The sequence below is a fragment of the Caulobacter sp. SLTY genome (genome assembly GCF_009905535.1).
Taxonomy (GTDB): Bacteria; Pseudomonadota; Alphaproteobacteria; order Caulobacterales; family Caulobacteraceae; genus Caulobacter.
Genome location: NZ_JAAALA010000007.1, coordinates 112,557 through 160,565, shown reverse-complemented (window position 1 = coordinate 160,565; position 48,009 = coordinate 112,557). Strand labels below are relative to the sequence as shown.

Genomic DNA, 48,009 nt, shown 5'->3' with positions numbered 1-48,009 from the left:
CCCACCACCCGCTTCGCGGGCGGTCCCCCGCCCCCAAGGGGGGCGGAACTGAATTTTCTCGAATCCCTTCCGCCACGGCGCCCCTTCACGCGGAGATTGCGTTCGATAACCTGCTTGCCAAGCCGCCGAGACGGCCTTGGGAGAGACATCATGCGCGCCGTGGTTCGCCGTTCGGGACAGCTGGTTTGCGACGAGATCGGGACGCCGACGCCGGGGCCCGGACAGACGCTGGTCAAGACCTTGCTGTGCGGCATCTGCGGGTCGGACCTGCATGCGCTGCACTACCTCGACCACATGGTCGAGCTTACCCGCAAGGCGGGCGGGCGGGACAGCATGGACCCCAAGGCCGACATGGTGTTCGGCCACGAGTTCTGCGCCGAGGTGATCGAGCACGGGTCGGGCGGCGGGCGGTTCAAGCCGGGGACGCGGGTGGTCTCCATCCCGATGACCTTCGGGCCCAACGGGTTCGAGGCGGTCGGATACTCTAACACCTTCCCCGGCGGGTTCGCCGAGTACATGGCCCTGACCGAGGCCATGCTGCTGGAGGTGCCCAATGGGCTGGAGCCTGACCTGGCCGCCCTGACCGAGCCGATGGCGGTCGGCGCGCATGCGGTGCTGCAGGCCGATCTGCAGCCGGGGAGCGCGTCGCTGGTGCTGGGTTGCGGGCCGGTCGGCCTGGCGGTGATCGCGGCGCTGAAGCTGCGCGGGCACGGGCCGATCATCGCCGCCGACTTCTCGCCGGCCCGGCGTCGGCTGGCGGAAAAGCTGGGCGCCGATGTGGTGGTCGACCCGGCGGAGGGCTCGCCCCACCTGAAGTGGAAGGACTTTGGCGTCCCGGCTAGCCTGGCGGAGCACGCCATGGCGCGGATGAGCGGCCAGCTGAAGGGCCGGTCGGTGGTGTTCGAGTGCGTCGGCTCGCCGGGTGTGCTGCAGAGCGTCATCGAGGGATGCCCGCCGGGTTCTCAGATCGTGGTGGCCGGGGTCTGCATGGAGGCCGACAAGATCGAGCCGTCCCTGTGCATCAACAAGCAGCTCGATATGAAGTTCGTGCTCGGCTACACGCCGGAAAGCTTCGCGGCGACCCTGCACGACATCGCCGAGGGCCGGCTGGACGTCGCCCCGCTGATCACCGGCAAGGTGGGACTCAGCGGCGTGGCGCAGGCGTTCAAGGACCTTGGCGATCCCGAGGCGCATGTGAAAATCCTGGTCGATCCGTCGATGGCGTGACGGCTACCGCCTCCGCCACCCGCGCCCGGTAGAGGGCCGCCAGCAGGTCGGTCTGGGTGACCATGCCGACGACCCGGCGCGTGTCGTCGAGGATCATCACCTCGCGCCATTCGCCGTGGGAGAGGACGGGGAGGAGTTCGTCTATGGGCGTTGCCGGGCCGGCTGTGGGCGGGTCGATGTCCATGACCGCGCCGACGGGGCCTTCGCCGCCGGTGAGCAGGATGGCGCGGGTGATCAGGCCTTGCAGGCGGCCGGCCTCGTCGAGGACCGGAGCGGAGCGGAAGTCGTGGCCGGCGAGGAGGTCGCGGGCCTGGGCCTGATCGTCTTCCGGCGCCAGGCTGACGATGTGGCGGGACATGATGTCGGCGCAGCGGATCTCGCCGTGCAGGCGGCGGTAGGCCTGGACCTCGACCTGGCGGAACAGGGCGTCGAGGTCTTCGCGAGAGACATCAAGCAACTCGCCGTAGCGGCGCAGGGCCTCGTCGATGTCGGCCAGGGTGAAGCCGACGCGCACGTCGGGCGGCGGATCGGCGGTGCCGTGCGGCGCCGGCGGCGGGGCATGGGCGACGTGGGGGTAGGAGCGGCCCGCCAGGTTGTTGAAGATCAGGGCGACGGCGAGCAGCAGCAGCGAGTTGAGCGCGACCGGGACGAGCACGAAGCCGTATCCGGCGGCGTGGACGACCGGGCCGCCCACGGCGCAGGTCAGGGCCACGGCCCCGCCGGGCGGATGGAGACACCGGGCCAGGCTCATCAGGACTATGGCGCTGGCCACCGCGGCGGCGGCGGCCAGAGTGGGGTCGGGGATCAGCATAACGCAGGTGACGCCGGCCAGGCCCGAGATGACGTTGCCGCCGAGGATCGACCAGGGTTGGGCCAGCGGACTGGCGGGGACGGCGAACAGGAGCACCGCGCTGGCGCCCATCGGGGCGATCAGCAGGGGCAGGGCGCCGGCGTCAGGGATCGCCAGGTGGGTGACCAGGCCGGTCAGGGCGATGCCGATTAGCGCGCCGAGGAAGGCTTTGAGGCGCTCGGCCAGCGGGAGCGGCGCGGGGTTGGGCCAGAACCGGCGGAGATAGGCGGACAGGGACGGCATGAGTGGGTTCCGGGGCGGCCGTCTCGGCTCGGAGGCTTGGCGAAGCGGGCTACGATTATAGCCCGTTGATCGGGCGGGGGAGGGAAAATCGATCCGCTGGGGAGGTATTGATTTGGAGAATCAGTGCCTTGGGTGTGGGCCGAGAGGTGCTGGCGGTAGCCTGGGGTGTGGCCCGCGGTGTAGGTCGATGAGCTGGGATTGTAGCCCACGATGAGCCCGCAAAACCTACACCAACGACGGGTCGATTTGGGGGGCGGAGAGGCGGTGGGACGACCTTGGAATTTCGTCCGGGTAAAAATTATGGGGACCGGTTGCGCGCGCCAGCGCGCTACCTGTCCCCGATCAGCGCCGACGGTTCAGCGGGCGCGATCCGGACGGCTGGAGCAGGAATGGGTCCAGCGCCGGCGCTGACCGGGGACAGGAACGCCGCGTGGCGGCGATCCGGTCCCCAGGCGACTATTCCGGCTTCTTGTCCATGCCCATTGCGGCGAGGATTTCGGGGCGGATGTTGTCCGTGCCTTTTTCCTGGATGTGCTGGGCGACGCGCATGCCGACGGCCGCCATGGCCTCGCCGATGAAGCGGGGCCGATTTTCCGCGGCCCACTTCAGGCTGGTTTCGCGGTTCTCGTTAAGGCCCTGGAACTTTGGCGCGACGTAGCGGGCGAAGAGTTCGTAGGACTTCTTCTTGTTATCCCATTCGGCCCAGTTGTGATCCATCATCAGGAAGGCGCCGAAACCGCCCGACTGTTTTTCAAGCCGCTCGATCTGGGCGATGGCGTCGTCGGGCGTGCCGATGACGGCCATGCCGGAGTTGACCAGGGCGTCGACCGGGTCCGATCCATCGGACGGGGCCAGCGGCAGGGCGGCAACCTCGCGGAAGTAGTAGAGCCAGTCTTCCAGCCCGAAGCGGACCTGGGCGCGGGCCTCCTCGCGGGTGGCGGCGATGTGCACCGGTCCGACCAGGCGCCAGTTATTGCGGTCGACGGTCTTGCCGTTGTCGGCGGCGCTTTCCTCGGCGATGGCCCAGTTGGAGGCCAGGGCGTTGAAGCCGCCCGACTGGGTGGCGCCGATGCTGAGCATGCCGATGCCGTGGCGGCCGCAGGCCTTGGCCCCGGTGGGCGAGACCTGGCTGGCGGCGCAAATCTCGACGCTGGGGCGGCTATAGGGGTTCATCTGGAGGCGGGCTTCGTTGAGCTCGAACCAGTCGGTCTTCTTGGAGACCTCCTCGCCGCGCAGCAGGGCCACGATAACGTCGAGGGCCTCGTCCATCCGGTCGCGCTGGGCGCTGACGGGGATGCCCATCATGAAGGCGTCCGACGGCAGGGCGCCCGGGCCGCAGCCCAGCATCACCCGGCCGCGGGTGATGTGGTCCAGCTGGTTGATGCGGTCAGCCAGCATCAGGGGGTGGTGGTAGGGCAGGGAGGAGACGCCGGTGCCCAGACGGATGTGCTTGGTGCGCTCGGCCACGGTAGCGATGAACAGCTCCGGGGACGCGATCAGCTCATAGCCGGCCGAGTGGTGCTCGCCGATCCAGGCCTCGTCATAGCCCAGGCGATCCATGTGCTGGACCAGCTCGATGTCGCGTTCGAGGGCGAGGGTGGGGTTCTCGCGCAGCGGGTGAAAGGGGGCGATGAAGGCGCCGAAGCGCAGTTTCCGACCGGCCATTGTGATGCGTCCCTCCCCGGACGTCCTTGAGTGATTGGCGATCAGTTTAGGGGTGGTTGCAGGGAAGGGAAGGGTGACTTGGCGTCAGGTTTCACTCGGATTTCTACTTAGGCGACCTTCTCCAGCAGACGGATCACCGCGGTTTCGAACGCCCGATCCGACTTGCCGGGTTTCACCGCCAGCGTGCGCTTCTCGAAGGCCTCGGTGATGGCCGGGTGGATGTAGGCTTTTCGGCAGACCGCCGGGGTGTTGCCGAGCCGCTTGGCGACGTCCTTCACACAGGCGGTCACCGTGGCCTTGGTGGCGGTGGTGTCGCCCTGGACGCAGAGGATGCGGGCGGCTTCAAGGGTGCCGGCCCAGGTGCGGAAGTCCTTGGCAGTGAACTCCTGGCCGGTGGCGGCGCGGAGGTAGTCGTTGACGTCTCCCGACATCACCGGGCGAATCTCGCCGGTTTCGTCCTGGTACTGGAACAGCCGCTGGCCGCGCAGGTCCTGGCAGGCCTTGACGATGCGCGCCAGGCGACGGTCGTGGAAGGCGGTACTGTGGGTCTTGCCGCTCTTGCCGACGAACTCGAAGCGGCCGCCGGCGGCGCTGAGCTTGGCGTGCTTGTCGCGGAGGGTGGTCAGGCCGAAGCTTTTGTTGGTCTTGGCGTATTCGTCGTTGCCGACCCGGATCAGGGTCTGTTCCAGCAGGCTGACCACGGCGGCCAGCACCTTTTCGCGGGGCAGACCGCGCTTGCGCAGGTCGGCTTCGACGCGCTTTCGAAGTGCGGGCAGGGCGCGGCCGAAGGCGGCGACGCGGCCATACTTGCCCTCGTCGCGGTGGGCGCGCCAGTCGTCGTGATAGCGGTACTGCTTGCGGCCCTTCACGTCGCGGCCGGTGGCCTGGATGTGGCAGCCGGGGCGGGGGGCGATCCAGACGTCGGTCCAGGCGGGCGGGATGACCAGCTTTTCGATGCGGTCGATCGTGGCCGCGGCGGTGACCGGGGCGCCGCGGTCGTCGAGGTAGGTGAAGCCCTTGGCGGTCTTGCGGCGGCGGATGCCGGGGCCCTCGTCGCTGCAGTAGATGAGGCCTTCGGGCAGGTCTTCCGGGAGGTTGGCGGTGTCGAGCGGCATGTCAGCGATCACCTTGGCGGTTGACGGGGCCGCGCGTTCTGAGATGACCGGACATCGCGCCCCTCCTGTGATCACGCCAACGTGGCGGGAGGCGTCGTTGTTCCGGAGGCCGCCGTTGAACTATCGCCACGCCTTTCACGCCGGGAATTTCGCCGACCTTGTGAAGCATGCGGGCCTGCTGCTTTTGCTGGAGGCGCTGCAGGCGGGGGAGCACTCGCTGAACATCGTCGATACCCATGCTGGGGCCGGGGGGTACGACCTGGAGGGGGAGCTGTCTCGGCGGACGGGGGAGGCGGCGCAGGGGATCTTCCGGCTGATGGCGGATGATGGCGCGCCGGGGGTGTTCGACGGGCTGAAGGCCGCGGTGCGGGCGGGCAATCCGGACGGCGTCGTGCGGTTCTATCCGGGTTCGCCGAGCTTGATCGCGGCGCGGCTGCGGCGGCAGGACCTCTATACGGCGTGCGAACTGCGTGACGATGATCTGGCGCTGCTGGAGCAGACCCTCGCGCCCTGGCGGCAGGCGGAGGCGCGGCAGGCCGACGGCTATGAGACGGCGGTGGCCGCGACCGGGCGGGCCAAGGGGCCGGCGTTCGTTCTGATCGATCCGCCGTTCGAGCGGGCGGACGACTATCGGCGGATCGTGGAGACCTGGCGCGAGGTGAAGCGGCGTAACCCCTGGGCGTGTCTGGCAGCCTGGCTGCCGTTGAAGGATATGGAGACCTTCGACGCCTTCCTGCGGGACATCGAGCCGATCGCGCCGGACGCGCTGGTGGCGGAGTGCCGGCTGCGGCCGCTGAACGATCCGATGAAGATGAATGGCTGCGCCCTGGTGATCGCCGGGGCGCCGGCCGGGCTGGAGGGGCCGCTGGGCGAGGTTTGCGCCTGGGTGGCGGGGCTGGGCGAAGGGCAGGGCAGGGGTGAGGCCTGGCGGCTGAACGGCTGATATTTCGCATTTGCGAAATTCCTGGCTGTGTTATGCTGCAACGCACAACGGCGGCATGACCCCGGCCGCCCGTGGATGGCGGAGCGCGCGATGACCCTCACCCTGAAGACCCCCGAACTCGATGCGACGAGCGAGAACGCCCTGCGGCTGCCGGTCGGCCTGGCCTCTCCTCTTTGGCTGATGATCGGCAGCGCGGCCATGGTTGGCGCGGCGATGTTTTGGGCCACCCGCTGGATGCGGCCGACAAACCTGGAAGCCGTGCTGCCGGAACCGAAGGTGCTGCCCAAGCCCGAGCCCGAGGTCGTGGCGGCCGCCGAGAAGGCGGTGCTGGAGCCGGTCGAGCTTGCGGCGGAGACTGTGGAAGCCGTGGCCGATGCGGCGGTCGAGGTTGTCGAGGCCGTGGCCGAGCCGGTGGAGGCGGCTGTCGAGACCGTGATCGAAGCGCCGGTGGCGGTTGCCAAGGCGGCTGACGACCTGACCGTGATGACCGGCATCGGGCCGAAGATGGCCGCCATGCTGGCCGACAAGGGCATCACCCGGTTCGAACAGATCGCCGCCTTGACGGAGGCGGACATCGCCACGCTCGACAAGGAGCTGAAGCTGATGGGCCGGGTGGCGCGGGAGGCCTGGGTGGCGCAGGCCAAGCGGTTGGTCCAAGGCTAAGGCTCTGGGCTGGGGCCTTACGGGTCATCCCTCTCCAGCGCGTCGAGCCGCTCCTTGGTGAGCCGCTCCTGTTCGTCCATCGCCTTCTCCGACGTGCCGCAGACGAGGCCCGTCGGGGTCTCTCGGCATGTCATGGTCTTCTCTGCAGGCTCCGGCCAGGCGCCGGCGGCGTCCTGGCGGGCCTGTTCGGCGCGAGCGATGGCGGCGCGGTTGGCGGCCTCGCGGGCCTCGGCCTGCGCAGGCTTGGCGGGCGCTGCAGCCCGGAAGGCTTCGATTCCCCAGTCTTCGTCCTCGCCATCCGCCTTTGCCGGGGCGGCGGCGGGCGGGGTGGCCGGCGGGCGATAGTCCCAGTTGATCGGGGCGGCGGGCGCCTGGTCCACCAGCAGCAGCACGAGCGTCAGCAGCGATGACATCCAAGCCTCCTTGCAGGGCGCCAAGGAAGCATCCACCGGATTGGGGCGCGAGATCGGAAAAGGGGGTTCAGCGCCCAAACGCCGCCAACAACCGGTCCGCAGCGGCGGAGGCGGGGACCCCTCCTGCCAGGACCTGGCGTTCGAGATCGGGGACCAGGGCGGCGACGTTCGGGTCTTCGCGGAAGGAGCGCAGCAGGCGGTCGCGGACCATGGCCCACATCCAGCGGCCGTTCTGGCCGGCGCGGCGGGCGGCGCGTTGGCCGTTGGCGGTCATCACCTCGGTGTGGCGTTGGACCTGGGCCCAGAGCTGGTCGAGGCCGGCGTTGTTGAGGCCCGAAGCGGTGAGCACCGGCGGGGTCCAGTCGGGGTGGGCCGGGGTGAGGATGTGGAGGGCGTTTCGGTATTCGCGGGCGCTGCGCTCGGCGCGGGCGGGGTCGGTGTCGGCCTTGTTGATCAGAATCAGGTCGGCGATCTCGATGAGGCCCTTCTTGATACCCTGCAGCTCGTCCCCGCCCCCGGGGATCAGGATGGCCAGGAAGATGTCGACCATGTCGGCGACGACCGTCTCCGACTGTCCGACCCCGACCGTCTCGACGATGACCACATCGAAGCCGGCGGCCTCGCACAGCAGGATGGCTTCACGGGTGCGGGCGGCGACGCCGCCGAGCTCACCGGCGCTGGGGCTGGGGCGGATGAAGGCGTTGGGGTCGGAGGCGAGTCGCTCCATCCGCGTCTTGTCGCCGAGGATGGAACCGCCGGTGCGGCTGGAGCTGGGGTCCACGGCCAGGACGGCGACTCGGTGGCCGGCGGCGGTGAGGTTGCCGCCCAGCGCCTCGATGGTGGTCGACTTGCCGGCGCCGGGTACGCCCGTGATTCCCACCCGCTGAGCCCCGCCGGTGTGAGGCATCAGGGTCTGCAGCAGGCCGCGGGCATCGGCCTGATGGTCGGAGCGGCGGCTTTCGACCAGGGTGATGGCGCGGGCCAAGGCCGCACGGTCGCGGGCGACGATGCGTTCGGCGAGGGAGTTTAGGTCGGGCCGCATGGCGTGGCTTTAGGCGGTTGCCGGGCTTCGGGGAAGCCGGTGGCTCGCCGGATTGCGCGGCAGACGGCGGGCGGAATGGTCAAGCTGACCCGCGTGGGGGGAATCCAGCGGCGGCGGCATTCAACTTTCGTAAACTATAGGGCAGAGTGGCGACCAAGGGGGGCGGATTGGCTCCACCGCGTCCTCGGAGTCGATCATGTTCCTGGCCCGCACCCACGTTGAGCTGCACAACACCCGCAAGAGCATCGAGCGGATCAAGAAGCTGTCGGACAACGTCGTCGGCGTGGGGCCATTCGGCGTCGGCCTGGATGCGGCGCTGAATCTCTTGCCACCGATCGGCAAGGTCAATCCGGGCGTGGCCTACAGCGGCCTGGCCGGAGCGCTGCTGATCTTCGAAGGCGTGCGGGCGCGGGCCTCGGTGATGGTTCTGCTGCAGATGGCGGCCATCTTGGCCGTCGACACCCTGGCGCCGCTGTTCGGCAAGGCGGGTGCGGTGGCCGACGCCCTTTTCACCGGGCACAAGTGGGCGGCGGACCTGCTTCTGAAGCATATGGAAGAGACCATCTATTTCGAGGGGACCCGCGCCGAGGCGATGGGGACCGTCGAGTACCGCGACCTGATGGCGCGCGTGCGCCAGGGCAAGGAAAGCCGGCGAGTGGTGTTCCTGGGCGGCGATGGGGCCAAGGAAAAGCCGATCGACGTGCCGTCGATTCCGCCGCAGGGCTGATTTCGGGTAACAGCGTTAACAGGGCTGGTCGGAACCGGTAGTGGCGTTATACGCTCCGGCTGCATGAGCCGTGAACGCGCCCACAGCGCCTGGAAATCCGCCGAGGCGATCAAGACCATCTCCGACCGTGTGATCGGGATCGGGCCGTTCGGCGTCGGGTTGGACGGATTGCTGACCTGGGTGCCCGTGGCCGGGACCGTCTACAGCATCGGCGGGGCGCTGTTCCTGCTGTTCGAGGCGCTTCGGGCCGGGGTGGGTATGGCTACCTTCCTGCGGATGGTCTTTTACCTCCTGGTCGATAGCGGTTCGAGCGCGGTGCCGATCCTGGGCTCGGCCGTCGACTTCCTGTGGCAGGGCCACATGCTGGCCGCGACCGCGCTGCAGAAGGACATCGAGGACAGGCACGGGGCGCCGGAGGATGTGTCGCCCAAGAAGCGGACCCGCAAGAAGGGCCCCAGCAAGTTCGCCCATTAGACAGCCGCCCGTCGGCGCGCGAGACTGCCCCTAACGACAAGACAGGGGGATCGCCGCATGGCAGACGACGAACGCTATATCCGGCCGCCGAGCGCGGAATCGGAAGGTCGGGCGCCGGGACGCGGCCGCATGGCCGGCCGGCGGGTGCTGGTCGTCGGCGGCGGGCAGCGGACGGTTGACGCCGAGACCGATCCGGTCGGCAACGGCCGGGCGATGAGCCTGCTGCTGGCGCGAGAAGGCGCGGCGGTGGCGGTGGCCGACCGCAATGAAGCCAGCGCGGCGCAGACGGTCGCCCTGATCGCGGCCGAGGGCGGCAACAGCGTCCCGATCGGCGCGGATATCCGCCATGAGGCCGACGTGGCGGCCATGGTCGAGACGGCGGTGCGCGAGATGGGCGGGCTGGACGGCATGGTCTGCAACGTCGGGGTCGGCCTGGGCGGTCTTGGGCTGTCGGCGGTGAAGACCGAGGAGTGGGACCAGGTCCTGGGGATCAACCTTCGGGGGCCTATGCTGTGCTGCCGCGAGGCTCTGCCGGCGATGGAGTCGGGAGGCTCGGTTGTCTTCATTAGCTCGATCGCCGGGTTGGTCGCCGGATCGCGGCTGCCGGCGTACGACGCATCAAAGGCGGCGCTGGGCGGCTTGATGCGGCACGTGGCGCTGGAAGGCGCGCGCAAGGGCGTGCGGGCCAACATTGTCGCCCCGGGGCTGGTCGATACGCCGCTCGGCCGGGCGGCGACCCAAGGCCGGCCGAGCCGGGGCCGGGCGCCGGTGCCGTTCGGTCGTCAGGCGACGGGGTGGGAGGTGGCCTATGCGGCGCTGTTCTTCCTGTCGGACGAGAGCGTCTATGTGACGGGGCAGACGCTGGCGGTGGACAGCGGGATGACCGGGATCAGTTGAAGGCTTCGGCCGCGACGGCGGGGGTTTCGGGCTGAGCGCCGCCGTAGGCTATGCGCCAGGCCAGCCAGCCGATCAGGGGTGCTGAGATCAGGGCCGTGATCATCGGCGGGATCGGGGCGCCGAAGAAAGCGAACAGGACCACGGCGAGGGCCATGCCGACGCCTCCGCCGCTGATCGTGGCCAGCCAGGCGGTGGCGCGGCCGGCGCGGTGGAGCAGGAACCAGGCCATGCCGGCCAGGATCAGGAAGGGCGCGCCGACGATCCCGCCGACCATTGGAAAGCTGAAGAGCCAGAAGATGACGTTGTTGGGACCCGGCTCCGCGCCCCCCATGAGGACCGGGACGACGAAGGCGGCGCCCATCACATAGGAGGCGGTCAGCCAGACGAAGGCGATAGCGAGCAGGACACGCAGGGCGGTTGTGCGCTGGCGGGAACGGGTCATGCCTGCTGCTCCTTTGCGCCCGTGCCGTAGGCGACCCACCAGACGGCGAGTCCGGTAACCATGCCGATCACCGGGGCGGCGAACAACCAGCCGGTCTCCACGCCCAAGCCGTTGGCATCGCTCAGCACGATGCCCGCCGCCAAGCCGCAGAGCAGGCCAAGGCCGGCGGCCGTCTTGGCGCTGGCCAGCTTCCAGTGATGCAGCAGCGCCCAGCCGGCGAAGGCCGCCAGCAGGAATGGCCAGCCGTGCAGCAGGCCCATCACCGGCCCGGCGATCCAGGCGGTGGCCGCGGCGCTGATCATGTCGGCGTCCGGGCCGTTGGCGGTGAAGGCGTCGCCGACCATGACGATGTTGGCCAGGATCAGCGAGGGCAGCAGCCAGGCGGTAACGGCTGCGAGGGCGAGGCGGACAGGTAGGAGGTGAGGGGACATGGCGATCTCCGAACGGCGGAGAACAGTTTCGCGACCAAGGCTGCAGGGCGCGGCCATGAGCCATGCAGAAACCGTGAAGTGTCAGTTGCGATTTCTGCGCCGGCAACAAACCTGAGGGTCAACCCCTCGCCGGCGGCTGGGGGTCATCGCTGCCGAGCCCGTAAGCGATACACCAGACAATGGCGCCGGTCGGGAGTCCGGCCGCCGTCAAAGCCAGTATGATCCCGATGGCGACAAGCGGCTCAGACGGCCCGGACAAGCTGAGCAGGTAGAGCGCGATCATGCTGGCCATAACAAACGCGGCCAGCGTTGCCAGGAGGAGAAAGGCGCCCAGCCGGCCACGACGCCGGTGATGGATAATCCAGAGGGGGCCAAAAAGGACCGTTATGGCAGCGGCTGCGATCGGCGATCCGAGGATCAAAGACAACAGGAGCAGAAACAGCCATTCTTCCCAGGTCTCGGTCGGTGGTCCAACGAGGCCGACGATCATCAGAACGCAGAACGGGCCGATCAGGGAGCCCACGGCGATCGCTGCCGCGACTCTTCCAGCCGAGGTCTGCCGGTTCACGATCTACTCAGCCGCGCTGGCCTGCTCGTAGCCGAGCTGACGGTTCAGCTTCTCCAGCAGGTCGATGGCCGCTTCCGCGATCACCGTGCCCGGCGGGAAGATCGCCGCGACGCCTGCCTTCTCGAGCTCCGGCCAGTCTTGGGGCGGGATGACGCCGCCGATCACCGTCATGATGTCCGGCCGGCCCTGCTTGGCCAGCTCTTCCTTCAGCTCGGGGGCGAGCGTCAGGTGGCCAGCGGCGAGGGAGCTGGCGCCGACCACGTGGACGTCGTTCTCCACCGCCTGGCGGGCGGCTTCGGCGGGGGTCTGGAACAGGGGGCCGATGTCGACGTCGAAGCCGAGGTCGGCGAAGGCGGTGGCGATCACCTTCTGGCCACGGTCGTGGCCATCCTGGCCCATCTTGGCGATCAGGATGCGGGGGCGGCGGCCATCGGCCTGTTCGAAGGCGTCGACCATGGCCTTGGCGCGGGCCACGGCGGGGTTGGATCCGGCTTCCTTCATGTAGACGCCCTGGATGGATTTGATCTCGGCGCGGTGGCGGCCGAAGACCTTTTCCAGAGCATAGCTGATTTCGCCGAGCGTCGCCTTGGCGCGGCCGGCGTCGACGGCCAGGGCCAGCAGGTTGCCGGTCCCCCGCGCGCCGTCTTCCAGCGCCTGGAGGGCGGCCTGGGTCTCAGCTTCGTTGCGTTCCGCCTTGAGGCGCTTGAGTTTTTCCAGCTGGGCGGCGCGGACGGCGGCGTTGTCGACCTTCAGCACCGGGATGTCGTCGGCGACTTCCGGGCGGTAGCGGTTGACGCCCACCACGCTCTGGCGATTGGCGTCGATGCGGGCCTGGGTGCGGGCGGCGGCCTCCTCGATGCGCAGCTTGGGGAGGCCCTGCTCGATGGCCTTGGCCATGCCGCCCAGGGCCTCGACCTCCTCGATATGCTCCAGGGCCCGGGCGGCCAGGTCGTGGGTCAGGCGCTCGACGTAGTAGCTGCCGCCCCAGGGGTCGGCGACGCGGGTGGTGCCGCTTTCCAGCTGCAGGAACAGCTGGGTGTTTCGGCTGATCCGGGCGGAGAAATCCGTCGGCAAAGCAAGGGCTTCGTCGAGGGAGTTGGTGTGCAGCGACTGGGTCTGGCCGTTGACCGCCGCCATGGCCTCGACGGCGGTGCGGGAGACGTTGTTGAACACGTCCTGGGCGGCCAGCGACCAGCCGGAGGTCTGGCTGTGGGTGCGCAGGGAGAGGCTGCGGCTGTCCTTGGGGTCGAATTCGCGCTTCATCAGCCGCGCCCAGAGCAGGCGGGCGGCGCGCATCTTGGCCACTTCCATGAAGTAGTTCATGCCGATGGCCCAGAAGAAGCTGAGGCGCGGCGCGAACTGGTCGATGGTCATCCCGGCGGCCACGCCGGCGCGGGCGTATTCGATGCCGTCGGCCAGGGTGTAGGCCAGCTCCAGGTCGGCGGTCGCGCCGGCCTCCTGCATGTGATAGCCGCTGATCGAGATGGAATTGAACTTCGGCATCTTCTCGGAAGTGTATGAAAAGATGTCGGAAATGATCCGCATGCTGGGCAGCGGCGGATAGATGTAGGTGTTGCGGACCATGAACTCCTTGAGGATGTCGTTCTGGATGGTCCCGGACAGCTTCTCCGGCGAAACGCCCTGTTCCTCGGCCGCCACGATGTAGAGGGCCAGGATCGGCAGGACGGCGCCGTTCATGGTCATCGAGACGCTCATCTTGTCGAGCGGGATGCCGTCGAACAGGGTGCGCATGTCGAGGATGCTGTCGATGGCCACGCCGGCCATGCCGACATCCCCCTTCACCCGCTCATGGTCGGAATCGTAGCCGCGGTGGGTGGCCAGGTCGAAGGCCACCGATAGGCCCATCTGACCGGCGGCCAGATTGCGGCGGTAGAAGGCGTTGCTGTCCTCGGCGGTGGAGAAGCCGGCGTACTGGCGCACCGTCCAGGGGTTGGTGACGTACATCGTCGGGTAGGGGCCGCGCAGGAAGGGCGCTACGCCCGGATAGCCCTGCAGGAAGTCGAGCTCGGCCACGTCCTCTGGGCCGTAGGATGGCGCGACAGCGATCCCCTCGGGGGTTTCCCAGGCCTCACCCGTCGTCGGGGTGGAGACCTTCAGGTCGGCGTCGAAGGGAAGGTCGGCGAAGTTGGGGAAGGTCGACATGATTTCAGGCCTCCTCGTGGGCGGCGGCGAGGCGGACGGGCAGCAGGGCCGGGCAGCTGGCCGATGGGCCGGGGATGCGCAGGTCCGGGATGGGCTTGGCGAAGGCGGCGGGGTCGGGGATCTCGACCTCGACCGGGGCCTCGACGGCGTTTGGGAAGGCGTTGACGCCGAGGATCTTGCGCGGGGCGCTCAGCCAGGCGTCGCGGGTGCCGGTGACGGCCTTGGCGACCACGCCCTTGGACAGGGCCTCGATCAGCCCGCCCTCGGCCTCGATGGCCTGGAAGCCGCCCCAGGCGGCGCGGGCGATCTGGTCGGTCAGGGTCTCGAGATAGGCGGAGCCGCCGGCCGGGTCGGCGACGCGGCCGAGGTTGGCCTCTTCCATCAGCACCAGCTGGGTGTTGCGGGCCTGGCGGCGGGCAAAGGTGGTCGGCAGGCCGATGGCGTCGGTGTAGGCGCCGAGCACGATGGCGTCGGCCCCGCCAACGGCGGCGGCGAAACCGGCGGCGGTGAGGCGCAGCAGGTTGGTCCAGGGGTCCTTGCGGGTCAGCATCCGGCGCGAGGAGCGGACCTCGACACGGGCCGGCAGCTCGACGCCGCAGGCGGCGGTGATCCGGGCCCAGAGGACGCGGGCGGCGCGGACCTTGGCGATGCTGGTGAAGTACTCGCCATCCACCGAGACGCCGAGGGTGATGGCCCCGAAGGCCTCTTTCATCGACAGGCCGGCGCGGACCAGGGCGCGGGCGTAGGCCACCGCGGCGGCGCTCATCACCGCCAGCTCCTCCGACTCACCGCCGCCGGCCTCGTGGACCACCGTGCCGCTGGCAAGCATCAGCCCGGCCTTGGGATGGGCAGCGTGCAAGCGGGCGCCAACGGTGGCAGCGGAGACCAGGTGGCTTTCCATCGGCCCCGGCGAGGCGCCGGTGCGGGCAAAGGCGCTCAACGGGTCCATATGGAAGGCGAGGGGGGCGTTGGGCGCGCCCTTGGCCAGGGTGGCCAGCCAGTCGGCGGCCTTTGGACCCAGGAAGCCGGCGTCGAGGGTGACGGGAGCGAGGTCGAGCAGCACGCCGTCGAGGACGCGGGCCAGGTCTTCGGACGAGGCGACCGCGACGCCGTCCTGGCCGGTCGGGTCGATGCGGATGAGGACGGAGGCGGCCCCCTGTTCCAGGTCCTTGAGGATGTCGGCGTTGGCGCGGGCGGGGTCCGGATGGGCGACGACCGTGCGCAGGTCCCAGGGACGCGTGGCGTCGCGCGGACGCAGGTCGCGGGGGTTGGCGGGGCCTTCGGTATAGAGCGGCTGGATGGACAGGCCGCCCCCGGTGCGGGAGATCAGGGCGTCCTCGAAGGACTGGCCTTTCAAGGTCTTTTCGACCAGGGACAGCCACTCCTCGCGGGGAGCGGCGGGGAAGTCGTCAGCCAGGGACAGAACGGGCAAGGCGGCGGCTCCAGCAGTGCAGTTGACGCGGGCGTCATGCGCCCGTGACGTAAGGAGCGTCAAGCGCCCGAAGGGACCATGGACAGCGACATCGAAGCCTTCATCCGCGAACGGTTGCCGGTGAGCGAGGTCGCCGGCTGCCCAGGCGTGCGGCTGCATCTGGCGGGGCCGGCGAGTGGCCTGCGAGCGCTTGGCGAGCGGTATCCGGCGATGGGCTCGCCGTACTGGGCGCACCTGTGGGGCGGCGGGCTGGCGTTGTCGCGGTATCTGGCGGAGCGTCCGGGGACCGTGGCCGGGCGGCGCGTTCTGGACCTGGGGACGGGGTCGGGTCTGGTGGCGATCGTGGCGGCGTTGTCCGGCGCGAGCGCGGTGACCGCGGTGGACGTCGATCCTTTCGCGGTGGTGGCGGCGCGGCTGAACGCAGGCCTGGCTGGGGTGAGCCTTGAGGCGAGGGCAGGGGACCTTCTGGACAGGGAGGCGCCGGAGGCGGACCTCGTGCTGGTCGGGGACCTGTTCTACGAGGCGGCGCTGGCGGACCGGGTGCTGCCGTTTCTGGCGCGTTGCCGGGCGGCGAGGACTGAGGTGCTGATTGGCGATCCCTGGCGGCGGACCTTGCCGTCGGGGCGGCTGGTTCGGCTGGCGGACTATGAGGTGGTGGATTTCGGGTCGGGGCGGGGACCCGCGGCGGTGTTTCGGCTCGAAGGGTAGGGAACTGGACCCACCCTAGTCCCCGTCATCCCGGAAAGCGCGCAGCGCTTATCCGGGACCTAGGGGGGGGGCGCGCACCAGACGCAATGTTGCGTCGAACATCGAGATCACGCACCCCTGGGTCCCTGCTCTCCGCGCTTCGCGCTCCGGCCAGGATGACGGGAAGAAGGGATAGGTGGCGGCGAACAGGAACCTGCCCCAAGGACACCGTTGCGCGGCTCAAACAGGTGTTATATTTACAGTGTATACCAACTTGCCCCAAGGTGATGATCCATGGCTCTGCCGCCCGTCCTCCGCGACCGCCTCCGCCTGCCGGTGATCGGCTCTCCGCTGTTCATCATCTCGGGGCCGGAGCTGGTGATCGCCCAGTGCAAGGCCGGCATGGTCGGCAGTTTCCCGTCGCTGAACGCGCGGCCGATCAGCCAGCTGGATGAATGGCTGGCCCAGATCACTGAGGAGCTGGCGGCCTGGGACAAGGCCAATCCCGACCTGCCGTCGGCCCCGTTCGCGGTCAACCAGATCGTCCACAAGACCAACAACCGGCTCGAGGAGGACGTCGAGCTGTGCGCCAAATACAAGGTCCCGGTGATGATCACCTCGCTGGGCGCCCGGGAGGACCTGAACAACGCCGTGCATGGCTGGGGCGGCATCGTGCTGCATGACGTGATCACCGACCGCTTCGCCCGAAAGGCCATCGAGAAAGGCGCCGACGGCCTGGTGCCGGTCGCGGCCGGGGCCGGCGGCCATGCCGGCGGCACCTCGCCCTTCGCCCTCGTGCAGGAAATCCGGGAGTGGTTCGACGGGCCGGTGGCCCTGTCGGGCTCCATCGCCCACGGCCGCTCGATCCTGGCGGCGCAGGCCATGGGGGCTGACCTGGCCTATATCGGCTCGGCCTTCATCGCCACGCAGGAGGCCCGCGCGCAGCAGGGCTACAAGGACATGATCGTCGAGAGCGGGGCCAGCGACATCGTCTACTCCAACCTGTTCACCGGCGTGCACGGCAACTACCTGCGCCCGTCGATCGTCAACGCCGGCCTGGATCCCGACAACCTGCCGGTCAGCGACCCGTCGAAGATGAACTTCGGGTCGGGCGGCAACCAGGAAGCCAAGGCCTGGCGCGACATCTGGGGCTGCGGCCAGGGCATCGGCGCGCTGAAGGACATCCCCACGGCCGGCGAACTGGTCGCCCGCTTCTCGGCCGAGTACGAGGCCGCCAAGCAGGAGCTGGCGGCCAAGACGGCGCTGACCGCCGGCGCGGCCATGGCTCTGGCGGCGGAGTAGCGCTGAACCGGCCCTTGGCGGCGGCGTTGATCGGTCTAGCTTGGCTTGCGCTGGGAGAAACCGATGCTGAAATACGCCGCCGCCTATGTCGCCTCCGGGCTCGCCTTCATCGCGCTGGATTTCCTCTGGCTCGCCGTGATTGCCCAGAAGCTCTACCAGCGTGAGATCGGTCCGCTGCTGCTCGAAAAGCCCAACATGGGCGCGGCGGTGGCCTTCTACCTGATCTACCTGGCGGGCACGGTGTTCTTCGCCGTGAAGCCGGCGCTGCAGAGCGGGTCCTGGACGACGGCGCTGATATTCGGCGCGGTGTTCGGGTTCGTCGCCTACGCCACCTATGACCTGACCAACATGGCCACGCTGAAGGGCTTTTCCTGGACGATCGTGGCGGCGGATTTGGCTTGGGGCGCCTTCGTTACCGCCTCCATCGCAACGGCCGGCTTCTTCGGCGCGAGGCTCGTCCAGGGTCAATAACGCCCGTCGGGCGAATTGCCCTCAAAACGAGTGCAGCCCTTTATCGCACAACGTTTTGCGGGCTTGCTAAGTCGCGAATCGCGTGAGCAAATCCCGGCATCTTGGGGGGTTCCAAGACGCTGGCGTTGAGTTCGAGCGACCCTGACGAGGGCGCTCGCAGCACCATGTGCACGATCGATCGGGAGAGACGACCATGGCCGACGTCGGCTATTACGATATGCAAATCGGGGCGGGTAACGCCAACCAGCTCGACGAGATCGTCGAAGTCGGCGAGACAGGGGTCAACGTCACCTCGCTGACCGCCACGACGCTGCAGCCGCTGCGCGTGCTGCTCGTCCAGAACCCTGACAATGGCGGCTACGACGCCGGTCTTCTGGCGGCATGGCCGGACGTTCTCGCCGCGGTGAACAACGGCTTGGTCGTGGTGATCCATGACCGCTACGTCACCGATGCGGCGAACCTGATGCCGGCCGGGACGAGCATTAGTTTCACGCGCGAGTTTTCTGTCGCCATGCAGCTGGGGACCGACGGTTCCGAGATCGCCTCAACACCCTTCGGCACGGTCACCGATACCAGCCTGGATAACGGGGGCTTCTCGAACCACGGCTACGCGTTGCTCTCGAGCCTGCCGGCCGGTTCGCAGGTGCTGATGACCACCGACGACCCGACCCATGTGACGGCTTTCGTGGTGTTCCACGGGGCCGGTGCGATCATCTACTCCAGTGTTCCGCTCGATTTCGGCGGTTACAACAACAGCAATCCGGGGTCCGACAACGTCTGGGAAGACTTTGGGGTCAACATCCTGGCCCACGCCCTGACGCTCGGTCAGGCTCAGCCGCCCTTGAACACCGCGCCCGTTGCCACCGACGACACGGCAACCATCAACGAAGGCACGCCGGCGATCATCAACGTGTTGGCCAACGACACCGACGCCGAGAGCGACCCGCTGCGGATCACCCACATCGACGGTATGGCGGTCCGGCCGGGCCAGGTCGTGACGCTGGCCTCGGGCTCCACCGTGCAGCTGACGGTCGCCGGCACGCTGGTCTATATTTCCGGCCCGACAGTGAACCAGCTGAACCTCGGTCAGACCGGAACCGAGACCTTCAGCTACACCATCGCGGACGCCGTCACTGGCGGTCTGACCGACGAGGGCAGCGTGACGGTCACCGTCAACGGCCGCTACACCATCATCAAGGGCTACACCAACGGGGCCGACGTGCTGAACGGCACCGCCTTCGACGATGAAATGAACGGCAAGGGCGGCAACGACCGCCTGTACGGCGGGGCCGGCAACGATATCCTCGATGGAGGCGGCGGCGGCCAGCTGGACGTCGACATCATGAGCGGCGGCTCGGGCGATGACACCTACATCGTCGACAGCACCCGCGACCAGGTCAGTGAAAACACCGGCGATGGGATCGACACCGTCCGGTCATCGGTGTCCTACACGCTCAGCGCCGCGGTCGAGAACCTTGTCCTGCTCGGCACGGCGGTCGAGGGCATCGGCAACGCCACCGACAACGAGATCACCGGCAACGGGGTGAACAACACCCTGACCGGCATGGCGGGCCACGACAGCATCTTCGGCGGCGGCGGCGCGGACGCCATCTACGGCGGCAACGGCGGGGATGACCTGATGGGCGGCTCCGGCGCGGACGTTTTCGTCTACAAGGCGCACGGCGAGAGCCAGGCGACCGTCACGGTTCCGTCCCTTCCCGGCGGCGCCCAAGGGGCTCCGGTCAGGGGCCCGGGCGTTAACACCGACATCATCTATGATTTCAGTGTGGCCGAGCAGGACAAGATCGACCTCAAGCTGATCGACGCCCAGACCAGCAAGGCCGGCGATCAGGACTTCACCATCGTCGACGCCTTCACGGGCGTGCAAGGCCAGATGACCATCAAGACCTACGGGTTGCTGAGCATCCGGTCGGAAGACGGGGGCCCCGTCGCCGCGCCGTCGTCCTATGGCTACATCATCGAGGCGGACATCAACGGCGATCGGGTTTCCGACTTCACCCTGTTGCTGAACAGCCAGGCCGCCCTCACGGTATCCCAGTTGGGCAGCGCCTTTATCGGGGTGGCCGCGGTGAACATCACCAGCATCGGGGCCCACGCATCCGCCCCTGCGGCGATGCAGACCACGATCCCAGAGTTCTTCTGACCATAAGGAACATTCCTCCAGTCCCGGAGGAGGCGAACCTTGGCCCGGCCGCGCGAGAGATCGCGCGGCCGTTGGCGTCTGTGGCTCTGAACTTCGCAAACGATCGCGGGGCTAGAACCTGCCGGACTGCGCGCGAAAAAATCCGGGTTGAGCCAGTTTTTTTCACTGTTTGCCGGCCGCAAGCCGTGACTAAAGATTACCCATCTTGAGGAGGCGCAGAGGGGCGTCCATGGCCCCAGCTGCTGTCCTCGACTGCCCGTCGCGGGCGACAGGTATCCTGTCGGACCCCAGTAGCCGGTAGTCAACCGGCTGGGCGAAAGTCCGCGTGTCGGGCTGACAGCTTCTACGCAATTGCACCGGGTACGGAACAGTTTCAACGCCTGTGGATTCGTTGGATGCTGCCATAAAATATTGAATACAATCAATTTTTATCACTGTCGGCGGCGCGCTTCGGGTGGCCCTTAGGCCCATCTTCGGGGGTCCGAGATGATGGCCGTTTGCACCGAGCGACCCATGGGGTCGCCGGATCGGCCATCTGCACACACAGGATTGGAAAAGCACGATGGCTGATATTGGTTATCTGAATACGCGTCTTGGCGCTGGTGATGCGCGTCAGGCGGACGAAATCGTCGAATTGGGCCACAACGCCATCAGCGTCACGACCCTGACGCCCGCCCAACTCGCGGCGTTGGATGTGCTGGTTCTCGAGACGGAGTTCGGCGGACCCTATCCGCCGAACTGGGCGGACGTGCTGGACGCCGTGTCGGACGGTCTGGTGCTGTTCTTCAACGACTGGCTGCAGTCCGGCGACCCCAACGCGCTCTTCGCCGGCACGGGTATCGACATCCGCGTTATCACTGATTCCCACGACGTGGAGATGAACCTGGGTCGAGATGGCGCCCTGATCGCTTCGACGCCCTACGGCACGGTCACCGACACCAGCATCGACAACGGCACCTCCTCGAACCACGGCTATGTGGTTGCCTCGAGCCTTCCGCCCGGGGCCAAGATCCTGATGACCCGTGACAACCCCGATGAGGTCACGGCCTTCAGCTTCCCCTATGGGTCGGGCACGATCATCTACACCACCGCGCCGGCTGTTCACTACAGCAACGCCGACCCCGGCTCGGACAATGCCTGGGAAGATTTCGCGGTCAATATGATCTCCTACGCCGCAAGTCTCGCTGTCCCGGCTGAGACGGTCGCCAATGACGACACGGCCACCACCACCGAACCGGTCGCGGTGCAGATCAACGTGCTGGCCAACGATACCGACCTGCAGGGCGATACGCTGCGAGTGACCCACGTCGAGGGTATCGCCATCCGTGTCGGCCAGAATGTGACCCTGGCGTCGGGTTCGACCGTCCGTCTGGCCGCCAACGGCAACCTAGTGTTCACCCCTGGCGCGGCGACCAACGCGGCGATCGGCCCCGGCCAGTCGCTGGTCGAGACCTTCAGCTACACGATCAGTGACGCGGCCACCGGCGGCAACACCGACGTGGGCAGCGTGTCGGTGACCGTCAACGGCGCCTACAACCCCCTGATCGGCACGGCGGCGGACAACGCCATCTTCGCGACTGACGCGTCCGAGGAGATCAAGGGCCTGGCCGGTAATGACCGTCTGTACGCCCGCGGTGGCAACGACCTGATCGACGGCGGAACGGGCGCCGACGTGATGAGCGGCGGCGATGGGGATGATACCTACATCGTCGACAACCTCGGCGACGTAGTCAGCGAAAATGTCGGGGCCGGCACTGACAAGGTGCTCTCGTCGGTCAGCTTCACCCTGTCGACCGACGTCGAGAACCTGACCCTGACGGGTGGGGCGTCGATCAACGGCACCGGCAACGGCCTCGCCAACCAGATCATCGGCAACGGTGTGAACAACGTCCTGTCCGGCGGGCAGGGGGCCGACACCATCTTCGGTGGAGGCGGTATCGACACCCTGAACGGCGGCCTGCAGGCCGACCGGCTGAAGGGTGGTTCGGGGGCCGACACCTTTCTCTACAGCGACCAGGCTGACAGCTCGGTCGCGCGTGGCAGCGTTGACGTGATCTATGACTACAGCTTCGCGGAACGGGACCGGATCGACCTGAGCGGCGTCGATGCCTCGACCCGCGCCATGGGCGACCAGGACTTCGTGATCGTCGACAACCTGACGGGCACGGCGGGCCAGATGACCATCCGGACCTACGGCCAGATGGCGACCAGCTACGAGAACGGCGCCGCCGCCGGGACCACGTACGGCTATATCATCGAAGGCGACACCAACGGTGACCGCGTGGCGGACTTCACCCTGCTGGTGAACTCGGCGACGCAGCTGACCGTGGCCCAGCTCAGCACCGGCTTTATCGGTCTGGCCGGGGTGACGATCGACACCATCTATGGCGCCGCCGGCGGCCCGGCGACGGCGCAGACCACCATCCCCGACCTGTTCGCCTAAAGGCAGGACCCCCGCTGCTTGGAACAGGATCCCCGTCGCCTGGAAACAGGCGGCGGGGATTTCGCTTGGATGAAATCCGCGCCACCCTGGCCGCAGGGAGAGACGCGCATGATAAAGATTACCTTCTGCCTGACCCGCTTGCCGCACCTGACGCGGGCGGAATTCCAGACCTATTGGCGCGAGGTGCACGCGCCGCTGGTCGCCGAGCGGGCGGAGCTGCTGCGCATCCGGCGCTACGTCCAGAGCCATACGCTTCCGGATGAGGCCTTTGCGGCCCTGGCCGCCAGTCGGGCCGGGCCACCGGCCTATGACGGCGTGGCGGAGCTGTGGTGGGACCGCATGGAAGACCTGGCCAACAGCGATCCCGCCGCCCGCACGGCCGGCCTGGAGCTGCTGGAGGACGAGAAGCGGTTCATCGACCTGGCCAGATCGCCGATCTTCCTGGTGCAGGAGCATGAGATCGTCGCGCGCTGAACGCCAGGTCTTGCCGCGCCCGGCCTGTCCGATGCTAGAAACAGCCGACAAGTAGCGGGGGCGTTTCCGACGTGATCATCGGTATCGATCTGGGCACCACCAACTCGGCGGTGGCGGTCTGGCGCGACGGCCAGGCGGAGCTGATTCCCAACAGCCTGGGCCACCGGCTGACTCCTTCGGCGGTCAGCGTCGACGAGAAGACCGGCGAGATCATGGTCGGGCTGGCGGCGCGCGAGCGGATGAGCACCCACCCGAACCTGACCGCCACCGTCTTCAAGCGCTACATGGGCTCCAAGCGCAGCACCACCCTGGGTCGGAACAGCTACCAGCCCGAGGAGCTGTCGGCGATGGTGCTGCGCAGCCTGAAGGACGATGCGGAGGCCTATCTCGGCCAGGAGGTCACCGAGGCGGTGATCACCGTGCCGGCCTATTTCAACGACCGCCAGCGCAAGGCCACCCGCAAGGCCGGGGAACTGGCGGGGCTGAAGGTCGAGCGGCTGATCAATGAGCCGACCGCGGCGGCCCTGGCCTACGGCATCCATGAACTGGAGGCCGAGACCCGTTTCCTTATCTTCGACCTCGGGGGCGGCACCTTCGACGTCTCCATCCTGGAGATTTTCGAGGGGATCATCGAGGTGCGGGCCTCGACCGGCGACAACCGGCTGGGCGGGGAGGACTTCAATGAGGTGCTGGCCGCCGGCTTCAAGGAGGCTCGCGAGAAGGACCTGCCCAGCTGGTCCGATCCCGAAGCGGCACTGGTCGGCGAGCGCATCCGCGAGGCGGCCGAGCGGGCCCGCCGGGCGCTGTCCAACGATCCCCAGGCGACCATGTCCGTCACCTGGGGCGGCAAGTCGCACGAATGGACGGTCAGCGCCGAGGAATTCGAGACCCGCTGCGCGGCGCTTCTCGACCGGCTGCGCGAGCCGGTTCTGCGGGCGCTTCGCGACAGCACCATCCAGGCGGCGGACCTGGGCGAGATCATCATGGTCGGCGGGGCCACCCGCATGCCCCTGGTGCGCAAGGCCGTCACGCGCATGTTCGGCCGGTTCCCTGCCAACCGGATCAACCCGGACGAGGCGGTGGCGCTGGGTGCGGCGGTGCAGGCCGGTCTGAAGGCGCGGGACGCGGCGCTGAAGGAGGTCGTGCTGACCGACGTCTGCCCCTACAGCATGGGGGTGGAGATCGCCGAGGAGCGGCGGGATGGCACTGTGCGGGACGGCATTTTCTCGCCGATCTTGGAGCGCAACACCATCATTCCGGCAAGCCGGGTGAACACCTACTACACCATGGCCGACAACCAGACCTCCGTGCGGATGAAGGTCTACCAGGGCGAGGCGCGGCAGGTGGCCGAGAACGTCAAACTGGGCGAGCTGGACATCAAGGTGCCGCCCGGAAAGCGCGGCGAGATCGCGGTCGAGGTGCGGTTCAGCTACGACATCAACGGCCTGCTGGAGGTGGACGTCCATGTGCCCAAGACCGGGGATCGCCGCGAGCTGGTGATCATTGACGAGGAAACCGCCAAGGCGCCCGACTTCGAGAAGCGCCGAGCGGCGCTGGCGGCGCTGAAACATCACCCCCGTGAAGCCGATGCCAACCGCGCGGCCCTGGCCAGGGGCGAGCGTTGCTATGAGAAGTTCCTCGGCGACACCCGCGATCGGATCGGTTTCATGATCCGCACCTTCGAAGCGGTGCTGGACGCCCAGGATCCCCGCGCCATCGAAGCGGCGCGCGGCGAACTGCTGGCGGCGCTCGACATGCTGGAAGGCGAGACCTGGCTGTGAGCCGGCCCGGCGTCTGGGATGTGCTGCAGATCGAGGCGACGGACGACCCCACGGCTATCCGCCGCGCCTATGCCCGCCGGCTGAAGGTCACCCAGCCGGAAGATGATCCAAAGGGCTTCCAGGCCCTGCGCGAAGCCTATGACCAGGCGCTATGGTACGCCGAGCACCGCCGCCGCCAGGCCCTGTTCGCGGCGGAGGAGGGCGGTGACGAAGATGAAGACTCAGAGGAGGACTTCGAATTCGCCGGGGATTCGCCGCCCGTGGCGTTCCGCCCGGACGGGGCGCCGCACGCCCCCCAGCCGCGGCGCGAGCGGCCGGAGCCGCTGATCCGCTCTCCGGCGCCGGCGCCGGTTGAGCCCGAAGTGAAGGCCCGCTCTCTGGAAGAGGAACTGCTGGCCCGAGAACTGGAGCGGGAGAGCCAGGCGCTGCGCGAGGCGGCCGAGACACTTGAACGGCTGCTGCAGGCACAGCCCTTTGATGAGACCGCCGCGGTGCGCCAGCTGAGCCGGGTGCTGAACATGCCGGCGCTGCAGAACCTGGACCTGGCGGCGGGGGTCGAGGGCTGGATCGAGAACGTCCTGCTGTCAAACCTGCCCAACGCCGACGCCCTGATCCCGCTGGCGATCAAACACTTCAACTGGCGTCGCGACGCTGACAATCCAAGGTGCCAGATCGGTGACGGGGCCCTGGCCCGCGACGAGGATCTGACCAAGCTCCGTGACCTGCTGCGGAAGGGCGCGCGATACCAGAATGCCGCCCGCGCGCTGATGAGCCGACCGACTCGCCTGATCACCTTGCGCTGGATCCTGTGGCCGGGCCTGGCCAAAGACGTTGCCGAGGTGCTCAAGGCCATCCGCACCGAGCGACCGGGCCTGATGCAGAACCTCGACGCGGAGTCCGTGGCCTGGTGGGACGGGGCGCCGGACCGGCCTCGGCTCGGAACCGGGGCCATCCTTCTGGCTCTGGTTCCGCCGGTTGGCCTATGGCTTTGGCTGGCCTCACTCGGCGAACAGGCCGTCCCGCCCCAGATTGCTCTCCTGTTGCTGGCCGGCACCCTGGTCTGCTCGGTGGCGATCGGGCTTGGGATCTTCCACGGCGTCATCCGGCCCAGGAGCCGCTGGCTGGCCTCCTGGCAGGCCACGGCGCCGCCCTGGATCCGCTGGGGCTGGGCGCCGCTCGCGTTGACTGCGCCGCTGGTCGCGGCTGCGCTGGTCAGCCTGGGGGTCAGGGAATGGGCGGCGATGGTCCCCGTTGCGGTCCTCGGCCTCGCCGCCGTGGTCTGGGCCAAGATCGTCGGCGAACGGGACACCAGCGCGGCCAGCGCCCGCGCCATGAACCTGGCGCTCGAAGGACCGGGCGAACAGCTCGGCCGATTGATCCTGCGCAATGTTTATCTGGCCACGTTCTGGGCCTTCCTGCCCATCGCCATCCCTCTCGACCAATGGCTGCCCCTGACCCTCGGCGCGGTCGCCGCTCTCCTCGCCTTCACGGATGGCCTGGGCGGCCTGAAGGCCAGGATCTCGGCCATCGCCCCGGCCCGCCGTCTGCGCCTCTATCCGCCGATCGCCATCGGCGTGATCGCGGCGATGATCCTGGTCGCCGGTTTCGGAAGCACGTCAGCCCAGGCTTGGTTAGCTGTTCTGGTCGCGCTGCTGGCCATCGTTGAGCCGGTCGCCGACGCCGTGCTGACCGAGGATGGCATGCGCCACCGGGCGGGGATCATGATTCCGCTGCTGGGCGTGCTGTGGATGTTCCTGCCGATGCTGACGCTGTGGCTGGATGGGGCGCTGCGGATCAACGGCGTCTGGCTGCTCAGCGGCTGGCTGATCGCTCTAGGGTACGCCGCCGCCCGCGACCGGAAGCTGGCGCATCCCGGGCGGGTGAAGATTCGGTTCGGAAATATCCCGTAGGGCCGGAGCCCCGTAGGGGCGCGCTTGCTTTTTTGGGAAACAACCTGGTGCCGCCGGGCAGGATTGAACTGCCGACCTCAGCCTTACCAAGGATGCGCTCTACCACTGAGCTACGGCGGCGGGCCAGGTGAGGGGGGCCTAGTAGCGAAAGTCGGCGGGCGCGCAAAGGGAAAAATCGGCTTGACCGCAAAAGGTCGCAACGCTCCCCTCTTCGCATGGCCAAACCGCCCCCCACATCCGCCGATGACAAGGTCGAAAAGGAAGCCCGGCTCGCGGCCGCGCTCCGCGCCAATCTAAGGCGGCGCAAGGCGGCGGCGCGGAGCCCTGCACAGGAAAAGCCAAAGCCCCCGACCGAAAGCTGACGGGGAAGTGAGAGGCCCTGGTGGCGCGGGGGGCTTGCGCTCGCTATGACGCCGACCACAGATCATGCGCCGCTTGTCCGGCGCGACTTCGAGGGACTGGATGGACAGCATTGCCATCACGGGCGGCGCCAAGCTGAACGGCGAAATTCCGATCAGCGGCGCCAAGAACTCGGCCATCAAGCTGATGGTGGCCAGCCTGCTCACCGACGAGCCGCTACGGCTGACCAACATGCCGCGCCTGCGCGACACCCGGTTCCTCGGCCAGCTGCTGAGCCACCTGGGGACCCAGATCGTCGAAGGCGACGGACCGGACGGCCCGGAATCGGTACTGCACACCCCGACGATCCGCAGCCACTTCGCGCCCTATGAATTGGTCCGTCAGATGCGGGCCAGCTTCAACGTGCTGGGCCCGCTGGTGGCCCGCAACGGCCAGGCCAAGGTCTCGCTGCCGGGCGGCTGCGCCATCGGCGGCCGGCCGGTGGACCTCCACCTGAAGGCCATCGAGGCCCTGGGCGCCCAGATCGACCTGCATGAAGGCTATGTCTATGCCCAGGCGCCGCGCGGCCTGCGCGGGGCGGAAATCGACTTCCCGATCGTATCGGTCGGGGCGACCGAACACGCCATGCTGGCCGCGGTGCTGGCCAGGGGCGAAACCATCCTGTCCAACGCCGCCTGCGAGCCGGAGATCGAGGATCTGGCCGACTGCCTCAACGCCATGGGCGCGGAGGTCAGCGGCGCGGGCACCCCGGTGATCCGAATCGTCGGCGTGAAATCGCTGTCCGGCGCCACCCATGCGGTGATCACCGACCGGATCGAGGCCGGGACCTACGCCGTGGCCGCCGCCATGGCCGGCGGCGAGGTGCGGCTGACCAACACCCGCGCCGACCTGATCGAGGCGCTGCTGGTCAAGCTGGAGGAGGCCGGCGTCGGCGTCACCCGCACCAATGACGGGGTGGTGATCAAGCGCAACGGCGCGCGGCTGAAGGCGGTGGACGTCGACACGGCCCCATATCCCGGCTTCGCCACCGACCTGCAGGCGCAGTTCATGACCCTGATGACCCTGGCCGAGGGCGAAAGCGTCATCCGCGAGACCATCTTCGAGAACCGCTTCATGCACGCCCCGGAACTGATCCGGCTGGGCGCCGACATCACCGTCTCCGGCGGCGAGGCGCGGGTGCGCGGGGTCGAGCGGCTGGAGGGCGCGCCGGTCATGGCGACGGACCTGCGGGCCTCCAGTGGCCTGGTGATCGCCGGCCTGGTGGCGAGGGGCGAGACCACGGTCAGCCGGGTCTATCACCTGGATCGCGGGTTCGAGCGGCTGGAAGACAAGCTCAACGCGTGCGGCGCCAACGTCCGCCGGATCAAGGGCGACGGTTTCGAGGAATGAGCGATCCGGCCCCTGGACTGAAACTGCTCGCCGAGGACGCCGACGACCTGGCGGTGATCTCGGCCGCCCTGCAGGACGCGGTCACCAAGATCGGCGACATTTCCTACGAGCCGGCCGCTCGGCGGCTGACCATCGGCTTCAACCGCTTCCGTTGGGAAGGGAAGGGGGGCGAGCGGATCCGCAGCGGCCTTCAGCTCGGCGGGGTGATGCGGGTCCAAAGTCGCCGCCTGCGCCGTGAGGCGCGTGATGCGGTCCTGTCCTTGTTGGGCGTCACCTTCGAACCCGGCGAGGCGCCCGGGGGCGTCGTGGTGCTGACCTTCGCCGGCGGCGGCGAGCTGCGCGCCGAGGTCGAATGCCTGGACGCCGCCCTGGCCGACGTCTCGGCGCCCTGGCCCACGCCGCGGCGACCGGCGCACGAGGACTGATGTCCGGTCGTCGCCGCGATTGAACTCGTCACACCACCGCGCTCATAATGAGCATAAGCGTATGGAGTGCGGCGTATGATTTCTCGACGAGGCGTGTTGGCGGGAGGGCTGGCCGTCAGCGTATCGGGCCCCGTCCTGGCCCAGTCGCGGGTCGCGGTGGGCAAGATCCGGCTGGAGAACGGCCGTGTGAACATCGACACCACGCTGGGCGGCAAGGGTCCGTTCAACTTCGTCATGGACACCGGCGCGGTCGTCAGCGGCATCTCGCCCACCCTGGCGACCAAGCTGGGCCTCAAGAAGGTCCGGGACGTGCGGCTGGCCGGAAAGGTCTTCCCGCTTTACGTGGCCCGGGATGCGGTGTTCGGCGGGGCCGTGGGCCAGCCGGAGATCGGCCTCTTCGGTCTCAGCAGCGAGCTGCGCGGCGGCGATGGGCTGCTGGGGGCCGGCCTGATTACCAGCGCCGACAGCGAACTCGATTTCGACCGGCTGGAATGGCGGGTGCATCCCGACGGCCTGGCCGACCGCGCGGGCTATACCGAGATCGAATCCAGCATCGACGACCTGCCGGACGTCAATGGCTCCCATCTGATCTCCGCCACGGTGAAGGTGAATGGCCAGCCGGTGCGGCTGATTGTCGATACCGGCGCCCCCCGGGCGGTCAGTCTGCGCCATGACGTCGGTCGCCGTCTGGGCCTGTGGGCGGCGGACAAGCCCTTCTCCCCCACGCCGCTGATCGGCATTGGCGGGCTGGGCGCCGATCCCGGTCGGACCGTCCGGGCGGCGCGCCTGGATGTCGGACCCGTCGGGCTCGACAGTCCCCTGGTGACGGTGCGGCCGGACAAGGCCGTCAATTTCGCCGATTACGAGGGTATCCTGGGCCTGCCGGCGATCCAGCGGATGAACCTGTCGGTAGACACCAAGCGGCGGAAGCTGTTTGTCCGGCGCAACGGCCGGGATACCGGGTTCGAGCCGCTCAGCCGCACCGGACTTTGGCTCGACGAGGACAGGGGCGGCGCCAAGGTACGCCTGGTTTCGCCGGGCAGCCCCGGCGCGGCGGCGGGCCTCAAGCCCGGCGACCGGATCACCGGAAACTCCACCTTCGGCGCCCTGCTGGCGCGGGTCAACGGGAGCCCGAGCAGCCTGGAGGTCAGGGACGCGACGGGTGTTCGGACCGTCAACCTGACGCCGGCCGATTATCTCTGAGGTCGAAATGCCTTGATCTGGCGGTCAAAGGCGCCAAGTGAGCGCCATGCGCCGCTTTCGCCACGACGACCCCGACTTCGAATCCGCCTTCGCCGCCTTCCTCGATGAGCGGCGCGGGCAGCCGGCCGATGTGGACGCGGCGGCCGCGGAGATTCTGGCCGAGGTGAAGGCTCGCGGCCTGGACGCCGTGCTGGAGTTCGGCCGGCGGTTCGATCGGGCCGATCTAACCGCCGAAACCATCCGCGTGTCGCCGGAGGAGATCGCCGAGGGCGTCGCCGCCTGCGAGCCGGCGGTCAGGGAAGCCATCGCCTTTGCCGCCGCCCGCATCCGCGCCTATCACGAACGCCAGGTCCCTGCCGACCAACGCTGGACTGACGAGGCCGGGGTCGAGCTCGGCTGGCGCTGGGGGCCGCTGGAGAGCGTTGGGGTGTATGTCCCCGGCGGGCGCGCCGCCTATCCCTCGACGGTGCTGATGAATTGCGTGCCGGCCCAGGTGGCCGGGGTGGACCGCATCGCCATGGTCACGCCGCCAGGACGGCTCGAGCCCGCAGTGCTGGCCGCCGCCCATGAAGCCGGCGTCACCGAGATCTGGCGGGTCGGCGGGGCCCAGGCGGTGGCGGCGCTGGCCTATGGCGCCGGTCCTATCCGGCCGGTGGACAAGATCGTCGGGCCGGGCAACGCCTTCGTCACCGCAGCCAAGCGGCGGCTCTACGGGGTGGTCGGCCTCGACGCCCTGGCCGGGCCGTCCGAGATCGTCGTGGTCGCCGACGGGGACAATGACGCCGAGTGGATCGCCGGCGACCTGCTCTCCCAAGCCGAGCACGACCCGGCCGCCCAGTCGATCCTGATCACCGACGACGAAGGCCTGGCCGAGGCGGTAGAGGCCGCTATCGGCCGGCGCATGCGTGAGCTGGCCACGGGCGAGGACGCCGCCGCCAGCTGGCGCGACCATGGGGCGGTGATCATCGCCCCACTATCGGCCAGTCCCGGCCTGGTCGATCGCATCGCGCCCGAGCACGTCGAATTCTGCACCGCCGATCCCGATTCCCTGGCCGACCAGGTTCGGCACGCGGGGGCCATCTTCCTCGGCCGGTTCACGCCGGAGGCGCTCGGCGATTATGTCGCCGGCTCCAATCACGTGCTGCCGACCAGCCGGGCGGCGCGGTTCCAGTCTGGCCTGTCGATCTTCGACTTCCTCAAACGCACCTCGATCATCAAGGCCGACGCGGCCGCCTTCGCGCGCCTGGGACCACACACCGTCGCCCTGGCCGAGGCCGAAGGACTGCCGGCCCACGCCCTGTCGGCGGCCTTGCGGTTGCCGCGCGGCTGAACCCCGCTATCCTGTCGACGTGACCGATAGAGCTACCCACCGCCTGCAGAGCATCGAGCTCGACGAGGAGTCCCTGTCGGCCGCCTCGCGAGACCAGGAACAGGAGCGGCAGGTCGCCATCTTCGACCTGCTGGAAGAGAACTATTTCGAGCCGGCCGGCGCGGACCAAGGCCCCTATGACGTCAAGATCGCCTTGGTCGAGAACCGGCTGGCGATGCAGATCGCCGGCCCGGGGTACGCGCAGACGCATCTGCTGTCCCTGTCGCCATTCAAGACAGTGATCCGCGACTATTTCATGATCTGCGAGAGCTATTACGCGGCCATCCGCAATTCCACGCCCTCTCAGATCGAGGCCTTGGACATGGGCCGCCGGGGCCTGCACAACGAGGGCAGCACGCTGCTGCAGGCGCGGCTCGAGGGCAAGGTGAAGACCGACCTCGACACCGCCCGGCGCCTCTTCACCCTGATCTGCGCCCTGCATTGGAAGGGATGAGCGCCCCCAAGGACGCTTTCGACGCGACGCCGGGGGCGGTGCTGTTCGCCTGCAATTTCAACCGGGTGCGTTCGCCCATGGCCGAGGCGCTGATGAAGCTGGCCTACGGCAAGGTCATCTTCGTCGATAGCTGCGGCCTGCGCGCCGACCCGGAGGAGGCCGGCATGGATCCCTTCGCCGCCACCGTGCTCGAGGAACTGGGAATCGACGCCGCCGGTCACCGTCCCAAGACCTTCGACATGCTGGAGGACGACAGCTTCGACGTGGTCATCTCCCTGACCGCAGAGGCCCAGCACCGGGCGGTGGAGTTGTCGCGGGGCAGGGCGGTCGACATCGAATACTGGCCGACCTTCGACCCCACCCTGGCCACCGGCTCGCGCGAGCAGATGCTGGACGCCTATCGCCAGGTCCGCGACGAACTCTATGGCCGCATCAGGCGGCGGTTCGGGCGGGTTACGACCGCCGGCGGTTAGAGCATCGACCTTTCGCCCCCGTATGCGTTATAAGGCGCGCCATCGAGCCACGGCTCGCGCTCCGAATCGTGTGCGCGGGCCGTGTTGCTTTGCGGAATGACCTACTGAGAGGCCGTATGGCTAAGGAAGAACTGCTTGAGTTTCCGGGCACCGTCAGCGAGCTGCTGCCCAACGCGACGTTCCGCGTGACGCTTGAGAACAATCACGAAATCATCGCCCACACCGCCGGCAAGATGCGCAAGAACCGCATCCGCGTGCTGGCCGGGGACAAGGTCCTCGTCGAAATGACGCCCTACGACCTGACCAAGGGCCGTATCACCTACCGCTTCAAGTAAGCGCTGTGGCCAGGCCCCGACTGGTGCTGGCCAGCGCCAGCCCCCGCCGTCTCCAACTGCTGAGACAGGCGGGTGTGGACCCAGACCTGGTCGATCCCTCCGACATCGACGAGACGCCCGGCAAGGACGAGACGCCCCGTCGGCTCGCCCTGCGCCTGGCCCAGGAGAAGGCGGCGGCGGTGGCCGCCCGCCATCCGGACGCCTTCGTGCTCGGCTCCGACACCCTGGTGGCGGTGGGGCGCCGGGTGCTGAACAAGCCTGCCGACGAGGCGGAGGCGCGGCGCATGCTATCGCTGCTGTCCGGTCGCAGCCACCGGGTGATGACCGGCGTCGCCGTGGTCGCGCCTGGCGGACGGGCGTCGGGCCGGGTGGTCGAGACCCGCATCACTTTCAAGCGCCTCACCGAGGCCGAGCTGGACGGGTTCATCGCCTCCCGGGACTGGGAGGACGCCGCCGGCGGCTACAAGATCCACCAGAGGGCAGGGGCCTTCGTGACCTCCCTGCAGGGCAGCTTCACCGGCGTCGTCGGCTTGCCGCTCTATGAGACTCTGGCGCTCTTGAACGGCCTGGGCTGGCGCGCTCCGGAGACGCTTGCGTGAGCCGCCGCGAAGCCTTCCTCGACACCAGCGTCGGCGAGCGCCGCGGCGTCATCCTTCTCGATGGCCGTCCCGAGCGCCTGTTGATCGAGCGCGACGGCGATTCGCCGGCCTTACGGCTCGGCGCCCGCAGCGTGGCGCGGGTCCGGACGGTGGAGGCCGCCTTCGCTGCCGCCTTCCTCGACCTGCCGGACGGCGCCGAAGCCATGCTCCCCCTGCGGGCTGACGCCCCTCGCCCCGTGCGCGGCGCGGCCGTGGAGGTCGAGATTCGCGGCGAGGCTCGGCGCGGCAAGCTGGCCACGGCGTGGTTGCTCGGGGAGGCGAGCGGTGATCCCAGGCTGACCGGGGCCGGCCCCGCCCTGGAGGAAGAGCTCAAGGCCCTGGCCAAGGTCGACACCATGCAGATCGGCGCCGCAGCCCGCGACGCCGCCGATGAGGCCGAGGCCGAGGCGCTCGCGGCCGTCCACCCGCTCCCCGGGGGCGGCAGCCTGGCCATTGAGCCGACCCGCGCCCTGACCGCCATCGATATCGACACCGGCGAACGCACCGGCGGCGATTCGAAGCGAGTTGCGCGTGCCGCCAACCTTGCCGCCGTCACGTCCGCGGCCCGGTTGCTGCGTCTCAAGGGGATCGGCGGGCTGATCGTTATCGACCTGGCTGGGCGCGGCCACGACGCCAACGCGATCCTGTCGGCCATCCGCACCGCTTTCGGGCCGGACAACCCTGGCGTTGCCATTGGTCCCATCAGCCGGTTCGGTACCGTGGAACTGACCCTGCCGCGCCGCCGCGCGCCGGTGCTGGAGCGCCTGCTCGGCCCCGCCGGCGGGCTGACCGCCCAGAGCGGCGCCCTGCGCCTGGCCCGGATGCTGGAGCGGGAAGGGCGAACTAGCCCCGGCGGACGGCTGACGGCCGCCTGCGCCCCAGCCGTAGCCGAGGCGTTCAAGCCCCTCGCTCCTCGCATGACCGACCGCCTCGGCGCCCGCTTCGCGCTGGAGGACCGGCCCGGCTGGCCCACCGATCGGCTGGAGGTGACCGCGCGATGAGCAGGGCCTGCCCAAACTGCGGCAAGCCGACGGAAGAGGCCTTTCGACCCTTCTGTTCGAAGCGCTGCGCCGACGTCGACCTGCACCGCTGGCTGTCGGGCGCCTATGCGATCCCCGGCATGGAGGACGAGCCGGACGCGGACGAACAGGACCCCGAGGAATAATCGGCGAAAACCGCGCTGGACTTGCCGGGACGGCTCTTCTATAGACCCCGTCTCCCGCGAGGGCGGCCCGTTTCGCGGTCCATTGCCTGAGTAGCTCAGTTGGTAGAGCAGCGGATTGAAAATCCGCGTGTCGGTGGTTCGAATCCGCCCTCAGGCACCATTCCTCGCTTCTCGCGCGAAACGTCCAAAAATCCTGCCAATCGACAAACGTCGTTCGACGGTTTTGTTGCGATGCAGCATGCACTTTCCCTCGGAAAGGGAAAATCCTTCGAACGGTCAGGCATTCTCTATGCTGCATCGCAGCATTATGTGCCGGAACGGGAGGTTTCGTGGAACATTCATGTGCAGATGGACCCTTGACGATGCAGAAAGGGGTTGCCAAAGGGCCACTGCGCCAAGTCTAACTTGGTGGTGAGGATACGGGGTTTCCATACCTCGTGTTTTCCATGCGCCTTCGAAACGCCGTCTTACGCCCGCAGGGCTGATGGCCGGTGTCGCGGGTCGGGCGCAGCGAAGCGTCTCGGGCAGGTCCATTCGGATCGCGCTTGGGCAACATTTAGTCTAGGGTAGACGCTCGCGCGACGACCCTTCGGTCCAATAAGTGCTAGACCAAGCAGGAACTGGCGAAAGATGCTCGACAACAAACGAAAGACCCCCCTCATCGCTATGATCGGCGCCGTGGCGCTGATGGCGACCGCCCCCGCTTTCGCCCAGGAGGCCGCTACGCCGGCTCCGGCCGAAGCCACCACCGCGGCTCCGGCCGCCGCTACCCCGGCTCCGGCCCCGGCTCCGGCCGAAGCCCCCGCCGAAGAGAAGGCCAGCGGCCATTCCGGCGAGCTGACCATCATGGGGATGTTCTTCGAAGCGGACATCGTCGTGAAGGTCGTCATGATCGGCCTGGTTCTGGCCTCGGTCTTCAGCTGGGTGCTGCTGATCACCAAGCTGTTCGAGTTCGGCGCTCTGGGCCGTAAGTCGGACCGCTTCGTGGAAGCCTTCCGCGGCGCCAAGTCGATCAACGACATGGGCCGTATCGCCATCTCGGAAGAGTTCGAAGGCAACCCGCTGGCCGACATGGCCGCCGCGGCCGCCTCCGAAGTCGAGCTGAGCCGTCAGGCTGGCCTCGACATCCACGGTACGCACCGTGAGTCGACCATCGCTCGCGCTCAGACCGCGGTCGGCGCCGTGCAATCGACCCTCTCCAAGCGCCTCTCGGGCGGCATGCAGTTCCTGGCCTCCGTCGGTTCGTCCGGTCCGTTCATCGGTCTGTTCGGCACCGTCTACGGGATCATGCGTTCGTTCATCGGTATCGCGAACACCAACACGACCAACCTGGCCGTCGTCGCTCCCGGTATCGCCGAAGCGCTGCTCGCCACCGGTATCGGCCTCTTCGCCGCTATCCCGGCCGTGGTGTTCTACAACTACTTCCAAACCCAAGTCTCCGCCTTCGGCGTGCGGACGGACGGCTTCACCGCTGAACTGATGAACGCTATCTCGCGTGATCTGGATAAGGGGAAATAGGGTCCATGGCCGCCAAACTCGCAGGCTCCGGCGGCGGCAACAGGTACCAGGTCGAACAGAACAGCGAGATCAACGTTACGCCCTTCGTGGACGTTATGCTGGTTCTCCTGATCATCTTCATGGTGGCGGCGCCGCTCGCGACCGTCTCGGTTGAAGTGAAGTTGCCCGACGCGGTGGCCAAACCTCGACCGAACCCGCCAAAGCCGATCTACATTTCGATCACGAAGGACGGCAGCGTCTTCATCGGTGACTTCGCCACTTCGACGGACGCGCTTGGCGACGATCTGCGCAAGCAGGTTGGCCGACGCGACCCGAGCAAGGAACGGATTTTCATCCGGGGTGACAAGGAAGTCCGCTACGGCGATTTCATGCAGGTCATGAACGCGCTGCAGGACAACGGCTTCTACAGCGTGGCCCTCATCGGCCAGGACGCGGCGGGTGGGTAACGATATGTCAGAACAAACAGCAGATCTGGCGCATCCGATCCACAATCCGTTCGACGCGCCCAAGCCCAAGGCGAGCCCTGTCGCCTGGATTGTCGCCATCTCGGTGGTTATCGGCCTCCACGGGATCCTGGCTTGGTACCTTTACGGCGCCAAGTTCGTGATCAAGGAGCGGGAGTTCGTGGATGAGAAGCTGGACACCCAGCTGATCAAGCCGCCGCCGCCGCCGCTGCCTCTGCCTCCGGTGGAGAAGCGGGTTGAGCAGCCGCCGGCTCCGCCGCAGATTGCGCCTCCGGCGCCGCCTGCGCCGCCCCGCAACCCGGTCATCCAACGACCGGACTGGGTGCGCAAGCCGAGCGGTGAAGCGGTGAACCGCGCCTATCCCGACCGCGCCCAGCGCGCCAACGTCGGGGGCCGGGTGACCCTGTCCTGCACCGTCAACTCCGACGGTACGGTCAGCGCCTGCTCGGTGGTCTCGGAAAATCCCGCGGACTACGGCTTCGGTGAAGCGGCCCTCCGGCTCAGCCGGCAGTTCAAGATGCGGCCTCAAACCGCGGACGGACAGCCGGTCGGTGGCGCCACCGTTCGGATCCCGCTCTCCTTCTCGCCTGCCGAAGAGTAGCGATTTCCGAGTTGAAACCAGCGAAGGCCCCGGAGGCGACTCCGGGGCCTTTTGCTATCGGCATCAGAGCTGATGGTCCGCTATCAGCGAGTGGATCAGAGCGGGGCACGGCCGACCGTTTGGAGCGCCCCGTGGTGGAGCGCTGGATCATGCCACCTCACTGCCAGCGCCTGAATGCTTGCTGGGCCGCCCGACCCGCGCCGTTGGGTAGCCTTTGAATGGTTGCCGCCTGGACGACGAGGGCCAGGGCTTTGTCAGCCTGGGCCAGAGCGGCGATTGCTCTGTCGCGTTTACCTGTGTCGGACGGTCATAGACATCCAACTTTCGTGGCTGCTGTTGGGATTGTCGCGCTGGGCGGCTAAGGGTCGGTCATGAGCGTCGAGATCACACAGACCCACCGCGTCCACGGTGGCGCCCTCAGCTACTGCCGCCACCAAAGTGTGGCCACCGGCACGACGATGAAATTCAGCGTCTTCGTGCCTCCAGGCGATGGTCCGTTTCCAGTGCTTGTCTGGCTGTCGGGCCTGACCTGCACCGAGGATAACTTCACCACCAAGGCCGGCGCCAATGGCGCCGCAGCCCAGCACCGCGTGATCATCGTCGCTCCGGACACCAGCCCGCGCGGCGAGGGCGTGGCCGACGATCCGGCATACGACCTGGGGCAGGGGGCTGGCTTCTATGTCGACGCCACCCAGGCGCCGTGGGCGCCGCACTTCCGGATGGAAAGCTACATCACCGGCGATCTGCTAGCGGCAGTGGACGGCGCCTTCCCGACCGATCCGGTCCGGCGCGGCGTGTTCGGCCACAGCATGGGCGGCCACGGCGCCCTGACCTTGGCCCTGCGCCACCCCGATCTGTTCAAGTCGGTCTCGGCCTTCGCCCCGATCGTCTCGCCCACCCGCTGTCCCTGGGGCGAAAAGGCGTTCACGGCCTACCTGGGCGAGGACCGCGCTGCTTGGGCGGCGCACGACGCCTGCCTGTTGATCGAGGCCGGCGCGGCGAAGTTCGATGACATCCTGGTCGATCAGGGCCTCGGCGACCAGTTCCTCGAAGGCCAGCTGAAGCCCGAATTGCTGGAGGCCGCCTGCGCTGCCGCCGGCCAGAAGCTGACCCTGCGCCGCCAGCCCGGCTACGACCACAGCTACTTCTTCATGACCAGCTTCATCGCCGATCACATCGCCTGGCACGCCGCGAAGCTGGGTTAAATCCCCGCGCCCATGTCGATGAACACCTCGGCCAACGCGGCCCTGGGCCGTTCGGCGTCCTGGGCCAGTTCGTGGCTGAGCCGGTCGATCTGCGCGGTGATCTCCGGCACGGCGGTGACTTCCCAGAGGGCGGGGCGAGTGAGGGGCCCCACGGCGTAGAGCCAGTCGGAGACGCGGCCGTCGGCGTCCTGAACCGCGCAGTCGGTGGTCTCCAGGCCCAGGCCCAAGGGGTCGGGCCGGATCAGCCGGCGGCGGGCGAGATCGGCGAACAGCGGGTTGGCCAGGCGGTCCAGGTCACTGCGCGGGCCGGTGCAGTTGATGACGCGGGCCGCGCGAAGGCTCTGCTCGGCATTCAGGCCGCGCAGGTGAAGGTGGGCGCGCACACCCCCCTCCGCCCGCTCCCAGCGGGTGACCCGGCCGCCGAGCACGGTGAGGGCGGCGCTTTCCAGCAGGGCGTCGAGACGGGCGGCGACACGCGGCGCCATGCGGTGGCGGTGGACGTCCCAGCGGGGCCGCAGGTGCCGCAGGAACTGGCGGCGCTGGGACGGCGTCCAGGTTTCCCAGACACGAGCAATAGCCGGCCGCACCGCGTCCATCACCCGCTGCCAGGGCGTGCCCTGCCGCTCCGCCTGGCGCGCGGCGGCGCGGATGGCGCGGCTCAGGGCCAGGGGCGAAGCGGGGAGGAGGGGGGCTACGAACGGCGACCAGGCGCCGCCGGCCTTGTGGGCGGTGGGCAGCAGGCCCCGGCGGGAGACGGCGTACATCGGCCCCTTCTGACCTTCGGCGGCCAGCTTCAGGGCGATGTCGACCATGGTCAGGCCGGTGCCGAGCATCAGGACGGGCGCCTCGGGATCCCCGCCCTCGAGCGCGCGCGGCGCCCAGGGGTCAGGTATGAAAGACGGATGGTCGTGCAGCCAGGAATCACCCGGCAGCGGCGCACGGGGCGGCAGGTTTCCGGTGGCCAGGACCAGCAGGTCGCCGACGATCTCCCGCCCGTCCAGCAGCCGCACACCCCGGCGCGGCGCATCGAGGAGGCCGACGGCTTCGCCCCGGACCGTATGGAGGCCGCGCGCGGGGTCGGTCGAGCGGGCGTCTTCCAGTCTTTGCTGCAGATAGTCGCCCAGCAGCGCGCGGGGCAGGAAGGCGTCGGCCATAACCCCGTCACTCTCGGCCAGGGCGTCGTCGAGGTGGACGCCGGCCCCGGCCAGCCAGGCCTGGAAGGGCGGCGTGAGGCCGGTCTCCATCCGGTGGGCGGGCACGTTGAGCAGGTGGTAGGGCTCACAGGCCCCGTACGCTAGGCCGCGCCCCGCCCGGACGGCGGGGTCGATCAGCAGGACGCGCCACTCCGGCCGCGCGGCCGTCAGCTTCAAGGCGAGCAAGGTCCCGCTGAACCCGCCGCCGACTATGGCGATGGTTCGGGCGGGAGACGTCGAGAGATCGGGCATTCGGGTCCTGCGGCCTCAGGCGAATCCAGCGACACCATCGCCAGCCCGTGCCCTTGGGGCAACCCACAACGGTTGACTTACCGGTCCCGCGCCGTCATACACCGCGCCTTCCACGCCGCCGGCTTGCCGGACGGTGGTGGATTACATGACGGGTGATCCGAAGCCGCCGTTGAGATCGTGGCCCCACTGACGGGGTCGCCGGCCCGGGTCGACAATTGAAGAGTGACTTATGTCCAAGCGCCAGAGCGCCAAGTACAAGATCGACCGCCGGATGGGCGAAAACATCTGGGGTCGCCCGAAGTCCCCGGTCAACAAGCGTTCGTACGGCCCCGGCCAGCACGGCCAGCGCCGCAAGTCCAAGGTCTCCGACTTCGGCCTGCAACTGAAGGCCAAGCAGAAGCTCAAGGGCTACTATGGCAACCTGACCGAGAAGCAGTTCGCCAAGACCTACACCGAGGCCGCCCGTCGCAAGGGCAACACCTCCGAGAACCTGATCGCGCTGCTGGAAAGCCGCCTGGACGCCATCGTCTACCGCGCCAAGTTCGTGCCGACCGTGTTCGCCGCCCGTCAGTTCGTCAACCACGGCCACGTGCTGGTCAACGGCAAGCGGGTGAACATCGCCAGCTACCGGGTCAAGCCGGGTGACGTCGTCTCCGTGCGTGAGAAGTCGCGCAGCATGGCGCTGGTGCTTGAAGCCCTGGGCTCGTCCGAGCGGGACTTCGCCGACTACGTCACCGTTGACGTGCGCTCCTTCGCGGCGACCTTCGTCCGCGCCCCGGAACTGGCCGAAGTGCCGTACCCGGTGAAGATGGAGCCGAACCTGGTCGTCGAATTCTACGCCTCGTAAGCGTAGAACCCGACCAAGAGATCGAGGGCCCCGGAGCGATCCGGGGCCCTTTTTCTATTTGGCGTTGGGTCGGAAGCCGTATTCCCAGTCATAGGGCGCGCCGGTCTTGCCCAGCAGATAGCCGACCAATTCCGGAAACGCCTTCTCGGCCCTAACGTCGTTGGCTAGGATGACCAGGCAGTCCTGTTCGCGCTCGACGCAGACCCAGGTGTTGGCGGTGACTTCGTTGTGGCCGCCCTTGAAGAAGCCAGGTCCCATGGGGCCGTCGAACACGACTACGCCCAGGCCCGCCGCCAGGTCCTTGCGCCGCTCGGCGGGGGGAAGCTCTGGCTGGAGGGTCAGGAACTGGCTGGCGGTGGTGATCGGCAAGATGCCACGGGTCATCTCGCGGCGGGAGGCGGGCGACAGGCCCTCGCCCCGCACCATGCCGGCGGCGAACAGGGCGAAGTCCTCGATGGTGGTGTCCATCGAGCCGGCGGCGCGGACCCGGCTGCGCTCGTCGTGCGGCTCGGGCCTGCCGTTCTCGTCCCATCCATCCGCCAGATTGGCGGCGAAGTCGGGCCGCCACTTCATGCTGGTGTTCTTCATGCCGAAGCGATCGAACACCCGCCGCTGCATCTCCGCGCCAAGGTCCAGGCCCAGGCCCTTCTCGAGCACGAACTGCAGCAGGATCAGGCCGTCACCGCTGTAGGCGTACCGCCTGCCCGGATCGAAATGGATGACCAGCTGCTCGCCCGGATTGTCCCAGTAGAAGTTGCTGAAGCCGGCGCTGTGGGTCAGCAGCATGCGCGGGGTGATCGACCGCCAGCGCTCGTCCTTCAGGGTCTCATAGGGGGCGTAGGCGTCGCCGAAGCCGGCATACTCCGGCAGCGGCCGGGTCAGGTATCGGGAGATCGGCGCGTCGAGGTCGAGTTTCCCCTCATCGACCAACTGCAGCACCGTGTAGGCGAATACGGCCTTGGTCAGGGAGGCGCCGTACATCACCGTCTGAGGCGTCAGCGGCTCGCCCTTTGCGTTGCGCTCGCCGAAGGCCCGCACCCACTGCACCTTGCCCTTGTGGATCCGGGCCATGGCCAGGCCGCGCGCGCCCGTCTGGTCCATAACCCGCTTAGCCTGGTTCGGCGCGAAGGGCTCCCAGGGCGGTGGGGGCGGTTCTTCCGGCGGTACTGCGACGGCAGGGCCGGCGAGCAGGACGGCAGCGATGGCAAGGACGGCAAGACGCATGGGTGACTCCCCGAAAACCCGCCAAGGCTAGACAAGGGCGGAGGCTGTGTCTTTGCTCATCGCATGACACGCCGCCACGCCCTCCTCGCCGCCCTGCTGCTGGTCTCCGCCTGTGCGACCAAGGCCGTCTATTCTTCCCCCGATGCCGGAATGGTCGAGCTGGAGCCCTTGCTTAGCGCCGAGGTTCGGGCAGATGCGCTGGTGATCCGGGTCACCTCCACCGGCTGCACCGCCAAGGAAGACTTCGCCTTCTTCGTCGAACGCAAGGGAGATCGGGTCGCCGTCGCGTTCGGCCGCAAGAAGATGGACCACTGCAAGGCCGCGCCCCGGCCGATGGAGATCGCGTTCACCTACGACGAGCTGGGGCTCAAGCCCGGACAGGCGGTGGCGATCGTCAATCCGCTGGCGGGGCGCTAATCCAACGGGCTGAGCACCCGATAGCGAATGGTCGCGTTGGCCGCCTTGACGATCTGAATCCTCAGGCCCTGATAGCCGATTTCCGAGCCGTGGTTGAGGTCGTAGCGCAGTTCCTGGATCGTCGGCGCGACACCGGCGACCCGCGAGGTTTCGCGATACTGGAAGCTGACGATGTTGGCGGCCACCCCTGTATAGATCAGTTGGCGCGTTACGCTCGGCGCGGCCAGGGCCTGGCAGTAGCTGACCTTGTAGCGGGCCGGCATGCTCACGGAGCCTCGGCGATTGTTGTACTTCAGGTAGGCCGTTACCGGCGCGCCCTCGGTTCGGCTGACCGAGAGACTGACCGTGCCGGGATACTCGCGGCCGGGGCTGCGGGTCTTGATAATTCGACCATCGGGGATGGCGTAGCTGTCGCCATAGGTCGAGGTGAGGGGCTGGGTGTAGACGCCCTTCGGCACCAACAGGGTCAGGCCGCGCGCGCCCTCCAGTTTCCCAACGAAGGTCAGGTCGTCGAAGATCTCAACGCTGTAGGGATAGACGCCGTGGGTCTCCTCGCGGATCAGCGACTGACCGACCGTCACCTCAGCGTCCTCGCCGATGGCGGGGATGTGCCGGCGTTCCGACGAGACCGGAACCCCGTCGGACTCCGCTCCGGAGGCGCAGGGCTGAAGCGGCTCTGCTGCCGGGACGGCGGCCGCGAAGGCGGCGGTCAGGCCCAAGGCGATCAGGATGGCGCGGCGCATGGTGTCCCCCTCGTTGGGGATCATACCCTCGCCGGCGCGGCCCGCTAGCGGAACATCTCCGACATCCAGTCCGGTACGCGGACGGGCTTGCGCGTGCCGGCGTCGATCAGACACCATTCAGAGCGGCCCTGGGCGCACATTTCGCCGTCGGGGCCGTCGATGCGATAAAAGCGGTCCATCCGCGGGCCACGCCGGTCACCGATCCAGGTGACGCCGACCGCCGTCTCGTGCGGCAGCAGGGCGCGGCGGTAGTCGAGTTCATGGCGCAGCGCGACCCAGGCCCACTTCGACTGTTCCTCGGCCGGCAGGCGAGCCCGCCAGTGGCCGGTGGCCAGGTCCTGCATCCAGGCCAGGTAGACCACGTTGTTGACGTGGCCGTTCTCGTCGATGTCGCGATCCTGGGGGGCGAAATCGAAGGTGAAGGTCTGTTGGCCGTCGGGCGGCGTCAGAGCTCGGCTCACGCCGGCGTGACGCCCTGCGATTCCAGGAAGGTCTTCAGCTCGCCCGCTTGGTACATCTCGCGGACGATGTCGCAGCCGCCGACGAACTCTCCCTTCACATAGAGTTGCGGGATGGTCGGCCAGTCGCTGAAGGTCTTGATGCCGTCGCGCAGGGCGTCGCTCTGCAGCACGTCCACCCCGACGAAATCAACTTCCAGGTGGTCGAGAATCTGCACCACCTGGGAAGAGAAGCCGCAGCGCGGCTGGTCAGGTTCGCCCTTCATGAACAGCACCACCGGGTTGTCGGTGACGGCCTGCTTGATGAAGGCGTGCACGCGGTCGGCGACATCAGCCTCGGACATGGGGGCAAATCCTCAAAAGAAACCAAGGCCACAGCTAGGCGCCGGGGCGGCGAAGGTCAAGGTCAGCGGCGGCCGTCGGCGGAGAACCGGGCCATCTCGATCTGGGCCGCCACGCCGGTGGGCAGGTCGCGCTCGGGCACGGTCGCCAGCTTGGCAATGCGCTCGACACTGTCGGCCTCGATGCGCACCGAGGTCACCGCCGGCTCGAACAGGGCGAACGCCAGGCAGATTTCCTCGGCGGTCCAGCCATGGGCCTCGTTGAGGAACTGGTAGGGCCCCTTCCTGTCGGCGGCCTTCTTCTTCTTGAACCAGCCCTTGGGGATCAAGCTGGGCTTGTCGTCTCCGGTCAGGGCGACGGGGCAGATGTCATAGGCGATCACCGCCATGTTCCGCTCGGACGCCACCTTCAACCGGTGCCGCTCCTTCCAGCCGGACGTCAGGCTGTAGGGGGTGATCAGGGCGTCGACTCCGGTCATCGTCAGAGCCTGATCGGCGACCTCGCCCTCGCCACAGACGCCGACCTGACGGACCAGCCGATCCTGACGCAGGGACTGGACCTGCGGCGCCCGCGAGGGGTCCAGCAGGATCAGCAGGTCGAGGTAGTCGATCTCAAGCTGACCTATCACCTGGCCGGCCGCCCTGGCCGGATCGCCGATGGGCGGGGCCTGCCAGGCCAGGAAAACCAGGCGGCGCTCGACGCCGGCAAGGGCCTGCCGCAGGCCGTCGATCAGGGCCTCGCTGGAGCCGACCAGCTCAAAGCAGTTGATGCCGGCGGTCATGGCGGCGTTGAGCAGATCGCGCCAGTCGCGCGCCGACATCAGCCGCCGGTCCTCCAGCAGCAGGGAGACGGTGGAAACGGCCATGCCGTAGGTGGCGCCGAACGGGCGGTAGCGCATGGCCTAGGCGTCCGGGACGGCCGTCTCGAGGGCCAGGGCGTGCAGCACCGTGCCCAGCACATCCTCCAGGGCGCGGTTGACGAGCTGATGCTGGCGCACCCGCGTCAGGCCGGCGAAGGTGGGCGAAACGATACGGGCCTTGTAGTGGTCGCCGTCGCCGGCCAGGTCGGTGATGGTCACCTCGGCGTCCGGGAAGGCCTCGCGCAGGCGGCGGTCCAGTTCGGCGGCGGGCATGGGCACGGGAATCAGACTCCGGTTTGTCGAGCAGACGGTGCAAGGTATCCCTTACCATGTTGCAAAGGGGGATCGCGATGCGTCGACTTGGCCAGTGGGTTTTAAGGGGCGCCGCGGGCCTGGCGCTGGCCGCCGGCTTGAGCGCCTGCAACCTGGTGATCACCACCGAGCCGACCTACACGGCCGCCGACGCCGCCGGGGCGCCGGCGATGAAGGACGGCCTATGGGTCAGCGTCGAGAAGGGCTGCGACGTGGACCTCAAGAAGCCGGCGACCGAATGGCCCGAGTGCGCCGGCTGGATCGTGGTCAAGGACGGCGCGATGACCGGCGTCGGAGACGACGGCCAGCCATTCAAGGTTCCCTTCGTGCTGGCCGCGGGCGATCCGCGCGTGATGCAGATCGAGCTGCAGGAAAAGGGCGATGGGCCGAAGTTGTTCATGTACATCGGGGTCAAGCCGGTGAAAAGCGACGGCGAGGGTCGGATCATCGAATACACGGGCTGGATCGTGCAGTGCGGTCCTCCGCCGCCGAAGGATTCCAAGCGCGAAGACGGCCAGCCCCGCTTCGGGACGCTGGAACCGTCGCCGGGTATGGTGATGGACGAACAGCAGTCAGGCTGCACTCCGTCCAGCAAGGCGGCGCTGACCGGCGCGGCCAAGCTGTCGGAACGCTACGAACTGAGCGAACCCAGGGGCGAGGCCACCCGCTGGGTGCGCGACGGGGACAAATAGGGCTCAGTCCACCATCGCCGAATAGATGATGTTCTTCAGCTGGCCCCGGAAGTTGAACGTCCCCGACGGCATCAGCTGGGTCATGAACACCACGCAGAGGTCCTCGTGCGGGTCGACCCAGAAGATGGTCGAGGCGGCGCCGCCCCAATAGTAGTCGCCTTCGCCGAGGGCGCCGGTGGTGACCACGTCCATGGTGCTGGCAAAGCCGAGGCCGAAGCCGACGCCGCGGTTGGTGGTTTCGGAGAAGGTGCCCAGCGCGATGTCGGTCAGGTCCTGGTCGCCGGGCAGGTGGTTGCGGGTCATCAGGTCGAGAGTGCGGGGGCCGAGGATACGGTGGCCGTCGAGCTCGCCGCCACGGCGGAGCATCTCGCAGAAGCGCATGTAATCGGCGCAGGTGCCGGTCAAGCCGCCGCCGCCTGAGAGGAATTTGGCGGGTTGCAGGTAGGCGCTGGCGCCGGGATCGTCGATCACGCCGAGGGTCTTGTCGGGGTTGCGCTGATAGTTGGCGGCGAAGCGGTCAGCCTTTTCCGGCGCGACCTGGAAGCTGGTGTCGATCATGCCCAGCGGGTCGAAGATGACGTCTTGCAGGTATTTGTCGAAGGGTACGCCGCTGATGCGCTCGACCAGGGCGCCGCAGACGTCGGTGGCGAGCGAGTACATCCACTTCGTGCCCGGCTGGAAAAGCAGAGGCACCTGGCCGAGCTTGGCCATGAACTCGGGCAGGCTGTCGGCGGCGCCGAGGCTGCGGATTTTCAGGGCGCGATAGACCTTGTCGACCGGGTGCTGGATGCCCACGCCGGGCAGGCCGCCGCCGTAGGTCAGGCCGCTCATGTGGGTCAGCACGTCGCGGATGCTGACCGGACGGTCGAGGGGGGCGGTGACCATGTCCTCGCCCTCGCCCGAGACCCAGACCCGCTGGGCCTTCCACTCGGGGAAGAAGCGGTGGACCGGGTCGTCGAGCTGGAAGAAGCCGCGCTCGAACAGGGTCATCAGGGCGACCGAGGTGATGGGCTTGGTCATCGAATAGATGCGGAAGATGGTGTCCTCGCGCATAGGCTTGTTGCGCTCGAGGTCCATGCTGCCGAAGACGGCGTTGTAGGCGGGGTGGCCGTGGCGGCTGACGGCGATCTGGCAGCCGGCGATCTTGCCGGGCTCGATGTAGTTGCGGGTCAGATGCTCGCCGATCCGCTCCAGGCGGGCGGCGTCCAGGCCGGTCCAGTTCGATTGGGCGTCCATCGGCGTTCTTCTCCCGTCTTTTGGTTCGTTACCCGCATCATGGCGGATGGGGACGGGCGGGGGCAATTCGAAAATGGGGTACGATTTCAGGCCGAGCTGACCATGCCGCCTGGCAACAGCTCGGCGCGGCCGGCCAGGGCCAGCTCGGTAAGCGCGGCGAGGACCACCGGGGCGGGTTCCCCGACGGCGCGGACCAGGTCGTCGCGGGATACCGGCGTGGGGGAGAGGAGGGCGGCTAGGCGGTCGCGGACCGCATCGATGTCCACATCGTCAGCCGGGCCCTGCCAGCGGTGGTCAGGCTCGCGGACGGAGACCTGCCGCAGGGCTTCCAGCACGTCCTCCGGGCCTTCGCAGAGGGCGGCGCCTTGGCGGATCAGGTTGTTGGTCCCCTTGGCGCGGGGGTCGAGCGGCGAGCCGGGGACGGCCAGCACCTCGCGCCCCTGCTCACCGGCCAGGCGGGCGGTGATCAGGGACCCGGACTTCAGCTCGGCCTCGACCACGACCACCGCGAGCGAAAGGCCGGAGATGATGCGGTTGCGGCGGGGGAAGTCGCGGGCCTGGGCGCGATAGCCGGGCGGGCTCTCTGAGACGACGGCGCCGCGCTCGGCGATCTGGCGGTGTAGGTCGCGGTGCTCGGGCGGGTAGATATCGTCCGGTCCGCCGCCGAGGACGGCGATGGCGCCGGTGGCCAGGGAGCCTTCGTGCGCCGCCTTGTCGATGCCTCGCGCCAGGCCGGAGACGATGGTCACCCCTTCGGCGCCGAGTTGGGCGGCGAGGCCCCTGGCGAAGGTCTGGCCGGACGCCGAGGCGACGCGTGCGCCGACGATCGCGGCCGTGGGCCGGTTGGCGATGCTCAGGTCGCCGAGCACCCAGAGCAGGGGCGGGGGCGGGTCGAGGGCCGCGAGCTGTTGCGGGAAGGCCGGCTCGGTGGCGCAGAGCAGATGGGCGCCGATGCGGTCGCCGGCGTCGAGTTCGCGGCGGGCGTCATCGAGGCTGGGGATCCGCAGGGGACCGTTTCGGCCGCCGCGCTGGGCCAGGTTCGGCAGGGCCTCAAGCACGGCGGCGGCCGAGCCGTAGCGGCGCAGCAGCTGGTCGAAGGTGACCGGACCGACCTGTTCGGTGCGCGCCAGGCGCAGCCAGGCCAGGCGCTCCTCGTCGGTCATTCTTTTGGTTCGGCGGCGGCGGCCTTCTTGGCCCCGATCTTCGGCTCCTCGCCCTTGAGCAGGCGGCGGATGTTGTCGGCGTGGCGGATATAGACCAGCACCGCCATGAAGATGGCCGCGACCATGGCCGGATGGCCCCCCTCGG

The 48,009-nt window shown here is 68.3% G+C and carries 51 protein-coding genes and 2 tRNA genes (1 of these 53 cut by a window edge); 32 read left to right on the top strand and 21 right to left on the bottom strand.

All coding sequences use genetic code 11. The features are described from left to right. Positions 1-150: 150 nt before the first annotated feature. Positions 151-1,227, top strand: a complete 1,077-nt coding sequence (locus GVN21_RS06120; RefSeq protein ID WP_166573838.1) for a zinc-binding dehydrogenase — start codon at positions 151-153, stop codon at positions 1,225-1,227. On the opposite strand, the gene GVN21_RS06115 is transcribed toward GVN21_RS06120, so the two are convergent. The 3 genes from GVN21_RS06115 to GVN21_RS06105 form a co-directional block, all read right to left on the bottom strand. Then, positions 1,166-2,320, bottom strand: coding sequence for an HPP family protein (locus tag GVN21_RS06115; protein WP_166573837.1), 1,155 nt, complete (start codon positions 2,318-2,320; stop codon positions 1,166-1,168). The two genes, GVN21_RS06120 and GVN21_RS06115, sit on opposite strands and share 62 nt — an antisense overlap. 456 nt (positions 2,321-2,776) lie before the next feature. Next, on the bottom strand, positions 2,777-3,985 hold the full coding sequence (locus GVN21_RS06110; protein WP_166573836.1) for an LLM class flavin-dependent oxidoreductase: 1,209 nt from the start codon (positions 3,983-3,985) through the stop codon (positions 2,777-2,779). 107 nt (positions 3,986-4,092) lie between these two features. Continuing rightward, positions 4,093-5,100, bottom strand: a complete 1,008-nt coding sequence (locus GVN21_RS06105; RefSeq protein ID WP_166573835.1) for a DNA topoisomerase IB — start codon at positions 5,098-5,100, stop codon at positions 4,093-4,095. Between the two features lie 115 nt (positions 5,101-5,215). On the opposite strand from GVN21_RS06105, the gene rlmJ reads away from it, so the two are divergent. Together rlmJ and GVN21_RS06095 are read left to right on the top strand one after the other, a co-directional pair. Continuing rightward, complete coding sequence (rlmJ, locus tag GVN21_RS06100; RefSeq protein WP_166573834.1) at positions 5,216-6,043, top strand: 23S rRNA (adenine(2030)-N(6))-methyltransferase RlmJ; 828 nt, start codon at positions 5,216-5,218, stop codon at positions 6,041-6,043. A gap of 90 nt (positions 6,044-6,133) precedes the next feature. After that, entirely contained in the window at positions 6,134-6,706 is a 573-nt protein-coding gene (locus GVN21_RS06095) for a hypothetical protein (RefSeq protein ID WP_166573833.1), read from the top strand. 17 nt (positions 6,707-6,723) lie between these two features. On the opposite strand, the gene GVN21_RS06090 is transcribed toward GVN21_RS06095, so the two are convergent. Both GVN21_RS06090 and meaB read right to left on the bottom strand, forming a co-directional pair. After that, positions 6,724-7,119, bottom strand: coding sequence for a hypothetical protein (locus GVN21_RS06090; RefSeq protein ID WP_166573832.1), 396 nt, complete (start codon positions 7,117-7,119; stop codon positions 6,724-6,726). 67 nt (positions 7,120-7,186) lie between these two features. After that, on the bottom strand, positions 7,187-8,161 hold the full coding sequence (meaB, locus tag GVN21_RS06085) for a methylmalonyl Co-A mutase-associated GTPase MeaB (protein WP_166573831.1): 975 nt from the start codon (positions 8,159-8,161) through the stop codon (positions 7,187-7,189). Positions 8,162-8,357: 196 nt separating this feature from the next. On the opposite strand from meaB, the gene GVN21_RS06080 reads away from it, so the two are divergent. The 3 genes from GVN21_RS06080 to GVN21_RS06070 all read left to right on the top strand — a co-directional run bounded on the left by GVN21_RS06080 (position 8,358) and on the right by GVN21_RS06070 (position 10,259). After that, positions 8,358-8,888: a DUF4112 domain-containing protein gene (locus GVN21_RS06080; protein WP_166573830.1), complete on the top strand. Its 531-nt coding sequence runs from the start codon at positions 8,358-8,360 to the stop codon at positions 8,886-8,888. A gap of 63 nt (positions 8,889-8,951) precedes the next feature. Beyond that, the gene (locus GVN21_RS06075; protein WP_166573829.1) at positions 8,952-9,362 is read left to right on the top strand and encodes a DUF4112 domain-containing protein; all 411 of its coding nucleotides are present in this window, start codon (positions 8,952-8,954) and stop codon (positions 9,360-9,362) included. A 57-nt stretch (positions 9,363-9,419) separates the two neighbouring features. Further along, on the top strand, positions 9,420-10,259 hold the full coding sequence (locus GVN21_RS06070; protein WP_166573828.1) for an SDR family NAD(P)-dependent oxidoreductase: 840 nt from the start codon (positions 9,420-9,422) through the stop codon (positions 10,257-10,259). Here the strand turns inward: GVN21_RS06070 and GVN21_RS06065 are convergent. The 5 genes from GVN21_RS06065 to GVN21_RS06045 all read right to left on the bottom strand — a co-directional run bounded on the left by GVN21_RS06065 (position 10,252) and on the right by GVN21_RS06045 (position 15,295). Beyond that, the gene (locus GVN21_RS06065) at positions 10,252-10,701 is read right to left on the bottom strand and encodes a hypothetical protein (RefSeq protein WP_166573827.1); all 450 of its coding nucleotides are present in this window, start codon (positions 10,699-10,701) and stop codon (positions 10,252-10,254) included. The two genes, GVN21_RS06070 and GVN21_RS06065, sit on opposite strands and share 8 nt — an antisense overlap. Further along, complete coding sequence (locus tag GVN21_RS06060) at positions 10,698-11,132, bottom strand: hypothetical protein (RefSeq protein ID WP_166573826.1); 435 nt, start codon at positions 11,130-11,132, stop codon at positions 10,698-10,700. The genes GVN21_RS06065 and GVN21_RS06060 overlap by 4 nt, the downstream gene beginning before the upstream one ends. A 118-nt stretch (positions 11,133-11,250) precedes the next feature. Further along, the gene (locus tag GVN21_RS06055) at positions 11,251-11,700 is read right to left on the bottom strand and encodes a hypothetical protein (protein WP_166573825.1); all 450 of its coding nucleotides are present in this window, start codon (positions 11,698-11,700) and stop codon (positions 11,251-11,253) included. Between the two features lie 3 nt (positions 11,701-11,703). Beyond that, positions 11,704-13,863 carry a methylmalonyl-CoA mutase gene (gene scpA, locus GVN21_RS06050; RefSeq protein ID WP_166573824.1) on the bottom strand — a complete coding sequence of 720 codons (2,160 nt, stop codon included), beginning with the start codon at positions 13,861-13,863 and terminating at the stop codon, positions 11,704-11,706. A 4-nt stretch (positions 13,864-13,867) separates the two neighbouring features. After that, positions 13,868-15,295: a methylmalonyl-CoA mutase family protein gene (locus GVN21_RS06045; protein ID WP_240902775.1), complete on the bottom strand. Its 1,428-nt coding sequence runs from the start codon at positions 15,293-15,295 to the stop codon at positions 13,868-13,870. A 78-nt stretch (positions 15,296-15,373) separates the two neighbouring features. Between GVN21_RS06045 and GVN21_RS06040 the strand changes: the two genes are divergently transcribed. The 8 genes from GVN21_RS06040 to GVN21_RS06005 all read left to right on the top strand — a co-directional run bounded on the left by GVN21_RS06040 (position 15,374) and on the right by GVN21_RS06005 (position 26,527). Next, positions 15,374-16,003 carry a 50S ribosomal protein L11 methyltransferase gene (locus GVN21_RS06040; protein ID WP_166573822.1) on the top strand — a complete coding sequence of 210 codons (630 nt, stop codon included), beginning with the start codon at positions 15,374-15,376 and terminating at the stop codon, positions 16,001-16,003. A gap of 273 nt (positions 16,004-16,276) precedes the next feature. Further along, on the top strand, positions 16,277-17,284 hold the full coding sequence (locus GVN21_RS06035; protein ID WP_166573821.1) for a nitronate monooxygenase family protein: 1,008 nt from the start codon (positions 16,277-16,279) through the stop codon (positions 17,282-17,284). 63 nt (positions 17,285-17,347) lie between these two features. Continuing rightward, positions 17,348-17,755: a DUF2177 family protein gene (locus GVN21_RS06030; RefSeq protein ID WP_166573820.1), complete on the top strand. Its 408-nt coding sequence runs from the start codon at positions 17,348-17,350 to the stop codon at positions 17,753-17,755. 193 nt (positions 17,756-17,948) lie between these two features. Further along, complete coding sequence (locus tag GVN21_RS06025) at positions 17,949-19,919, top strand: Ig-like domain-containing protein (protein ID WP_166573819.1); 1,971 nt, start codon at positions 17,949-17,951, stop codon at positions 19,917-19,919. 562 nt (positions 19,920-20,481) lie between these two features. Then, the gene (locus tag GVN21_RS20530) at positions 20,482-22,362 is read left to right on the top strand and encodes an Ig-like domain-containing protein (RefSeq protein WP_205689951.1); all 1,881 of its coding nucleotides are present in this window, start codon (positions 20,482-20,484) and stop codon (positions 22,360-22,362) included. A gap of 108 nt (positions 22,363-22,470) precedes the next feature. Further along, entirely contained in the window at positions 22,471-22,836 is a 366-nt protein-coding gene (locus tag GVN21_RS06015; protein WP_166573818.1) for an EthD domain-containing protein, read from the top strand. Positions 22,837-22,907: 71 nt separating this feature from the next. Beyond that, positions 22,908-24,617: a molecular chaperone HscC gene (locus GVN21_RS06010; protein ID WP_166573817.1), complete on the top strand. Its 1,710-nt coding sequence runs from the start codon at positions 22,908-22,910 to the stop codon at positions 24,615-24,617. Next, entirely contained in the window at positions 24,614-26,527 is a 1,914-nt protein-coding gene (locus GVN21_RS06005; RefSeq protein WP_166573816.1) for a hypothetical protein, read from the top strand. Before GVN21_RS06010 ends, GVN21_RS06005 begins: the two co-directional genes overlap by 4 nt. Positions 26,528-26,572: 45 nt before the next feature. Here the strand turns inward: GVN21_RS06005 and GVN21_RS06000 are convergent. Then, positions 26,573-26,647 (bottom strand) — tRNA-Thr (locus GVN21_RS06000). Positions 26,648-26,989: 342 nt separating this feature from the next. On the opposite strand from GVN21_RS06000, the gene murA reads away from it, so the two are divergent. The 15 genes from murA (at position 26,990) to fghA (ending at position 38,126) form a co-directional block, all read left to right on the top strand. Next, positions 26,990-28,276 (top strand): UDP-N-acetylglucosamine 1-carboxyvinyltransferase, encoded by a 1,287-nt coding sequence (gene murA / locus GVN21_RS05995; RefSeq protein ID WP_166573815.1) that lies wholly within the window; start codon positions 26,990-26,992, stop codon positions 28,274-28,276. Further along, a complete protein-coding gene (locus tag GVN21_RS05990; RefSeq protein WP_205689950.1) occupies positions 28,273-28,701 on the top strand; it encodes a DUF2948 family protein in 429 nt (142 codons plus the stop codon). Before murA ends, GVN21_RS05990 begins: the two co-directional genes overlap by 4 nt. Positions 28,702-28,776: 75 nt before the next feature. Further along, entirely contained in the window at positions 28,777-29,904 is a 1,128-nt protein-coding gene (locus GVN21_RS05985) for an aspartyl protease family protein (protein WP_166573813.1), read from the top strand. 46 nt (positions 29,905-29,950) lie between these two features. Continuing rightward, the gene (gene hisD / locus GVN21_RS05980) at positions 29,951-31,234 is read left to right on the top strand and encodes a histidinol dehydrogenase (RefSeq protein WP_166573812.1); all 1,284 of its coding nucleotides are present in this window, start codon (positions 29,951-29,953) and stop codon (positions 31,232-31,234) included. Between the two features lie 19 nt (positions 31,235-31,253). Beyond that, complete coding sequence (locus GVN21_RS05975) at positions 31,254-31,727, top strand: UPF0262 family protein (RefSeq protein ID WP_166573811.1); 474 nt, start codon at positions 31,254-31,256, stop codon at positions 31,725-31,727. Further along, a complete protein-coding gene (locus tag GVN21_RS05970) occupies positions 31,724-32,200 on the top strand; it encodes a low molecular weight phosphatase family protein (RefSeq protein WP_166573810.1) in 477 nt (158 codons plus the stop codon). The genes GVN21_RS05975 and GVN21_RS05970 overlap by 4 nt, the downstream gene beginning before the upstream one ends. 116 nt (positions 32,201-32,316) lie before the next feature. Then, positions 32,317-32,535: a translation initiation factor IF-1 gene (gene infA / locus GVN21_RS05965; RefSeq protein WP_166573809.1), complete on the top strand. Its 219-nt coding sequence runs from the start codon at positions 32,317-32,319 to the stop codon at positions 32,533-32,535. Positions 32,536-32,540: 5 nt separating this feature from the next. Beyond that, positions 32,541-33,134 carry a nucleoside triphosphate pyrophosphatase gene (locus GVN21_RS05960; protein WP_166573808.1) on the top strand — a complete coding sequence of 198 codons (594 nt, stop codon included), beginning with the start codon at positions 32,541-32,543 and terminating at the stop codon, positions 33,132-33,134. Beyond that, positions 33,131-34,174, top strand: a complete 1,044-nt coding sequence (locus GVN21_RS05955) for a ribonuclease E/G (protein WP_166573807.1) — start codon at positions 33,131-33,133, stop codon at positions 34,172-34,174. The genes GVN21_RS05960 and GVN21_RS05955 overlap by 4 nt, the downstream gene beginning before the upstream one ends. Continuing rightward, entirely contained in the window at positions 34,171-34,338 is a 168-nt protein-coding gene (gene yacG / locus GVN21_RS05950; RefSeq protein ID WP_166573806.1) for a DNA gyrase inhibitor YacG, read from the top strand. Before GVN21_RS05955 ends, yacG begins: the two co-directional genes overlap by 4 nt. Before the next feature lie 84 nt (positions 34,339-34,422). Then, a tRNA-Phe gene (locus GVN21_RS05945) sits at positions 34,423-34,498 on the top strand. Between the two features lie 470 nt (positions 34,499-34,968). After that, positions 34,969-35,856 carry a MotA/TolQ/ExbB proton channel family protein gene (locus tag GVN21_RS05940; RefSeq protein WP_166573805.1) on the top strand — a complete coding sequence of 296 codons (888 nt, stop codon included), beginning with the start codon at positions 34,969-34,971 and terminating at the stop codon, positions 35,854-35,856. 5 nt (positions 35,857-35,861) lie between these two features. Beyond that, positions 35,862-36,302, top strand: coding sequence for a biopolymer transporter ExbD (locus GVN21_RS05935; RefSeq protein ID WP_166573804.1), 441 nt, complete (start codon positions 35,862-35,864; stop codon positions 36,300-36,302). A gap of 4 nt (positions 36,303-36,306) precedes the next feature. Continuing rightward, on the top strand, positions 36,307-36,921 hold the full coding sequence (locus GVN21_RS05930; protein WP_166573803.1) for an energy transducer TonB: 615 nt from the start codon (positions 36,307-36,309) through the stop codon (positions 36,919-36,921). 371 nt (positions 36,922-37,292) lie between these two features. Continuing rightward, on the top strand, positions 37,293-38,126 hold the full coding sequence (gene fghA, locus GVN21_RS05925; protein ID WP_166573802.1) for an S-formylglutathione hydrolase: 834 nt from the start codon (positions 37,293-37,295) through the stop codon (positions 38,124-38,126). Here the strand turns inward: fghA and GVN21_RS05920 are convergent. Next, positions 38,123-39,571 carry an FAD/NAD(P)-binding protein gene (locus GVN21_RS05920; protein ID WP_166573801.1) on the bottom strand — a complete coding sequence of 483 codons (1,449 nt, stop codon included), beginning with the start codon at positions 39,569-39,571 and terminating at the stop codon, positions 38,123-38,125. The two genes, fghA and GVN21_RS05920, sit on opposite strands and share 4 nt — an antisense overlap. A 229-nt stretch (positions 39,572-39,800) precedes the next feature. Between GVN21_RS05920 and rpsD the strand changes: the two genes are divergently transcribed. After that, the gene (gene rpsD, locus GVN21_RS05915; protein WP_166573800.1) at positions 39,801-40,418 is read left to right on the top strand and encodes a 30S ribosomal protein S4; all 618 of its coding nucleotides are present in this window, start codon (positions 39,801-39,803) and stop codon (positions 40,416-40,418) included. A gap of 54 nt (positions 40,419-40,472) precedes the next feature. Here the strand turns inward: rpsD and GVN21_RS05910 are convergent, their stop codons facing one another. Further along, entirely contained in the window at positions 40,473-41,642 is a 1,170-nt protein-coding gene (locus tag GVN21_RS05910) for a serine hydrolase domain-containing protein (RefSeq protein ID WP_166573799.1), read from the bottom strand. 63 nt (positions 41,643-41,705) lie between these two features. On the opposite strand from GVN21_RS05910, the gene GVN21_RS05905 reads away from it, so the two are divergent. Then, complete coding sequence (locus GVN21_RS05905) at positions 41,706-42,059, top strand: hypothetical protein (RefSeq protein WP_166573798.1); 354 nt, start codon at positions 41,706-41,708, stop codon at positions 42,057-42,059. Here the strand turns inward: GVN21_RS05905 and GVN21_RS05900 are convergent. The 5 genes from GVN21_RS05900 to GVN21_RS05880 all read right to left on the bottom strand — a co-directional run bounded on the left by GVN21_RS05900 (position 42,056) and on the right by GVN21_RS05880 (position 44,740). After that, positions 42,056-42,802: a hypothetical protein gene (locus tag GVN21_RS05900; protein ID WP_166573797.1), complete on the bottom strand. Its 747-nt coding sequence runs from the start codon at positions 42,800-42,802 to the stop codon at positions 42,056-42,058. The genes GVN21_RS05905 and GVN21_RS05900 overlap by 4 nt on opposite strands. A gap of 44 nt (positions 42,803-42,846) precedes the next feature. Continuing rightward, the gene (locus GVN21_RS05895) at positions 42,847-43,251 is read right to left on the bottom strand and encodes a thioesterase family protein (RefSeq protein WP_205689961.1); all 405 of its coding nucleotides are present in this window, start codon (positions 43,249-43,251) and stop codon (positions 42,847-42,849) included. Positions 43,252-43,259: 8 nt separating this feature from the next. Further along, positions 43,260-43,604, bottom strand: a complete 345-nt coding sequence (grxD, locus tag GVN21_RS05890; protein ID WP_166573795.1) for a Grx4 family monothiol glutaredoxin — start codon at positions 43,602-43,604, stop codon at positions 43,260-43,262. A 62-nt stretch (positions 43,605-43,666) separates the two neighbouring features. Then, positions 43,667-44,500 (bottom strand): hypothetical protein, encoded by an 834-nt coding sequence (locus GVN21_RS05885; protein WP_166573794.1) that lies wholly within the window; start codon positions 44,498-44,500, stop codon positions 43,667-43,669. A gap of 3 nt (positions 44,501-44,503) precedes the next feature. Then, positions 44,504-44,740 (bottom strand): BolA family transcriptional regulator, encoded by a 237-nt coding sequence (locus GVN21_RS05880; protein ID WP_166573793.1) that lies wholly within the window; start codon positions 44,738-44,740, stop codon positions 44,504-44,506. A gap of 71 nt (positions 44,741-44,811) precedes the next feature. Here GVN21_RS05880 and GVN21_RS05875 point away from each other — a divergent pair, with 71 nt between their 5' ends. Continuing rightward, positions 44,812-45,465, top strand: coding sequence for a hypothetical protein (locus tag GVN21_RS05875; RefSeq protein WP_166573792.1), 654 nt, complete (start codon positions 44,812-44,814; stop codon positions 45,463-45,465). A 3-nt stretch (positions 45,466-45,468) separates the two neighbouring features. Here GVN21_RS05875 and GVN21_RS05870 read toward each other — a convergent pair whose 3' ends face one another. The 3 genes from GVN21_RS05870 to plsY form a co-directional block, all read right to left on the bottom strand. After that, complete coding sequence (locus GVN21_RS05870) at positions 45,469-46,701, bottom strand: serine hydrolase domain-containing protein (RefSeq protein WP_166573791.1); 1,233 nt, start codon at positions 46,699-46,701, stop codon at positions 45,469-45,471. Between the two features lie 86 nt (positions 46,702-46,787). Beyond that, positions 46,788-47,864, bottom strand: coding sequence for a DNA-processing protein DprA (dprA, locus tag GVN21_RS05865; protein WP_166573790.1), 1,077 nt, complete (start codon positions 47,862-47,864; stop codon positions 46,788-46,790). Further along, positions 47,861-48,009: the end of a glycerol-3-phosphate 1-O-acyltransferase PlsY gene (gene plsY, locus GVN21_RS05860; RefSeq protein WP_166573789.1), read on the bottom strand. 514 nt of this gene lie beyond the right edge of the window; only the last 149 of its 663 coding nucleotides appear in the window; its start codon lies beyond the right edge, outside the window; the stop codon is at positions 47,861-47,863. The genes dprA and plsY overlap by 4 nt, the downstream gene beginning before the upstream one ends.

Bases quoted from the DNA above. Each gene is read 5' to 3' on its own strand.
- GVN21_RS06120 (WP_166573838.1), top strand. From the start codon at position 151: ATGCGCGCCGTGGTTCGCCGTTCGGGACAGCTGGTTTGCGACGAGATC.
- GVN21_RS06115 (WP_166573837.1), bottom strand. From the start codon at position 2,320: ATGCCGTCCCTGTCCGCCTATCTCCGCCGGTTCTGGCCCAACCCCGCG.
- GVN21_RS06110 (WP_166573836.1), bottom strand. From the start codon at position 3,985: ATGGCCGGTCGGAAACTGCGCTTCGGCGCCTTCATCGCCCCCTTTCAC.
- GVN21_RS06105 (WP_166573835.1), bottom strand. From the start codon at position 5,100: ATGCCGCTCGACACCGCCAACCTCCCGGAAGACCTGCCCGAAGGCCTC.
- GVN21_RS06095 (WP_166573833.1), top strand. From the start codon at position 6,134: ATGACCCTCACCCTGAAGACCCCCGAACTCGATGCGACGAGCGAGAAC.
- GVN21_RS06090 (WP_166573832.1), bottom strand. From the start codon at position 7,119: ATGTCATCGCTGCTGACGCTCGTGCTGCTGCTGGTGGACCAGGCGCCC.
- meaB (WP_166573831.1), bottom strand. From the start codon at position 8,161: ATGCGGCCCGACCTAAACTCCCTCGCCGAACGCATCGTCGCCCGCGAC.
- GVN21_RS06080 (WP_166573830.1), top strand. From the start codon at position 8,358: ATGTTCCTGGCCCGCACCCACGTTGAGCTGCACAACACCCGCAAGAGC.
- GVN21_RS06075 (WP_166573829.1), top strand. From the start codon at position 8,952: ATGAGCCGTGAACGCGCCCACAGCGCCTGGAAATCCGCCGAGGCGATC.
- GVN21_RS06070 (WP_166573828.1), top strand. From the start codon at position 9,420: ATGGCAGACGACGAACGCTATATCCGGCCGCCGAGCGCGGAATCGGAA.
- GVN21_RS06065 (WP_166573827.1), bottom strand. From the start codon at position 10,701: ATGACCCGTTCCCGCCAGCGCACAACCGCCCTGCGTGTCCTGCTCGCT.
- GVN21_RS06060 (WP_166573826.1), bottom strand. From the start codon at position 11,132: ATGTCCCCTCACCTCCTACCTGTCCGCCTCGCCCTCGCAGCCGTTACC.
- scpA (WP_166573824.1), bottom strand. From the start codon at position 13,863: ATGTCGACCTTCCCCAACTTCGCCGACCTTCCCTTCGACGCCGACCTG.
- GVN21_RS06040 (WP_166573822.1), top strand. From the start codon at position 15,374: ATGGACAGCGACATCGAAGCCTTCATCCGCGAACGGTTGCCGGTGAGC.
- GVN21_RS06035 (WP_166573821.1), top strand. From the start codon at position 16,277: ATGGCTCTGCCGCCCGTCCTCCGCGACCGCCTCCGCCTGCCGGTGATC.
- GVN21_RS06030 (WP_166573820.1), top strand. From the start codon at position 17,348: ATGCTGAAATACGCCGCCGCCTATGTCGCCTCCGGGCTCGCCTTCATC.
- GVN21_RS06025 (WP_166573819.1), top strand. From the start codon at position 17,949: ATGGCCGACGTCGGCTATTACGATATGCAAATCGGGGCGGGTAACGCC.
- GVN21_RS20530 (WP_205689951.1), top strand. From the start codon at position 20,482: ATGGCTGATATTGGTTATCTGAATACGCGTCTTGGCGCTGGTGATGCG.
- GVN21_RS06015 (WP_166573818.1), top strand. From the start codon at position 22,471: ATGATAAAGATTACCTTCTGCCTGACCCGCTTGCCGCACCTGACGCGG.
- murA (WP_166573815.1), top strand. From the start codon at position 26,990: ATGGACAGCATTGCCATCACGGGCGGCGCCAAGCTGAACGGCGAAATT.
- GVN21_RS05990 (WP_205689950.1), top strand. From the start codon at position 28,273: ATGAGCGATCCGGCCCCTGGACTGAAACTGCTCGCCGAGGACGCCGAC.
- GVN21_RS05985 (WP_166573813.1), top strand. From the start codon at position 28,777: ATGATTTCTCGACGAGGCGTGTTGGCGGGAGGGCTGGCCGTCAGCGTA.
- hisD (WP_166573812.1), top strand. From the start codon at position 29,951: ATGCGCCGCTTTCGCCACGACGACCCCGACTTCGAATCCGCCTTCGCC.
- GVN21_RS05970 (WP_166573810.1), top strand. From the start codon at position 31,724: ATGAGCGCCCCCAAGGACGCTTTCGACGCGACGCCGGGGGCGGTGCTG.
- infA (WP_166573809.1), top strand. From the start codon at position 32,317: ATGGCTAAGGAAGAACTGCTTGAGTTTCCGGGCACCGTCAGCGAGCTG.
- yacG (WP_166573806.1), top strand. From the start codon at position 34,171: ATGAGCAGGGCCTGCCCAAACTGCGGCAAGCCGACGGAAGAGGCCTTT.
- GVN21_RS05940 (WP_166573805.1), top strand. From the start codon at position 34,969: ATGCTCGACAACAAACGAAAGACCCCCCTCATCGCTATGATCGGCGCC.
- GVN21_RS05935 (WP_166573804.1), top strand. From the start codon at position 35,862: ATGGCCGCCAAACTCGCAGGCTCCGGCGGCGGCAACAGGTACCAGGTC.
- GVN21_RS05930 (WP_166573803.1), top strand. From the start codon at position 36,307: ATGTCAGAACAAACAGCAGATCTGGCGCATCCGATCCACAATCCGTTC.
- fghA (WP_166573802.1), top strand. From the start codon at position 37,293: ATGAGCGTCGAGATCACACAGACCCACCGCGTCCACGGTGGCGCCCTC.
- GVN21_RS05920 (WP_166573801.1), bottom strand. From the start codon at position 39,571: ATGCCCGATCTCTCGACGTCTCCCGCCCGAACCATCGCCATAGTCGGC.
- rpsD (WP_166573800.1), top strand. From the start codon at position 39,801: ATGTCCAAGCGCCAGAGCGCCAAGTACAAGATCGACCGCCGGATGGGC.
- GVN21_RS05910 (WP_166573799.1), bottom strand. From the start codon at position 41,642: ATGCGTCTTGCCGTCCTTGCCATCGCTGCCGTCCTGCTCGCCGGCCCT.
- GVN21_RS05905 (WP_166573798.1), top strand. From the start codon at position 41,706: ATGACACGCCGCCACGCCCTCCTCGCCGCCCTGCTGCTGGTCTCCGCC.
- GVN21_RS05900 (WP_166573797.1), bottom strand. From the start codon at position 42,802: ATGCGCCGCGCCATCCTGATCGCCTTGGGCCTGACCGCCGCCTTCGCG.
- grxD (WP_166573795.1), bottom strand. From the start codon at position 43,604: ATGTCCGAGGCTGATGTCGCCGACCGCGTGCACGCCTTCATCAAGCAG.
- GVN21_RS05885 (WP_166573794.1), bottom strand. From the start codon at position 44,500: ATGCGCTACCGCCCGTTCGGCGCCACCTACGGCATGGCCGTTTCCACC.
- GVN21_RS05875 (WP_166573792.1), top strand. From the start codon at position 44,812: ATGCGTCGACTTGGCCAGTGGGTTTTAAGGGGCGCCGCGGGCCTGGCG.
- GVN21_RS05870 (WP_166573791.1), bottom strand. From the start codon at position 46,701: ATGGACGCCCAATCGAACTGGACCGGCCTGGACGCCGCCCGCCTGGAG.
- dprA (WP_166573790.1), bottom strand. From the start codon at position 47,864: ATGACCGACGAGGAGCGCCTGGCCTGGCTGCGCCTGGCGCGCACCGAA.